This is a genomic window from Pedobacter sp. MC2016-14 (genome assembly GCF_020991475.1).
GTDB lineage: Bacteria > Bacteroidota > Bacteroidia > Sphingobacteriales > Sphingobacteriaceae > Pedobacter.
The window spans coordinates 344,399-402,069 of record NZ_JAJMPA010000003.1; the positions used below are offsets into that span (position 1 = coordinate 344,399).

At 37.7% G+C, this 57,671-nt stretch carries 60 protein-coding genes and 1 tRNA gene (2 of these 61 running past the window's edge); 31 read left to right on the plus strand and 30 right to left on the minus strand.

All coding sequences use genetic code 11. The annotated features are described in order from the left end of the window. Window positions 1-72 carry the 3' end of a DUF4288 domain-containing protein gene (locus LPB86_RS16860; protein ID WP_230646074.1) on the plus strand. The gene continues 630 nt to the left of window position 1, outside the view, so only the last 72 of its 702 coding nucleotides appear in the window; the start codon falls outside the window, past its left edge; it ends in the stop codon at window positions 70-72. 106 nt (window positions 73-178) lie between these two features. On the opposite strand, the gene LPB86_RS20985 is transcribed toward LPB86_RS16860, so the two are convergent. After that, window positions 179-391, minus strand: coding sequence for a PLDc N-terminal domain-containing protein (locus tag LPB86_RS20985; protein WP_370632845.1), 213 nt, complete (start codon window positions 389-391; stop codon window positions 179-181). 47 nt (window positions 392-438) lie between these two features. Between LPB86_RS20985 and LPB86_RS16865 the strand changes: the two genes are divergently transcribed. Next, window positions 439-1,017: a hypothetical protein gene (locus LPB86_RS16865; protein ID WP_230646076.1), complete on the plus strand. Its 579-nt coding sequence runs from the start codon at window positions 439-441 to the stop codon at window positions 1,015-1,017. Window positions 1,018-1,073: 56 nt separating this feature from the next. On the opposite strand, the gene LPB86_RS16870 is transcribed toward LPB86_RS16865, so the two are convergent. The 10 genes from LPB86_RS16870 to LPB86_RS16915 all read right to left on the minus strand — a co-directional run bounded on the left by LPB86_RS16870 (window position 1,074) and on the right by LPB86_RS16915 (window position 9,858). Next, on the minus strand, window positions 1,074-1,871 hold the full coding sequence (locus LPB86_RS16870) for a hypothetical protein (RefSeq protein WP_230646078.1): 798 nt from the start codon (window positions 1,869-1,871) through the stop codon (window positions 1,074-1,076). Window positions 1,872-1,943: 72 nt separating this feature from the next. Next, window positions 1,944-2,390 carry a hypothetical protein gene (locus LPB86_RS16875; protein WP_230646080.1) on the minus strand — a complete coding sequence of 149 codons (447 nt, stop codon included), beginning with the start codon at window positions 2,388-2,390 and terminating at the stop codon, window positions 1,944-1,946. Further along, window positions 2,387-3,256 carry a hypothetical protein gene (locus LPB86_RS16880; RefSeq protein WP_230646082.1) on the minus strand — a complete coding sequence of 290 codons (870 nt, stop codon included), beginning with the start codon at window positions 3,254-3,256 and terminating at the stop codon, window positions 2,387-2,389. The genes LPB86_RS16875 and LPB86_RS16880 overlap by 4 nt, the downstream gene beginning before the upstream one ends. A gap of 4 nt (window positions 3,257-3,260) precedes the next feature. After that, entirely contained in the window at window positions 3,261-4,175 is a 915-nt protein-coding gene (locus LPB86_RS16885; protein ID WP_230646084.1) for a hypothetical protein, read from the minus strand. A 4-nt stretch (window positions 4,176-4,179) separates the two neighbouring features. After that, complete coding sequence (locus LPB86_RS16890; protein ID WP_230646085.1) at window positions 4,180-5,628, minus strand: hypothetical protein; 1,449 nt, start codon at window positions 5,626-5,628, stop codon at window positions 4,180-4,182. Between the two features lie 342 nt (window positions 5,629-5,970). Further along, window positions 5,971-6,834, minus strand: a complete 864-nt coding sequence (locus tag LPB86_RS16895; RefSeq protein WP_230646087.1) for an SDR family oxidoreductase — start codon at window positions 6,832-6,834, stop codon at window positions 5,971-5,973. Window positions 6,835-6,931: 97 nt separating this feature from the next. Then, complete coding sequence (locus LPB86_RS16900; protein ID WP_230646089.1) at window positions 6,932-7,501, minus strand: Crp/Fnr family transcriptional regulator; 570 nt, start codon at window positions 7,499-7,501, stop codon at window positions 6,932-6,934. Window positions 7,502-7,606: 105 nt separating this feature from the next. Further along, on the minus strand, window positions 7,607-7,849 hold the full coding sequence (locus LPB86_RS16905; RefSeq protein ID WP_230646091.1) for a hypothetical protein: 243 nt from the start codon (window positions 7,847-7,849) through the stop codon (window positions 7,607-7,609). Window positions 7,850-7,947: 98 nt separating this feature from the next. Beyond that, window positions 7,948-8,694, minus strand: coding sequence for a hypothetical protein (locus LPB86_RS16910; protein ID WP_230646093.1), 747 nt, complete (start codon window positions 8,692-8,694; stop codon window positions 7,948-7,950). 225 nt (window positions 8,695-8,919) lie between these two features. Then, a complete protein-coding gene (locus tag LPB86_RS16915) occupies window positions 8,920-9,858 on the minus strand; it encodes a hypothetical protein (protein ID WP_230646094.1) in 939 nt (312 codons plus the stop codon). 256 nt (window positions 9,859-10,114) lie between these two features. On the opposite strand from LPB86_RS16915, the gene LPB86_RS16920 reads away from it, so the two are divergent. Both LPB86_RS16920 and LPB86_RS16925 read left to right on the plus strand, forming a co-directional pair. After that, window positions 10,115-10,369 (plus strand): RNA 2'-phosphotransferase, encoded by a 255-nt coding sequence (locus tag LPB86_RS16920; RefSeq protein WP_230646095.1) that lies wholly within the window; start codon window positions 10,115-10,117, stop codon window positions 10,367-10,369. A 14-nt stretch (window positions 10,370-10,383) separates the two neighbouring features. Next, window positions 10,384-10,581, plus strand: coding sequence for a hypothetical protein (locus LPB86_RS16925; RefSeq protein WP_230646098.1), 198 nt, complete (start codon window positions 10,384-10,386; stop codon window positions 10,579-10,581). On the opposite strand, the gene LPB86_RS16930 is transcribed toward LPB86_RS16925, so the two are convergent. Beyond that, window positions 10,553-11,296, minus strand: a complete 744-nt coding sequence (locus tag LPB86_RS16930) for an SDR family NAD(P)-dependent oxidoreductase (RefSeq protein WP_230646101.1) — start codon at window positions 11,294-11,296, stop codon at window positions 10,553-10,555. The genes LPB86_RS16925 and LPB86_RS16930 overlap by 29 nt on opposite strands. Window positions 11,297-11,378: 82 nt before the next feature. On the opposite strand from LPB86_RS16930, the gene LPB86_RS16935 reads away from it, so the two are divergent. The 4 genes from LPB86_RS16935 to LPB86_RS16950 all read left to right on the plus strand — a co-directional run bounded on the left by LPB86_RS16935 (window position 11,379) and on the right by LPB86_RS16950 (window position 13,954). Beyond that, window positions 11,379-11,726, plus strand: a complete 348-nt coding sequence (locus tag LPB86_RS16935; protein ID WP_230646103.1) for a helix-turn-helix domain-containing protein — start codon at window positions 11,379-11,381, stop codon at window positions 11,724-11,726. A 277-nt stretch (window positions 11,727-12,003) separates the two neighbouring features. After that, window positions 12,004-12,663 carry a carboxypeptidase-like regulatory domain-containing protein gene (locus LPB86_RS16940; RefSeq protein WP_230646105.1) on the plus strand — a complete coding sequence of 220 codons (660 nt, stop codon included), beginning with the start codon at window positions 12,004-12,006 and terminating at the stop codon, window positions 12,661-12,663. 109 nt (window positions 12,664-12,772) lie between these two features. Next, the gene (locus LPB86_RS16945; protein WP_230646107.1) at window positions 12,773-13,348 is read left to right on the plus strand and encodes a hypothetical protein; all 576 of its coding nucleotides are present in this window, start codon (window positions 12,773-12,775) and stop codon (window positions 13,346-13,348) included. A gap of 87 nt (window positions 13,349-13,435) precedes the next feature. Further along, window positions 13,436-13,954, plus strand: coding sequence for a hypothetical protein (locus LPB86_RS16950; protein WP_230646109.1), 519 nt, complete (start codon window positions 13,436-13,438; stop codon window positions 13,952-13,954). 23 nt (window positions 13,955-13,977) lie between these two features. On the opposite strand, the gene LPB86_RS16955 is transcribed toward LPB86_RS16950, so the two are convergent. Further along, a complete protein-coding gene (locus tag LPB86_RS16955; RefSeq protein WP_230646110.1) occupies window positions 13,978-14,817 on the minus strand; it encodes an ankyrin repeat domain-containing protein in 840 nt (279 codons plus the stop codon). A gap of 142 nt (window positions 14,818-14,959) precedes the next feature. Here LPB86_RS16955 and LPB86_RS16960 point away from each other — a divergent pair, with 142 nt between their 5' ends. The 5 genes from LPB86_RS16960 to LPB86_RS16975 all read left to right on the plus strand — a co-directional run bounded on the left by LPB86_RS16960 (window position 14,960) and on the right by LPB86_RS16975 (window position 17,475). Further along, window positions 14,960-15,433 (plus strand): hypothetical protein, encoded by a 474-nt coding sequence (locus LPB86_RS16960; protein WP_230646112.1) that lies wholly within the window; start codon window positions 14,960-14,962, stop codon window positions 15,431-15,433. Between the two features lie 231 nt (window positions 15,434-15,664). After that, window positions 15,665-16,207, plus strand: coding sequence for a hypothetical protein (locus LPB86_RS16965; protein ID WP_230646114.1), 543 nt, complete (start codon window positions 15,665-15,667; stop codon window positions 16,205-16,207). A 54-nt stretch (window positions 16,208-16,261) separates the two neighbouring features. Continuing rightward, window positions 16,262-16,396 (plus strand): hypothetical protein, encoded by a 135-nt coding sequence (locus tag LPB86_RS20885; protein ID WP_255695575.1) that lies wholly within the window; start codon window positions 16,262-16,264, stop codon window positions 16,394-16,396. A 37-nt stretch (window positions 16,397-16,433) separates the two neighbouring features. After that, window positions 16,434-16,892 (plus strand): hypothetical protein, encoded by a 459-nt coding sequence (locus LPB86_RS16970; RefSeq protein ID WP_230646116.1) that lies wholly within the window; start codon window positions 16,434-16,436, stop codon window positions 16,890-16,892. Between the two features lies 1 nt (window position 16,893). Continuing rightward, window positions 16,894-17,475 carry a peptide-methionine (S)-S-oxide reductase gene (locus LPB86_RS16975; protein ID WP_230646120.1) on the plus strand — a complete coding sequence of 194 codons (582 nt, stop codon included), beginning with the start codon at window positions 16,894-16,896 and terminating at the stop codon, window positions 17,473-17,475. Between the two features lie 44 nt (window positions 17,476-17,519). Here the strand turns inward: LPB86_RS16975 and LPB86_RS16980 are convergent, their stop codons facing one another. The 3 genes from LPB86_RS16980 to LPB86_RS16990 form a co-directional block, all read right to left on the minus strand. Next, window positions 17,520-18,203: a hypothetical protein gene (locus tag LPB86_RS16980; RefSeq protein ID WP_230646122.1), complete on the minus strand. Its 684-nt coding sequence runs from the start codon at window positions 18,201-18,203 to the stop codon at window positions 17,520-17,522. 232 nt (window positions 18,204-18,435) lie between these two features. Next, window positions 18,436-19,143: a helix-turn-helix transcriptional regulator gene (locus tag LPB86_RS16985; protein ID WP_230646124.1), complete on the minus strand. Its 708-nt coding sequence runs from the start codon at window positions 19,141-19,143 to the stop codon at window positions 18,436-18,438. 181 nt (window positions 19,144-19,324) lie between these two features. Continuing rightward, the gene (locus LPB86_RS16990) at window positions 19,325-20,230 is read right to left on the minus strand and encodes an AraC family transcriptional regulator (RefSeq protein ID WP_230646126.1); all 906 of its coding nucleotides are present in this window, start codon (window positions 20,228-20,230) and stop codon (window positions 19,325-19,327) included. A 148-nt stretch (window positions 20,231-20,378) separates the two neighbouring features. Between LPB86_RS16990 and LPB86_RS16995 the strand changes: the two genes are divergently transcribed. Continuing rightward, window positions 20,379-21,230: an aldo/keto reductase gene (locus LPB86_RS16995; RefSeq protein ID WP_230646128.1), complete on the plus strand. Its 852-nt coding sequence runs from the start codon at window positions 20,379-20,381 to the stop codon at window positions 21,228-21,230. An 82-nt stretch (window positions 21,231-21,312) separates the two neighbouring features. Here LPB86_RS16995 and LPB86_RS17000 read toward each other — a convergent pair whose 3' ends face one another. Both LPB86_RS17000 and LPB86_RS17005 read right to left on the minus strand, forming a co-directional pair. Then, window positions 21,313-21,711: a hypothetical protein gene (locus tag LPB86_RS17000; protein WP_230646129.1), complete on the minus strand. Its 399-nt coding sequence runs from the start codon at window positions 21,709-21,711 to the stop codon at window positions 21,313-21,315. 2 nt (window positions 21,712-21,713) lie between these two features. Continuing rightward, a complete protein-coding gene (locus LPB86_RS17005; RefSeq protein ID WP_230646131.1) occupies window positions 21,714-22,217 on the minus strand; it encodes a Panacea domain-containing protein in 504 nt (167 codons plus the stop codon). A 237-nt stretch (window positions 22,218-22,454) separates the two neighbouring features. Here LPB86_RS17005 and LPB86_RS17010 point away from each other — a divergent pair, with 237 nt between their 5' ends. From LPB86_RS17010 to LPB86_RS17020, 3 genes are all read left to right on the plus strand, one after another. Continuing rightward, complete coding sequence (locus LPB86_RS17010) at window positions 22,455-22,991, plus strand: hypothetical protein (protein WP_230646133.1); 537 nt, start codon at window positions 22,455-22,457, stop codon at window positions 22,989-22,991. 5 nt (window positions 22,992-22,996) lie between these two features. Next, window positions 22,997-23,347 (plus strand): helix-turn-helix transcriptional regulator, encoded by a 351-nt coding sequence (locus LPB86_RS17015; RefSeq protein ID WP_230646135.1) that lies wholly within the window; start codon window positions 22,997-22,999, stop codon window positions 23,345-23,347. Window positions 23,348-23,648: 301 nt separating this feature from the next. Then, window positions 23,649-24,107 carry a hypothetical protein gene (locus LPB86_RS17020; protein WP_230646137.1) on the plus strand — a complete coding sequence of 153 codons (459 nt, stop codon included), beginning with the start codon at window positions 23,649-23,651 and terminating at the stop codon, window positions 24,105-24,107. A gap of 377 nt (window positions 24,108-24,484) precedes the next feature. Here LPB86_RS17020 and LPB86_RS17025 read toward each other — a convergent pair whose 3' ends face one another. After that, window positions 24,485-25,819 (minus strand): PIN domain-containing protein, encoded by a 1,335-nt coding sequence (locus LPB86_RS17025; protein ID WP_230646139.1) that lies wholly within the window; start codon window positions 25,817-25,819, stop codon window positions 24,485-24,487. Window positions 25,820-26,024: 205 nt separating this feature from the next. On the opposite strand from LPB86_RS17025, the gene LPB86_RS17030 reads away from it, so the two are divergent. The 10 genes from LPB86_RS17030 to LPB86_RS17075 all read left to right on the plus strand — a co-directional run bounded on the left by LPB86_RS17030 (window position 26,025) and on the right by LPB86_RS17075 (window position 37,206). Beyond that, entirely contained in the window at window positions 26,025-26,495 is a 471-nt protein-coding gene (locus LPB86_RS17030) for an STAS/SEC14 domain-containing protein (protein WP_230646141.1), read from the plus strand. Between the two features lie 624 nt (window positions 26,496-27,119). Next, window positions 27,120-27,377 carry a hypothetical protein gene (locus LPB86_RS17035; protein ID WP_230646143.1) on the plus strand — a complete coding sequence of 86 codons (258 nt, stop codon included), beginning with the start codon at window positions 27,120-27,122 and terminating at the stop codon, window positions 27,375-27,377. Beyond that, a complete protein-coding gene (locus LPB86_RS17040; RefSeq protein ID WP_230646145.1) occupies window positions 27,377-28,009 on the plus strand; it encodes a DUF6266 family protein in 633 nt (210 codons plus the stop codon). The genes LPB86_RS17035 and LPB86_RS17040 overlap by 1 nt, the downstream gene beginning before the upstream one ends. A 669-nt stretch (window positions 28,010-28,678) precedes the next feature. After that, the gene (drt3a, locus tag LPB86_RS17045) at window positions 28,679-30,328 is read left to right on the plus strand and encodes an antiviral reverse transcriptase Drt3a (RefSeq protein WP_230646148.1); all 1,650 of its coding nucleotides are present in this window, start codon (window positions 28,679-28,681) and stop codon (window positions 30,326-30,328) included. Then, window positions 30,328-32,523 carry an antiviral reverse transcriptase Drt3b gene (gene drt3b, locus LPB86_RS17050; RefSeq protein ID WP_230646151.1) on the plus strand — a complete coding sequence of 732 codons (2,196 nt, stop codon included), beginning with the start codon at window positions 30,328-30,330 and terminating at the stop codon, window positions 32,521-32,523. The genes drt3a and drt3b overlap by 1 nt, the downstream gene beginning before the upstream one ends. A 253-nt stretch (window positions 32,524-32,776) precedes the next feature. Next, window positions 32,777-32,932, plus strand: a complete 156-nt coding sequence (locus LPB86_RS17055; protein WP_230646153.1) for a hypothetical protein — start codon at window positions 32,777-32,779, stop codon at window positions 32,930-32,932. Window positions 32,933-32,991: 59 nt separating this feature from the next. Beyond that, window positions 32,992-33,711 carry a hypothetical protein gene (locus LPB86_RS17060; RefSeq protein ID WP_230646155.1) on the plus strand — a complete coding sequence of 240 codons (720 nt, stop codon included), beginning with the start codon at window positions 32,992-32,994 and terminating at the stop codon, window positions 33,709-33,711. A 42-nt stretch (window positions 33,712-33,753) separates the two neighbouring features. After that, window positions 33,754-34,254, plus strand: a complete 501-nt coding sequence (locus tag LPB86_RS17065) for a hypothetical protein (RefSeq protein WP_230646157.1) — start codon at window positions 33,754-33,756, stop codon at window positions 34,252-34,254. 18 nt (window positions 34,255-34,272) lie between these two features. Then, complete coding sequence (locus LPB86_RS17070; protein ID WP_230646159.1) at window positions 34,273-36,552, plus strand: hypothetical protein; 2,280 nt, start codon at window positions 34,273-34,275, stop codon at window positions 36,550-36,552. 33 nt (window positions 36,553-36,585) lie between these two features. Further along, window positions 36,586-37,206, plus strand: coding sequence for a hypothetical protein (locus LPB86_RS17075; RefSeq protein WP_230646161.1), 621 nt, complete (start codon window positions 36,586-36,588; stop codon window positions 37,204-37,206). Window positions 37,207-37,455: 249 nt separating this feature from the next. On the opposite strand, the gene LPB86_RS17080 is transcribed toward LPB86_RS17075, so the two are convergent. Continuing rightward, the gene (locus LPB86_RS17080) at window positions 37,456-38,079 is read right to left on the minus strand and encodes a hypothetical protein (protein WP_230646163.1); all 624 of its coding nucleotides are present in this window, start codon (window positions 38,077-38,079) and stop codon (window positions 37,456-37,458) included. A 9-nt stretch (window positions 38,080-38,088) separates the two neighbouring features. Here LPB86_RS17080 and LPB86_RS17085 point away from each other — a divergent pair, with 9 nt between their 5' ends. Both LPB86_RS17085 and LPB86_RS17090 read left to right on the plus strand, forming a co-directional pair. After that, window positions 38,089-38,745, plus strand: a complete 657-nt coding sequence (locus LPB86_RS17085; protein WP_230646165.1) for a hypothetical protein — start codon at window positions 38,089-38,091, stop codon at window positions 38,743-38,745. A gap of 403 nt (window positions 38,746-39,148) precedes the next feature. Next, window positions 39,149-41,473 carry a caspase family protein gene (locus tag LPB86_RS17090; protein WP_230646168.1) on the plus strand — a complete coding sequence of 775 codons (2,325 nt, stop codon included), beginning with the start codon at window positions 39,149-39,151 and terminating at the stop codon, window positions 41,471-41,473. A 25-nt stretch (window positions 41,474-41,498) separates the two neighbouring features. Here LPB86_RS17090 and LPB86_RS17095 read toward each other — a convergent pair whose 3' ends face one another. From LPB86_RS17095 to LPB86_RS17115, 5 genes are read right to left on the minus strand one after another with little or no spacing between them, the layout of a single operon-like run. Continuing rightward, a complete protein-coding gene (locus LPB86_RS17095; RefSeq protein WP_230646170.1) occupies window positions 41,499-44,762 on the minus strand; it encodes a type I restriction endonuclease subunit R in 3,264 nt (1,087 codons plus the stop codon). Window positions 44,763-44,789: 27 nt separating this feature from the next. Beyond that, window positions 44,790-46,475: a DUF262 domain-containing protein gene (locus LPB86_RS17100; protein WP_230646172.1), complete on the minus strand. Its 1,686-nt coding sequence runs from the start codon at window positions 46,473-46,475 to the stop codon at window positions 44,790-44,792. 9 nt (window positions 46,476-46,484) lie between these two features. Further along, window positions 46,485-48,197, minus strand: a complete 1,713-nt coding sequence (locus LPB86_RS17105; protein ID WP_230646176.1) for a restriction endonuclease subunit S — start codon at window positions 48,195-48,197, stop codon at window positions 46,485-46,487. Continuing rightward, entirely contained in the window at window positions 48,194-50,017 is a 1,824-nt protein-coding gene (locus tag LPB86_RS17110; protein ID WP_230646180.1) for a class I SAM-dependent DNA methyltransferase, read from the minus strand. Before LPB86_RS17110 ends, LPB86_RS17105 begins: the two co-directional genes overlap by 4 nt. 3 nt (window positions 50,018-50,020) lie before the next feature. Beyond that, window positions 50,021-50,311 (minus strand): helix-turn-helix domain-containing protein, encoded by a 291-nt coding sequence (locus LPB86_RS17115; protein ID WP_230646182.1) that lies wholly within the window; start codon window positions 50,309-50,311, stop codon window positions 50,021-50,023. Window positions 50,312-50,514: 203 nt separating this feature from the next. On the opposite strand from LPB86_RS17115, the gene LPB86_RS17120 reads away from it, so the two are divergent. After that, the gene (locus LPB86_RS17120) at window positions 50,515-51,360 is read left to right on the plus strand and encodes a recombinase family protein (protein WP_230646184.1); all 846 of its coding nucleotides are present in this window, start codon (window positions 50,515-50,517) and stop codon (window positions 51,358-51,360) included. A 1-nt stretch (window position 51,361) separates the two neighbouring features. Then, the gene (locus LPB86_RS17125; RefSeq protein WP_230646186.1) at window positions 51,362-51,559 is read left to right on the plus strand and encodes a hypothetical protein; all 198 of its coding nucleotides are present in this window, start codon (window positions 51,362-51,364) and stop codon (window positions 51,557-51,559) included. A gap of 157 nt (window positions 51,560-51,716) precedes the next feature. Here LPB86_RS17125 and LPB86_RS17130 read toward each other — a convergent pair. From LPB86_RS17130 to LPB86_RS17150, 5 genes are all read right to left on the minus strand, one after another. Further along, window positions 51,717-51,789 (minus strand) — tRNA-Lys (locus LPB86_RS17130). Between the two features lie 102 nt (window positions 51,790-51,891). After that, window positions 51,892-52,650 carry a polysaccharide lyase family 7 protein gene (locus tag LPB86_RS17135; RefSeq protein WP_230646188.1) on the minus strand — a complete coding sequence of 253 codons (759 nt, stop codon included), beginning with the start codon at window positions 52,648-52,650 and terminating at the stop codon, window positions 51,892-51,894. A 7-nt stretch (window positions 52,651-52,657) separates the two neighbouring features. Further along, the gene (locus LPB86_RS17140) at window positions 52,658-54,982 is read right to left on the minus strand and encodes a polysaccharide lyase 6 family protein (RefSeq protein WP_230646190.1); all 2,325 of its coding nucleotides are present in this window, start codon (window positions 54,980-54,982) and stop codon (window positions 52,658-52,660) included. Between the two features lie 4 nt (window positions 54,983-54,986). Then, entirely contained in the window at window positions 54,987-56,561 is a 1,575-nt protein-coding gene (locus tag LPB86_RS17145; protein WP_230646192.1) for a hypothetical protein, read from the minus strand. 20 nt (window positions 56,562-56,581) lie between these two features. Beyond that, on the minus strand, window positions 56,582-57,671 hold the 3' portion of the coding sequence (locus LPB86_RS17150) for a RagB/SusD family nutrient uptake outer membrane protein (protein ID WP_230646194.1). The gene runs 494 nt beyond the window's last position; the window shows 1,090 of its 1,584 coding nt (coding positions 495-1,584); its start codon lies off the right edge, out of view; it ends in the stop codon at window positions 56,582-56,584.

Below are 57,671 nucleotides of genomic sequence, written 5' to 3' on the forward strand. Positions count from 1 at the left end.
AGGGGTTCTGAAGTCTATTCGAAATATAGAACAAGGCGTATGAATCCAGACAATGTATGGGATGGAAAGTAAGACACCCAAGATAACAGCAATTGGCTTGCAAAAATGTTAGCATATCAATATTGAAAAATTAGGGTCAAAAGCAACTGAATGGTTAAAATCGGAAATATAAACTATTTCAGCTTCTAGGGCTAAAATTTGCTCTTAAATAGGCTGATGTGCCAAGGACGGGAAGCATTATAATAACGGCTATCCAAATAACTTTGTGCAAAGGATGCAGGTTTTTATTTTTCACTGTTTTAACAATACCATAGATGAGGTAGCTTAGCAGACCAAAATGAAGTAAGAGTTGGCTAATTATCATCTTTGCTAATATAAGATAATTGGGCATACAAAACAGTTTCGTTTTTCATTTTGTTCTTATGTTATTTAATGACTATGATGAAATCCTTTTTGTGCTGTTTTTTGATGTTCCTCGCTACAGCCAGCTTTGGCCAAAGCGGAACTTACCAGCGTAAGTTTCCTGGTGGAGCAATCTGTAAAATTGCCCTTATCAAAAAGGGCGAAAAGATAAGCTGCGATGTTTTTGCCTGGTGGGCAAATGCATCTGCAAGGACCGGGAATTTTTCTGGTTCTGGAACCTTAAAAGGTAAAAGCTGGCTCCTGAAATCTGAGGATGATCCGTACTGCAGGGTAGAAATGGCTTTTATCGGGCAATCCATTAAGGCCAGCTTTAATGACTGCATGCAAAGTAACCTTCCGGAAGACTTTTCGGGCAACTACACAAAAGTGACTGCTAATCTTCCCGGAAAATATATTGTAAAGGCACCAAAGGCATACTTTTATGGCAGGGCTGATATTTCGGCTAAAAAAAGCAGCTACCTGGTTGCAGGAGATATGGTGGAAGTTGTACTTGAAAATATTGATAACAGTGCAGGAATATTGATCAGCTACACCAGTAAGAATGGCACCCGTACTACAGGGTATCTGAACTGGGCCGATCTAAAAGCCAACTAATTTGTTTTGCTGCCGAAGAAGGTGGATTAAATAGCACCAATCAAATTTTAATTCTTTTACTCTCCAAAGGCAAACCGCTTTGGAATTTTGTAGCCGTTTTGATAGGGGATTACAACGCTATCAACCTTGATAGACTTTTCATCCAGGCAATTAAATCTTTCCAGGATCAGCTCATAGTTTTTGCGGCCCGGCACTTTTCTAAAGGAATACCGGTTTTCATCGCAAACAGTAAGTTTATAATCGTCACCTGCGCCTTCCCCATAATCGCTAAGGGTAGGGAAGCCAAAAGTCTTACCAAGTTTCCCATTGGCCAATTCAATCATGGTCAGGTTGTAATTATTTCCCATATGGCTTTGTCCGCCCGAGAGCACAATGGCTTTATTTTCCTCACCAATTTGTTCCAGTTTCTCAAAGCTTCCCGGGTTTCCATACATACCACCTCCACCGGCTTGCAATCTAAAGTCATTCAGCTTCCATCTACCTTCTAATTTTTTAAAGATAAATACATCACACCAGCCAACAGATACACCATACATTGGGCCGCGGTTTTCTACTACATATAAGTAGTATTCACCAGATTGATCTTTAAAATACATCAGTTTAACATCATCCCTGGTCATGGTGTCTGCCTTGCTGTCCGTTTGTGGCAAATTACTTACCGTATCATAAATAGATTTCGCCAGTAGCTCGGCATCAGCCACCTGCAGCGAATCTTTATCAAAAACAGGCATCTCGGCGGTCATTTCCGTGGATTGTGCATTCGCTGTAGAATCTGAGTTCTGAGCAGTAGATTCGCGTTTGCCATTACAGCCTAGTGCGATAATTATTACGGATAAATAAAGTAAATGTTTCATCTCTTGGTTTGAGTGAAATCAAAAACTAAGCCACAAGCCTTCTATGATCACCAGTTAAAGAAAATCGAGAAATTATAATTTCCTAAAGCGTTCACCTAAAATAATGGCATATCCCATATCATAAGCCATGGTAACCTCTATTCTATCAAAGGTTCCTGTTTTGCTACCTTTCCAGCCAGTCTCTCCATTACTGCCATATTTCAAAATCAAAACTACCTGGTAATTAGCGTTCGTGTTACTTTTCTTCTTTAAGATTTTACCTGTTGCATCAGTTTCAATCCAATATTCTACCGGATAGGCCTTCACATCATGTACCTGAAAGAAGCCGCTGCCATCTTTATTAATTTCCACTATAGGCTCTTTAGATTTTTCATACCAATATTTGCCAGTTATTTCCGGCGGAATGGCCTTATTACCAAAATATGTGTTTCCCGCAACAGTAAACTTCTCAACTTTTTGTGCTACTGCATTTACTGTAAAAACCACAAGTAATAAGGCAAGGATCGATAGTCGTTTCATAATTTTATCGTTTTTAGTATTTCGTAGCCTTCGGTGAAAAAGTACAACGAGCTTTTATTTTTAATATCTTTATAATTAACTTTAGAAGGCGTATATAAATTTAAAAAATACAGGGTTGTATCATCTATTTTCGCTCGAGTTATCGCAACATTGTAGTCTTTTTTGTTGATTTTCACAATTTGGACTTCGGATAAGACCTTTTTGGAGTCAAATTTTGCGAATTTTTCTTTGATGAAATTACTTAAATTCATGCTACCCAATTCTTCAATTGTTAAAGCCTTTAAAATTGCAGTTACTTTTACAATGCGGTCGCTGTTTTTATCTACTAAAATTTCATATAAGCCTATTTTATCTTCAGCAACATCATTTTTTCTGCTATAAAGCAAAACTGAGTTATCATGTTTAGGATTTTCAAAATCTATCAAGCTATATAACTGTTTTTGTACTGTTGAGAACGACTGTCCAATGGTTATTTTCTCAATAGGATTTATTAAACTACTCTTTTTGTTTTCTAAAAACAGTATCTTTTCTTTGGAAAAATTATTCAGCTCAAGAGCGGCGTCATTAGATAAACTTGATTTTTTCCCCTTCAATTCGGCAACATACGCAGCATATGCACAGAAGTTTTTTGTACTATCTACCAAAGCCAACTGTTTGTATGATTTTAGTTTAAGTCCCTGTATTTTTGAGTTTGTTGTTTTTAGCATTGTTTCCGCAATATCTAAATCTGATAATGCAGTCTCATATTTACCATTTTTAAATGCTTCTTCAGCATCTTTATAAGATTGTATGGCAAGGCTGTTCTCTTGTGCAAAAACAAAATGAGAAAATGAAATTGCCCATAAAGTAAGTATAAGTGTTTTCATAACACTAGTTCTTTATATAGTCAGAAATCATTAAACGTTCTATTATAGAATATGAATTGTTAGCGATAGCATAGCTTAAGGTGTAAGATACCGATTTTGAATGTATTGCTGCATTATATGCCTCTGTACGGATCTCTTTGTTCATAACTTTAATCGTCGTAACCTGAGGCGCGCTTACAGTAACATTGCTTTCACCATATTTCGTTTTCAACTCATTAACAAGCGCATTATAGCCGCTTAAACCTGTTTTCTCTTTCTCTTTATATTTTCCATTTTCTAGTATTTTGTAAACATCAATTACCCTTCGTGTCCTATCATCCAAGGTAATATTTTGTATTCCGGATATTTTAATGTTAAAAGCACCTCCTGTTATGCCGGTTTTTGAACTAAACATCAAGGGAACATAGTTCGTCTGGTTATTCGCTTGCATTTTCATGCCTTTGCTCCAATCAAAATTCGCCGAGACTTGCGACGGTATTTCCTCTACATTCATCCCTATTTTAATTCCGTCAATGCTGACTTCACTCGATGCTGAGCTTAGGCCATCCTTGCTCTGCGATGCCGCGTCGGTATTAAATTCCTGCTGTTCTTTTAAAATTCTGTGCAAATCTTCAGCATTTACCTTTTTGCCGCTGGCAAACATGCTTTTCAATTCCTTAACTGCATTGTTATAGTCATTGGCTTTTGATGTGTCCTTTAGCGCAAGCTCGCGGTATATTTGAATTTTTAAAACCTGTGCTTTTTCCTTTGATGCGCTTGAAAGATTTTCATACAAAGCCAATTTGGAAAGGGCATCGTTATAGTTTTTTGCGGTAAATTGTTCTTCTGCTTGTGCATATATGCTATTCGCATCTTTTGCTTGTCCAAATGTTTGCATTGTCGCAAAGCACAGCAAACCCATAATTGCTACTTTTTTCATACTATTAGTTTTTCCAAAAATCATTATCGTTATTTTCATTTGTTATGGTTTCAGTTTTATTAGAATAGGTGGAGAACTTTAAATCAAAATCGCATTGGCTCGCCAAATACAAAAATGAATCCCGTAAGCTATTTGCATCATTTTCCGATGTGAAAAAACCGAGTATCACAGGTACGTCATCGTTGTTAAAGTGGTTTCGTAAGTCTTTGATCAGCGTGTTTTTAAATGGCCATGTTCCATTTTTATTTCTTATTATCGGAAAAACATTTGTTACCAAAAGCTTTGGTTTATCTCTTATAAACGAATACCTGTTTGTGCTATACGAAAAAACATAGACTACTTTATTGTCAATTGATTTTGAAGATACGGGTAAACCTCCGTCTCGAAAAGTTTCCAGCAATGCTTTACGCACTTCTACCACCTGACTGGCTTTCATTGCTTTTAGCCTACTAATTTGTTCTTCTTTTTGTTTTCTCAATCGTTCTTCATATTCTCTTTTTCGCTCTCCAGCACCAATTTGATTTAAAAGCCCAGCTGCTAATCCTATCCCTTGTCCCATCAGTTCATTCCCACCTAACAAATGATTCATTGTACTTGCATTGTTCATCATTGCTGTGTTTTCAGACTCCACCGTTTTATCTAAGGTAGCTGCAATTTGATTGAATTTTTTCTGAAAAGTCATTTCAATTTCCTCTACTGAATTAAATTTCCCTTCCAGAGATGACAGTTCATTTAGCTCTTTTCTATTTTTATCTACTTCCTGCATAGAATAAAAGCTACTTTCTAATTTTTGTCCAAAAGCAATCGCGTCATTGAGTTTGCTTTCAAAATTTTGCTGTGCTTCTTGTACATTGGCTACACTCGTTGTTGCAGATGTTGTTGACATTGGATCCTGGCTAGGATTTGTGGAATTATTCTTAGCCATTTTACCGGTTGACTGCCTTTTGCTTTTCAATATCTCGTCCACCGCCGGTTCCCCTCCCAGGTTTGCTCTGAAGTAAGTTGTGGCTGTTACGCTGAAGTTTCGTGTAGTAACATTTTTCAGATCGGCTTTAGAAGCGATGTAAGTATCCCCACAAGTAAAGTCTGCATTACAGGAGGCAGTCACTTCGTAATTATTATTCCCATCACTCACATTAGCTTTAACGGACATGGCAAAGGGAAGCTGCCTCGCATTCGGCCAGCTTGCCAGCTTAAGATCGGCAACCGAATACTCTTTGTTAAACTCATCATGGTAGAGAGAATAATTAGGTACCGTTATCCTGGGATTATAGAACTTAATGTAAAATAAGTTATTCTTTTCTATAAAAGTGTAGGATACTTGCCATTTGACCCTAGTGTAATAGGAACCTGTAGATTTTCCATCATTGCGATATTCGCCACTCAGCGTCTGTGCAAAGCTTTCAGCAGAGATACCACAAAGCATTAAAGCAGCGAATATTATTGTTTTCATTTCAGGTGTATATTTGATTTAGATGATGTCTTACCCGTAGTTTACCAGAAAACTTTATCTGTGCTTTTGATAATGATGAACACTTATCTGATTTTTCTTGCTAAAATTAGATCAAGTTTTTTCAATAGCCAATACCTAAAAATGAGTATTTTTTGTACTATTGAACTGCTGAATGCCTTGATTGAGTGGTATGACCAGGTCTGGGACCTAGAACAAATGTATTCCTATCCGCATCGCAGATGGCTTGTATAAAAAGGTTGATCCTATTGATATTTAACTTACAAACTTGAAATCAATTTTTAAAAGCGACAATGAGTTCGAAGCCACTGCCGCTTTTTGAATTTAATTTAAAAGCTCAGCCATGCCGAACACGGTCAAGCCTTTTCCGAACTGTTCAGCTACCGCTTGGTTGGCCGCTTTTATATATTCGCCGGTGATGCGGTCAACCACCGTTCTTAAAGGTCTTTTGCCTTTTTCTGTATCAATTAGCTTTACGATCGCATCTGCAACATCTTGAGGGTTTGGATTTTCGCTTTGAATATGGCCTGTTACGGCTGCTACCATCTTATTGGGGATGTCAGCGATACTGCTGTAACCTTCAAATACCGACTGGTCTGAAGCGTACTGGGTTTTTTGCTGCATTTCTGTAGGAAAGGCTCCGGGCTCCACAATAGCCACGTCTATACCCAAACGTTTGAGTTCGTAATGCAAGCCTTCGCTAATTCCTTCCAGTCCAAACTTAGACCCCGCGTATATCGTAGCGAAGGGAAAGGAAACCCGGCCAAAGCCACTGGTGATGTTAATGATCAGGCCGTCCTGCTGCTTGCGCATAGCCGGCAATACCTGTTTAATGAATCTCCAGGGTGCAAACACGTTCACGTCAAATATGGCCTGTACATCGGCGGTAGTGAAACTTTCTGCTACGCCATTCATCGAAACGCCGGCATTATTAACCAGTACATCAATGGTGCCTTCTTTTGCTATAATTTTATCAATGGCTTGCTTAACGCTTTCGTCATCTGTCAGTGTCACATCCAGCACGGTCACATTTGCTACGGCTCCCAAAGCTTCAGCCTTTTCCGCATTCTTACCTTTGGTATCTCTCATGGTGGCGTAAACCTGGTGCCCCAATGCCGCAACGCTTTGGGCGGTCAGCCAGCCGAAACCACTATTGGTTCCGGTTATTAATACGATCTTTTTGCTCATCTTTAAATTGTTTAAATAATGAAACAAAGGTTGTGAAGACAGGCAGTAAAGCTTTTACCATTTGGTAAAAAGCACCGCCTACAATTAAAAAAGACAATTATCGGACATTTCGCCGTATCCGGCTCAATGATTGTTGCGTAATGCCCAGGTAAGAAGCAACATGTGAAAGTGGTACCCGATTAACGAGGCCCGGAAAATGTTGATTGAACAACAGATAACGGTTGGTTGCATCTTCCGAGACCAAAGGACTTCTGCGTTCGATCGCTTTCAGTAGGCAATTTTTTAAAATCAGGTTCTCAATTTCTTTCCAGCTAACAATGGTATTGCCGATCTCGTCCCAATCCTTTTTGGAAAAGACAAGTAATTTACAATCGGTCTCTGCCTGAATATATTCGGATGAAATGATCTCTGCATCGAACCTTTGCTGGTCTGAAACAAAATTATTTTCTTCAACGAATGAATGCGTAATCTCTTCCCCTTTATTATTGTAGTAACAGAAACGAACCACGCCTTCCAGTAGAAATCCCAAGTGCCTTGGTATCTTTCCAGCTTCAGAAAAATAGTCTTCCTTTCTAAGTTCCAGTGCTTTTGCCTTACCTATAATAAAATCCGTTTGCTGCTTATTCAGGTTACCAAACTGCAGCACGTAATTGATGAATGCTTCCATAAGGTAAATTTCGGTTTTTTTACCAGCAGTTCATTTACCATTTGGTAAAAACTACCATTATCAAAATTATAATAGTCCCATTGCGAGATGAGGGATATGGATGTATTAAAGCGTGGCGAGTTCTTCAATGCTAAGACCGGTAGCGTCTGAAATAACTTCTAATGAGATACCTTTAGTGATTAAATTTCTAGCAATTTGTTTTTTTTCTTCCAGCGCTTTCAATTCACCTATTGCGATACCGTCTTCTAAACTTTGTTTAATTGCTCTGCCAACTAATATTTCTTTAACTGTCATAGGTACTGTCCTTCCTGTTAGTTGTTCTACTTCTTTTTCAAAGGTCGTGAACATTTGTGGGTTTTCAAAAGTTGCAAATCCCAGCGGGATCACATAAAAAAAGCCTCAAAGAAATTTGAGGCTTTTTGCTTTTAAAATTATATTATAAAGTTTTAATCTTTACTAATCAAAACCTCGGTTACGTTTTGCCAGTTCTGTAAGAGTTCGTTAAAAAGAGGGGGATTTTCAGAGCCTCCTTTAAAAATGCTATATGTCCTCTTGCCATCTCTGTTAATTTGTTGAGCAGATTCCATAGTTCTCAACGAAAATCCGCTAAGTAAATTAATTAAATTAAAATTGAAAGTCGCTTTGTATTTGTCAACAGGCTTGATAACGATTTCAGGAACACGGAGACTAGCTTGAAAAGGAAGAGAACTCGCCAATATGATACTATCTCTTGTGCCATGAAAACTTTTGAAGGTACCTTTAAAGAAGAATGCCAGTTCAGGCCATACAAATTTCTTACAGTACATCTTAACTTCAACATCTTTGTACGAACCTGAAGGTAACTTAATATTTCCCGCAATTGAATTAACAGCTAGAAGATCCAGATTTTTCTCAACCATCACAGTAGTATCTAGTAAATTATTGCTTTTTCCAGTAAAAGTGATCTTTTCAACATATACAGTCGCTGAGGACCAGTCTACTTCTAAAGGAATAGCTGCAGAGTCAACATTGTTGATCTTTATTCCATTTAAAGCGGAAACTTTCGTTTTCGAACTCGATGCCTTCGCTACGAAGGAGATATTTCCATAACCAGACGGAAGCGTAGGATTTTTTTCAGGTTCAAGTTCCTTTTGGCAAGATGTAATTGCAACTGATACAAGCAAAATACCAGTATAGAAAGAGAGAGATTTCATAGATATGAAGGTTAAAAATTTTTCTAAAGATAGTAAAAACCGTTAGATAAAATCAAACTCAAATTTTAGAAACTAAAGGTAATTATTTGTAAAGGAACAGCTTTGTTTACCTATTTCAATGTTAGTCTTTATATCGTGCAGTTCAGTGTTCATTTCTCTTTGACTTTGCGGTTTGCTATTTGAATGGTAAGCCAAAATTCCAATATTCACTATAAACAGGATGTATTAAAGCGCAGCAAGTTCTTCAATACTAAGACCAGTAGCATCGGAGATAATCTCTAATGAGATACCTTTGTTGATAAGATTTCTAGCAATTTGTTGTTTTTCTTCCAGCGCTTTTTCCAGCGCTTCTAATTGAAGTTCTAATCTAACTTCTTCTCGAGCTTGATTTACTGCTCTGCCAACTAATATTTCTTTAACTGTCATAGGTACTGTCCTTCCTGTTAGTTGTTCTACTTCTTTTTCAAAGGTCGTGAACATTTGTGGGTTTTCAAAATTTACATAGTAGGTCAAAAACATCATCACTGCATTATGTTTTTTTAGACTTACTTTTCTCTTAGTCAATTCAGTAGCTAAATCAAGCTTCATTCGTTTCAGATCTTGATCATTGGCGTTTTTATTCTTCAAAGCCAGCAAAACTACTAATGCAATTACTGCAAAAACATTTGGGTTTTTTCTCAGTTCTGCTTCATCCTGATCCAGGAGTTTATAGGTGTTAAACTCATAGCTAAGCTTCGTGCCAAGGTATTCATCACGGTAGGGCAAAGGCAGATAACCTTTAACATCATCAATTAAAATGGCGAATGCGGTAATGGATACGTTGTGTTTATCTCTGGCCAAATAATAATACCTAAACATGCGTGCACTAAGATCTTCATTCCCCTTTTTCCCCTGCACCTCCACATGAACCAGGATGAACCTAGACCCACCATCTTTTAAAGGCACACGTACCAATTTATCCACGAAACGTACTTTACCACTATCCTCTGTAGATGGGAAAAGTTTGTTAAATTCTTTATCTAAAAATGTAAACCTTTTGTCCATCGCAAATAGTTCATCTGCATCTGGAAAAAAGAACCGAAGGAAATCGTCAAAAACCTCTTCTAAGGCGCCCTTCCATAACTCATCATCGCGCCTTGGGGCTTTTCTGTTTTTCTTTGCCATACTTCATGCTATATAGAGCATAGTATGTTTTTTATTTTTGTATAAACCCAAATTTATTTTAAACTATTTGATTTCTACCTCCTGTTCTAGAGGATGAAAAGGTAGGAGAGAAGGAGATTTCCTTTACCCAATGCTATCACTGTCTAAAGCAGCTAACTTAATCAGCTTAATTATATGGCAAAGGTTACATTTTTGGATCGACGTAAAATTTTGTAAGTTGCACAAGGAAATAACCCCAAATATTAACTCTCTAATCATGACTGAAGACACCCACTCAGAAAGACCAAAACTTTATAACGCAACAGGACTTGAGAAGTGTAGTAGGCAACACACTCATTTAAGTAGTGACATTGAGACTGCAATAAAAGTAGGGCAGAGGCATGGAAAGCCATTTGTTTTTAAAGTGTTGGCCGGGCAAATGTATAATGATAACTTTCATTTTTTTATATCGGACAATGGCGTTTGGTTAACAGATCATGTGCCTCCTCAATATCTTGAAAAAAATGGCTAATATAAATCAGAATAATGTTCAAATTTGAAATAGCAAGATCTAAGTCAGATTTTATAGCAACCCTAACCTATAAGACTGCTGAAGAGGGAGGAAGGAAGGCGCCTGCGAAAACCGGCTACAACCGTGCTACCCTAATTGCGGCAGGTAGCACGATTGACTTCTTAACAAGTATTTTAGTTATATTTAAAGAAGGGTTGATCCTCCATCAATAACATGCTCCGCACCAGTAATAAAGGAGGCTTCATCGCTGGAAAGAAAAGCAACAAGCTGGCCTATTTCTTCCGGCTTTCCAATGCGTCCTATGGGTGTTAGACTGATCAGGTAATCGGTCATTCCAGCCAAAGCTGTTGCATCCATTCCCATCTTGCTAAATAGTTCGGTGTCAATTGCACCTGGACTAATGGCATTTACCCTAATCTTTCTTGGCGCCAGCTCCAATGCTGCTGTTTTCATTACAGCATTAACAGCTGCTTTGCTTGCGCTATATACACCCAAACCCGGACTTATAGTAGAAGCCAGAACAGAAGAAAGGAGTACAACAGATGCACCGTTGTTTAAATGCGGAATAAATTTGCTTAATGTAAAGTAAACACCCCTAAAGTTAACATTCATCATTTGATCAAAGTTCTCAGGCGATTCTAATTCTATCGAAGACGTACCCGAGATGCCGGCGTTAATAAACAGGATATCTACCTTACCGAATTTCCCAGTCACTTCGCTTACTAAATTGTCGATATCCTCCAATTTGGCCTGATCAGCCAGAACAGCGTGAACACCCAGTTCCTTTGCTGCCTGATCAATAGCCGCCTGTCTTCTTCCTGTTATGATAACGGTTGCGCCTAACGCTTTAAGTAGCTTTGCTGTTCCGTAACCCATACCACTGTTCCCGCCGGTAATCACCGCTATCTTATTTTCAAATTTTTTCATGATCTTTTTGTTATCATGCAAAGGTATCCTATAATTGCTATACATTTGTAAGCAGTATAAAAAAGTATAGCAGCTATTTAGTATGGTAAAAAACATTGAGGAAGCTACAAGTAAAGAACTTGCCGCTCTGCTTGATACAATCTACGTCATTGGCGGTAAGTGGAAAATGCCCATCATATTTGCGATATGTAAAGGTCATCAGCATCGTTTCAGGGAGTTAGAACGCAGTATCACCGGGATCACATCACGAATGCTCTCTCTGGAACTCAAAGAAATGGAACTGAATAAACTCGTCACCAGGACTGTTTATCCTGAAACTCCTGTACGTATCGAATATGAGATCACCGAATATTGCAAAACACTGGTACCGATGCTACAGTCAATGATAGATTGGGGAATGATTCATCGACAGAAAATTAAGGAAAATTGATTAGTTATTAAAAATGAAGATAATCTGTAACGGCTGTTACAGATAGATATGCCGATAACACTAAATGATCACCAGGATTTATTGAATATCGAGGATTTTTACCTCCGGTATGAAGATAATTCATAGACATGGCAGCGGATCAATTCAAATGCAAATCACCTGAGGGTAAGTTGCCTTTGGTGTACCAAATCAATTTCTTAAGGCTTATAACATGCTTTAATTTAAAAAGGTTATGGAATTGTGTAGATTGGTGCATCAGTATTGAAAATCATACACTATGAAAAAGCTACAATTGATAGTAAGCAATCCATGTTCAGAAAATTGGAATGAAATGCAAGCTGATGGTGACCAACGTTATTGCAACAGTTGTGAAAAACATATCGTAGACCTGAGCATGAAATCTGATGCAGAACTGATCCAGTTTTTTAAAAAGAAGAAGGGCAGTGTTTGTGGGCGCCTGCTGTCTAGTCAACTTAATCGCGAACTCGTGGTACCAATTCCGAAAACCAATTGGAATTGGTTGTTGCCGTTTGCCTTGGGTGCAATGGTAGCTAGCCCGGTACAAGCAATGGACTTGAAGTTAGCGATCACGCAAAACGATTCAATATTTCCATCACTTCCTGCTCCAGCCGATTTGAACGTTAAAGCCCCTCAGTTGGCAGATACTATTTATGGTTCAGTGGTAGACGTTGCTAATGGAAAACCGTTGGCAGGAGTTATAGTCAGGCAAAAAGGTTTCAAAAACGTACTGGCTAAAACAGATGTCAATGGCAAGTTTAAAGTGATCATATCCAGGCAAGATATAGAGAACGAATTTACTTTCGATTACCTGGGCTATGTTCGTGTAGAATCTAAGCTGAAAAATGGAATGTTAATCAAATTACAGGAAGCGCAAGTTATATTGGGTGGCATGGGGTTTAAAGAATGGGAAGAGTAATCAAAAAAAGCAAAAAAATAAAGCCGAGAAATGAAAAAATGGTATAGTGAATAAACTTCAAACCAATTCTGGCGGAGATTGTTGACTGTTAAACATATACCATCATTTTATGAGAAAACTTATTTTATGCCTGCTGATAACCTTCCAAATAACTGCTGCATTAGCACAAGATGCGAAAATTATCCAAAAAGATTTTCAAACTATTATTGGTTACACCCATAAAATGGAAATTGATAAGGTATTGGACATGACATACCCACCTTTATTCAAAATAATGCCTAAAGCCCAAATGAGCGCAATGGCCAAAGGAGCCTTAAGCGGCATGGGCATAAAAACCATTTTCGAAGAAGTGCCTCTCGGGCTTACCCTTAGCCCGGTTACCAAGTTAGGTGCGGCAACAATTTGCCTTGGAAAATACAACCAAAGCATGATACTGGAATCGTCGCAAACCACCTTGCTCGACATGCTTGCCAAGGCCAAAATGAAAGACAATGCGGTAGAGAAAATTAGCCCTCAAAAACTAAAAATAAAGGGGAAAAACTATTTGCTGGCCATAAAGGATGCTAATACCGGCGGCACCTGGAAATACCTGAGATACGATACTGAAGATGCCGAGACGAATGCCAAAGTATTGTCGAAAGAGATATCCGTCGCTGCAGCCAAGCTTAAGCTTGCACTTAAATAACTAAGCACAAACCAACATAAAGCTTAATACGGACATGGTCATGCGTAACGACCAGTAATTGCTTTTCAAAAAAATTCAACAGAAACAATGAAATGTCTTCTAGTCATCATCATTTCCTTAATAAGCATACCCATATTTGCGCAAAAAAATCCACCACCAAAAACCGTAAGGCTTGCAGGCACATCAGATATTTTAAAAACCGATAAACGCTTGGCAGATTTCATGATTAACAAAACAAAGTTTAATGTTTATCTAGGCTATCAAAAACCCGACGAAATGCGAGAGCAGAAAAAGGGTGATACTTTGCAGAAATACAAAATAGCAAAGGATAAGCTTAAATTTAGCCACTTAGAAATTGTAAAATATGGTACAAGAAATGGGAAAGTCATTCTTGAAGGAAAGTATAAATTGCGCAACGATACGTTATTTGTTAGTGAAAATTTTTACGATTACATTGGCGCTTATTGCATCACCACAAAATACGTTACCGATGAATGGGGCTTAAAAAAAGTATGGGACAACATGAAAGGAATTCCACTACAAAACCTAACCGAGAGACATTTGAAACCAGCTGAAATGAAAAGTCCGCCCATGATAAAACAGTAAGCTTATGAGTTTGGGACCACTTTTTACTTTAGTGCATCCACTATTTCTTCAAAATGATTAGCCTTGGCAATTTCAATGGGCAATTTACCGTAATAAGTGTCATCACCGCAATCAAAAGTTTCTGGTTTTTGTTTATCTACATCTTTTTTTATCAGGTATTGTACCATTGCCATATTATTGTTTTTTATTGCAATTATTAATGCCGTTTCTCCATTACATTCGTTAAAATCTAAATCATCCTTGGTTAACTTTAAGGCGTTCAGCACTTCATAATCAGACTTTCTCACTGCTTCATGAAATACCCATAATTTGCCGCTAATATCTCCAACATGCTGGTCGGCCCCTTTTAGTAAAAGGTATTTCGCACCATCGTAAAATTTGTAGAAGCCTGCTTTATTAAAGGAACCATTATGTTTATAAGCAACACCTTTTTTTATCAGATACTTCATGATCTCTAATCTGCCGTATTCTGCAGCGTCTAAAATAAGGTCATCTTCTTTATCGTTAATAGTTGCCCCGCCATCTACCATTAACTTAGCTAAAGTGATATTGTCGGCAGTTCTTATTACGGCTTGTAGTGGTGTTATCTTTGTTTTAGGCTCGTAATTTGGCGGAAAAGTAGATTTTAACATTTCGATTACTTTTTTGGTATCATTAGCAAAGATCGCCTCGTAAAATTCATCAGTAAGTTCTCGGGTTGGTATGTAAAGCTTTGGAAAGGCTGGTTTATTGATGACTGGGGCTACAACACTAGGTTTTTGCCTTTCAATACTGATATTTTTTTTTACTCTGTTCTCACAAGATGATAACGAGAAGCCAGTAACTAGCAAAAATATTAATGAAATTAAATGTCGGTTTTTCACAGGTTTTATTTAAGATTTTTTTGGTGATGCCATATGCTCCGGTAGCTTTACCGTTATACCGTTAACAAACTTCAAACCAATTCTGGCAGAGATTGTTGATTGTTTAAACATATACCATGCATCAAAACCTAATTTCAAAACAATGATAGTATCTGTTCAAACCTACAACATCCTTTTACTAGCCATTTTAATATTGATTGCTATCAGACCTTTGTATACCCGTTTCATTAAAAAACAAGGTAATAAACACGATTGGATGTTCGCCCTTTTAATTCTGCTTTTGCCAATTAACTGGTACACGCCAACTTTTATAAATGTTACCTCTTGCAATAACTTTACCAAGGAAGTATTGATATTTCCCGGTCAAAAAGAGGGTGTAAATTATAGTTATGGCTGGAGTAATTATGTGGTTAACAATTCGCCAGACAACCTTGTTTTTGAGTATATTTACTATGGAGATAACAAACGTGAGGACGATGAGGTAGATGAAATTATTCCGCCAGGGAAAATTGCAAAAGTGAATGAAGTAAAAATCGATTTCGTTTTCGAACCACAAGCAGAAAGTGTCTCTACCAAATCCAGAGGCGCAACTAAAACAAGTTTGTATTGTAAGTAGCTTTTGGAGAAAGCAGCGGCCATCATCGGCATCATGAGCACCGGGAGGACTGAATCAAGGGTTTACAATCAATATCCAATTATTTGCCGATTTTGAAGTAGGATCGGTCGGAATTAATTTGATTAATAAATTAACTCAATATCCAGGTTGTATTGCCGGTTTTTATCAATACATTAGTAAAACAATTTAATTAAGGCTCATGAATTCGATGGTAGTCCTAACTCAGAAAATATGAAAGCTGACGAGTTTGTTGATTTTATGACTGGCATAATACCTACTTATCAGGATTTTACAAATTCTAAGTGGCCTAAAGAAAGCGTACCCAGGTTGATAAAAAAATTTGAAATCATAAAAAGGGATTACCAAGGGGAATTCAATAAAGATGAGCTTATTGATTTGCTTACTCGTTATGATTTAAGTAACATAAGTATCGTGAGTACATCCTTTGATGAAATTGAAGTTTGGGAAAATTATACCTTTTTTGGTTACATGGATATTTTTCGGCTTGCAATAGACAATGTCAATCGTACAATTTTGTCATATGATCCAGGACTGGATAGCATAGATAAACTTGCGGCAGAAAACAGTAGTAAGTTTCTAGATGCGCATTGCGAGTTTTTCAACTATGCAAAATTAAGTTTGCTTAGCCAGGCAGATGATCCTGACTTTAGTGATGATGCAATGATCGCCATTGCAAGAAAATGCGCGCTAAAAGCTGGAGGATTAATTTATGAAAACTTCTACCGGGCATCCCTGGGGATTGGCATTATTTAGTTCAAAAGCCATGAATAGACCAACCGTAAGAATAATGGTGCTAGAACCAAGTGATTGGAACCAAGTATTGAGAACGAAACCTTTAAACCATTACAGCAATATTATTCAGTGAGTGTTAACGGAAGCATAATAAACGAGCAGGCCAACGAACAAGAATTTGTCATTACAGGTAACGTAACTTATGACTAATTTTCCTCACAAAGTGATTTCAACTTACCGGGTCTTAATGAAGAAGGCATTTAACGAAGATGTTGATGAAACTTGGATTGATTGGGCTTTGGAAATGATTGAAGCGGGCTACGAATCTGATAATCTTTATATACTTGCGGGAATTTCCAGACCTTACCATCAGTTTGAACTTCAAAGATTAACTGATAAGGTTCTCGTTGATCTAAATCTTGACTATGAAGATCAACCGCAGATGATTAGGAATTATGTCTATTACATTATTTCGTCTACCATAAATGAACCGTCGAACTACCTTTCTACCTTAAAAGAAATCCGGAACATATGTATGGACCTGGATATGGAACAGGAATACATGGACTTTTATTTGCTATATTTTGCGAAAGATGACCTCAATGAATCAGGGGTGCAGTGGTACTGGGATGGTGCATACAGAACAAATATTGATTTAATAATCAGAAATATCTTTCAGGTGTATCTTGATAAAATGGTAAAATAAAATGACTTTAAACGACTGGCTAAGCATGGATTACGGGCAGAATCAACCCCTGGATGCATCAGGATCAAATACAAGTGTAATTGGCATAGGTGGAAGTTGCCATTGGTGCACCGAGGCCATCTTCTCATCGCTTAAAGGCGTTACCCATGTGCAACAAGGCTGGATTGCAACTGCCGAAGACCTTGAGAACTTTTCAGAGGCAATATTAGTTAGTTTCAACCCAGAGATCATTTCCCTAAATAAACTGATCGAAGTACACCTGCGCACCCATAGCTCAACAGTTATGCATAGTATGAGAGAAAAGTATCGGTCTGCGGTCTACACATTTGATGATACTCAGGGCAAACTTGCTAGATTTATCATCAAAGAATTGCAACAGGACTTTGCGGAGCCAATCATCACAAAGGTGGACGGGTTTGGAACTTTTAAGCTAAATAAACCAGAATACCTCAATTATTATTTTGCCGATCCAGATAAACCCTTTTGCCAAAACATTGTAAATCCAAAATTGAAGCTGCTGCTGCGTGAGTTCAGCGGAGAAGTGGATCACAATAAATTGAAGCACTTGGAAGGGAAGGAGTAGTCGTAATGCGGCATCTGAAACCTCTGGTTTTTAATTGAATAATCTTACCTGATTTCGTTTCTCCATTCACTTGCCAACGTTTCTACATAATCTACAAAGTTATTTACATCATTTATTTTATAAAATGTGTATTCAGGCTGATTTTCTACCGACTCTACATTTTCAAAACAATGGTCTTGGGCGAATAAAAAAACATCTTTTGATTTTGGATTATATACTGTCGCATTTCCATTTGCTTCTTCTACAAAACAAATAAAATGTTTAAAGTCTATGGGTTCCTTTCCTTCCTCATTACACATTTCTTCATAATATTCCTCAAAACCTCCAATACCTAAGGAACATTCCGATTCGATGAACATGAAATTTTGGTTGTTACAGAGGCTTTCTTCAGGTTGATGATATGATTCTTGGATTCCTCCAATTTCTTTCAATAAAAGTTTGTGCTCTTCAATTAATTGTAGTTCTGAAATATCTTCCTTTTCAATTTTATTTAGCCAACCACAACTCGAACCATCTTTATTAGTCCAGGAAAATAGCTTAAACAATTGATTGTTTATTTTCAAATTTAAAACTCTCGCTTGTTTTAGAAGTGCAGTCAAAACTGGAAAGGTGTTTTCGAAATTGTCTGATAAGTGAATTTCTTTTACGGAGTCTAAAAACTCTACCTCATCGGATTGGTCGAAAAACCAAGATATTTCATTTTTAAATGTTTCAAAATCTATATTCATTAATTCATTCTTTTGATGAGATCTTTTTGCGAGTATTGTCAATAACACCGCGGGCTTGACAAAGTTGGTGGGCTGCGTTAAATTTTATACAATTTAAGGGATTTACGCCCTGCCTGTAACTTTTTTACGAAGGGTTTGCCCCTAATTATTTCACTATTATTCTTTTCCGCATTTATCAAAGATAAATTATAACGTACCTCAATTTGGGGGAGTCTGTTAACAAAGGGTTACGCTAAAGATTAAATAAGTCGGAGATCCTAATTAAATCGCCAAGACTCTTGGTACCTAGTTTTTTATTTATATTTTTCCGATGCGTTTCTACAGTAAATAAGGCAATACAAAGATAATCGGAAATGTCTTTACTGGCATAGCCATTTGCAATTAGTCTTAATATCTCCTTTTCTCTTTTGCTAAGGGAACTAAATTTCTGAAATGTTACTGGTGCAATCGGTGTGATGTTTAATTGCATATTTAAGTGGTGGAGTGAATGTCTCTGCTTGTTGATTTCTAAGCCCATGTAAATGAAGCACCCTGCTGTGCCCTTTAAAAGTTTGCCACTTAGATAGTATTGTTTCCAGTCTGAGCTCTTGTTAGTTCTTACTTTTTGATAAAAGCCTTTAACTTCAGTTTCATCGGCTCTTTGTGCTAAACCTATAAAATATCTGGATATACTTGCCATTTCATCTTTACAAAAACTGTCAGAACTAAAGTAATCTGCACCCATTTCGTTGATTTCATTTCTGCTTTTTTCAAGAAAAGAACACCCAGAATTATTGATGTAGCTATTCTCCATTTTTACCATGTCATTAATTAGTATTACGCCTGGCAATAAGTCGCCAATCGTTTCAATTATGGATATATCATTAGCAAAGTTGTCAAGTTGATAAAGTTGAGAGGATAACAAGATATTTGCTTCATTTGCGGAGTATTTTTTTAGCATAGCACAAAAATTAAGTTTAGATTTTATCAACTGAGCACGAGATTGTTGGCTTAATATTTTGGTTTAAAAATACAAACTAGTTGGTATTTTGTATACACAACTCAAATTAAGAAAAATTTATTTGTTTTATCTGACTATTAGCGAAAATCACTATGAAAACTAAACTGAATATATAAATCATTTATTTAAGCTGCCGATACTCATTTGGCGAATGGCCGACATGCTTTTTGAAGAAACGTGAGAAGTGCTGCGGGTATTTAAAACCTAATTCTAATGCTACTTCATTTACTGTTACGCCTGGTATAAAAATCATTTCTTTTGCCGCCTCAATAATTGCAAGCTGAACATACTCTAGCGCCGTCCTACCTGTTTCTTTTTTTACCAAATCACCAAAATAGTTCGCCGAAAGATGGAGCTGACTGGCAAAATAGGCAACCGTAGGTATGCCTAGTTGCTGTGGATTTTCAGATTGGAAATACGAATTTAAAAGCGATTCAAATCGGGTAAGCACATCAGAGTTGATTTGATCCCGTGTAATGAATTGCCTATCGTAAAAACGCACACAATAACTTAGCAACAGTTCAATATTCGACACGATGAGATGCCTGCTATGTTTGTCAATCGTCTGCTGAAGTTCAAAATTGATCTTTTTAAAACATTCTAACACCACCTCTAGCTCGTTTTCATTAAGGTGCAAAGCCTCGTGCACATCATAAGAAAAGAACGAGTAGTCTTTGACCCTCTGGCCTAGAGATGTTCCTCTAATCAAATCTGGATGAAAAATAAGGGCAAAGCCTTGCGGCGTAAAATCCTCGGTGGCTTCAACATTCATCACCTGGTTTGGGGCGGTAAATACCAATGTTCCATCTTGGTAGTCATAGTTGTTTCTACCATATTTCATTTCACAGCTTTTGCCGTATTTAATAGATACAGCATAAAAGCTAAAAGTAAATGTTCCAGAAACCGTTGACTTTTCTCTTGGTTTAAGAGTTGAAAAATCAACCACGTTTAATAACGGATGCGACGTTTTAGTATCCATTAGCCGGTTATATTCAGTTATTGTCTTGATTTCAATGATGTTGGCCATTTTTACAGGTTTGATACAAAGATAAGCACTGTTGCATTGCGATCAGCACGTTTACTTGCAATCCAGTAAAGGTGGTAGAAAGTTCAGTAATATAGATACCATTTGCTTAAAAGGCATTGCAGACTTTTGTACCTAATAAAAATAGAACATGGAAAAAGTAACATTAAATAATGGGATAGAAATGCCAATATTGGGATTTGGCATAATGCAGCTTATGGGCGAAGATTGCGAAAACATGGTAATTAGCGCAATAGAAGCAGGATACCGTTTATTCGATACCGCCGAATTATACGGAAACGAACAAGCATTGGGAAATGCAATTAAGAGAAGTGGTGTTGCAAGGTCCGAATTGTTTATCACCACAAAATTCGGCAGCAAAGAAGCCGGTTATGAAAAAACTTTAGCCGCATTTTACAGGTCTCTTGAGCTGCTCCAACTTGACTATTTAGACCTATATCTCATACACCAGCCCTTCGGCGATATATTCGGGTCTTGGCGTGCTATGCAACAACTCCATAAAGAAGGCAAAATAAGAGCAATAGGTGTATGTAATTTTACGCCAGACCGATTGATGGATTTGATAGCCAACAGTGGATTCACGCCGGCTATTAACCAGATCGAAACCCATCCCTTTCATCAGCAAACAGAAACAGCGCTATTTCTGCAAGAAAATGGTGTACAGATAGAGGCGTGGAGTCCATTTGCAGAGGGATTGAATGATATTTTCACCAATGAAGCACTTGCAAGAATCGGCGCAAAATATGAGAAATCTGTTGCCCAGGTCATCTTGCGCTGGCTTATCCAAAGGGGCGTAGTGGCTATTCCGAAATCTGCCCGCAAAGAAAGAATGATGGAAAACATTAATATTTTTGATTTCAGTTTGTCTGAACAGGATATGGAAGAAATTAAAACATTGGACAACAATAAAAGTGTGTTTTTTGATCATCGTGACCCTGCCATCGTAAAATGGATGAGCGAGTATGCTTGGCTTAATGTTTAAGGCAACGGCCGTGGGTTATCAATTAGATCTTCAATTACTATTTAAATTATCAAACGGCTAAAATATTTTGGTAGAAGATTTATTAGATATATGTTTCAGGTTTTGAAGGTCTAGCAAACAAATATTTTACGACATAAATGAAAATAGCAATTACGTTTGCAGATGAGGTTGTTAATAAAGCTATCAATACATTTTCTGTTAGTTCTAATTTACCTAGTGCCACTAGAAATACAAGACAGGCTGTGAAAAGTAACCAAAAAGCAAGGAGTTGAAATATTCTATCAGCGTATTCTTTTCTCATTGCTATGTCTTGTTTTAAATTTTTAAGAATCGCACGCTGAGTTTTGGTTTTTATCCTCTCTTGAACGCGATTAAAATCAGCAAGTTGACTTGCACTTAATTCATCCGGTTGATCAGAGGGTATTGTAGGAATAGTTATGTCGCCTAAATTTGCCAAGAAGTCATTTAGATTTTCCGACATGACTATTTTAAGTTCTTATAATGCTCCTTAATTAAATTATTAGGGATTATTTTCTCACGATTATTCTTTCCAATTTGCTCATTCCATACATTATACCAAGGTGTACCAATCTCGTGTGTAAGGTTTGACAATTGAATCCCTGATAAATCTCCATAAACTTCGAAAATTCTATCCAGAAACTTTTTGTCATCCTCAGATATTTTTGATAAATTGTTAATCTCCACACCTTGAGTAAATGGATCATTAGACCATCCGGGCACATCAAACTTTGCTAAGGAGTTTATGATGTTATTGCCATACACTTTGAATTTATGATAAACCGAAGGAATAACAGGTCCATATTTCCAAGCTTGCACTCCTTCATCTATTAAATCTTGATCTGCAAGGGCCAAGTACCAACCATGAGCTATGTAAACAAGCTTTAGAAGCTTCATAGGAGTTACTTCTTTACCGGTATCAAGCGACTTCTTAATGAAAAAATTTGCTATTAAATTTGGCCTATACATATTAGATATCCTTAAAACACACTGTAAAGTTACATAAAAATTATCTACAATAGTATATTATTGATGATCAACTAGATAGTTGATTTTACACAGATTGAAAGCAATTGATACCGAACTGTAAGACAATTTTGAGATAACCGTATCCCATCTGAAATCAAGGAACTAAAACACACTGCAAAAAACAAGTCATCAAGCTACCCATTTTAGACATACTCTTACCAGCTGCCCAATAAAGACATGCGAAAGCTGGCTTACGCCAAGGTGCTGCATACTTCTGTGCCCGGCGTAATGGAATTTACCAGGCAGTTCTATACGGCCAAAGGATTGTTTTATTTAGAAATGATGCATCTGGATTGTACAGCGCCTTTTGAGCTTACAGTAGATATGCATCATCCTGAACTTGTATTTCCAGTAGTGTTTAAAGGGGATGTGTCCCTGCCAGATCCACTTGACATTGTTTTACAGGAATGGGAGGCCGTAGCAGAAATTGTCCCTCCAAAAGCCTACAGTACCACCATACAGCCAGGTAAGTATAAAGTACTATTTTTATTGCCCGCAATTTCCACAGTAGCCAATCATGTGTCCTTTACTGAAGACGAATTAAATTCACTCTGCGTAAAATTTGATGTTGCGCTTTTCAGTGTAGTGAAAGTAAGCAGACGTAAAAAAACCATCATCCGTAAAATAGCAGATTGTACGGAGGCTATTCACCATGAGCGTGATGCTAAGATTTGGGCCATGATGATTAGCTTGATTAAGCTTTACGTAGGATAAAACAGGTGCAGCAAGACTTCAAAGCAAATGATCTGGAGCTGATCAAAAAGATAAAGGAACATATTGATAACAGTTCCGGAGCCAGTAAACTGATTACCGTAGCAGACTTGCTGAACCTTTTTCCTATTAGAAAAAGACTGTTTACACAATTGTTCAAAAAGGAATACGCTAGTAGCCCTAGTGATTATAGTGCTTGTGCCAGGATGGAACTGGCGCTTGAGCAGCTAACAAAAGAATTGAAAATTAGAGAGGTATCAGAAAATTTAGGGTACAATGCGCCAGAAACGTTTTCCCGGGCGTTTAAATCTTACCACGGATTTTTGCCCAGTGATGTTGCTATTCGTCAATTAACCTAACTGTCGGTAAAAAAATCAATCATTTTAAAATAATTCAAGTAAATCCAATATCAACATATGCTATCGTTTGTGATGCAAGGGCTCGAAACAGTCAATATCCAAAAGGTATTGTTGTCGTGGTAGCAAAACTCGAAGGCATAAACTATTCATTAGAAATGTATTACTTGCTCTATAAATATATGGATGGATAGATACATTATTTAGAACCATGGGAAGAAACAGCTTAAAATTACTTTTGGCAAAATTAAGTGGGGTAGATAAGTTTTTGAAATTTTTTCAATGAATATAAATACATTTATGGATGGAAAATCTGGATGCGATCAATAAATATGGAAGCGTTTTCTTAACCAATATTTATGAACCTAATGATAATGGACTCATTCTAGAAGTTAAAAAGGCAAAGATATCCGACTTTGAAGTTGACGTTATGGTAGGAGATAAAATTTTATCTGGATGCAAAGAAATAACTATAGACGAATTTGGTACGTATTTTACAATATCATTCAGAAACTATGTTTCTTACCAAGTTATCAATGAAAGCTATGCTAATTCGAATCCCACAGATGAATATGTTAGTGGTGATTATAGAACCTTTTGTATTTTTCAAAAGTCTAGGTATATGGATTTCATCTTGGATCAAACGTTTGCAAATGATGTATATCCAGGTGAGTTAATACATTATGGACTTTTTGCGCAAAATCACGTCGTACATGTTATTTCTATACATGAACCGATAATTGAAATAAAACAATCATGGTAAATAATAAATACCCTAATCATAGATCTTAGAAAGCTTGAACTGGCACTTCATTCTAATTGGGATAGATTTCTGGGACCGGATTGGCAGCACATCTTTTATCCAGTGCTTAAACTTACTGGATAGTGTACTTTGCCTTGGAATGGGGGCGTAGTTGCTTCAGAACGGTGGTATGGCATAATTCGGGGTTATCTTCTTATGTTTAAAACAAAAGTTTAAATAATGCGTAGGACTTAAGGTTCTGGCCGGGGAAAAGCTTTTGGTACATCTTTTAAGGATGAGCGTGCGAAGCTGGCTGTGAAGACAGAGATTGTGGATACAGATAAGAGGAAAAAGTTCTGGACTGTCACTGCGACGGGCGAGGAGCAGGCACAATCGTTTTAGTCTGACCTTTCTTTTGGCAAAAGTGAAAGCACAAATTTTTTGCCTTCTAAATTAAAAGCGGCATTTAAGTTTCGCGATTTGACAAAGTTCACCTGCAGCTTTCCGGTTTTTAAATTTGGTTCATTTGCAATCATAAGCTTGTACTCAAATTCAAAGCCTTTCATATAGTCCAATGTTTCAAAACTCACGGCAAGCCTCATGAATTTAAACGATTGGTTGTGCTTTAAATTATTGTGTTTCATATCGACTTGACAGTTACCATTGTTTCTGATGGAAATCCAATGATTTGTGTTTAAGGTCGCAGGAGTAGATGCTACTGGATTTTTTTTACATAGTTCATTCATTTCCTCCGTTAACTTGTAGCGCGAGAGAGGTTTTGATGGTGGTATTGGTTCATTAGGAAAAACATTAAAGGTGTTCGCATCTGAAACAATGATGCCTTGTGGAAAATATAGGCTCAGATCAATGTCCTCAGCAGGAATATTGCCTTCGTTATATATTTCGAGCTCAAACTCGATCGATAACATCCGTGTAATCTTCCAATTATAAACCTCGGGAAGATATTCGTACTCGTAGGATTGGAAGAATAGATCTAGTGCAGTATTGTAATGATGAATAGAACTTTCATCAAGGGCATTTCTGTATGGCAATTCTTTCTTTGTGGGCATTCTATAAGGTGTGTTGTCATAGGGGTAGTCCTTTTTCAACTGCTGCATTTGTTTGGCGCTAAATACTTCATAGGTATCTGCACAATCGAAATCCTTGAAAGTTAAAAATTTGGTTTTACCATTAAAAAACAGATCGACTTTTGGCAACCTATGTCTTAATTCATTATTCTCCCTGATCAGTTTTTGCATTTTGATTTCTGATTCATCCCGTTCTTCCTCCAGCAATTCCTTGTCTGATAGTTTGATTACCTTTATGCCCAAATTTTTTGCTTTGAGTCTTGGGCCAACGTCGTTGGAGATAAGTATAATCTGACTTTCAGGATTTTCAAGCGAAAATTGCATCAGTGAGGCCAATAAGCGATCATCCTGCTCTTCTCGGTCAAGTCCATTAGCGGTAAATATATCAACACTTGGTCTTTTATCAATTAACAGCCAGCCTTGAACCTCATTTTCCATGATTTCTTCGAAAAGTTTGGTGATGGATTTTGCTCTTTTGGCTAATGACTTCTTAATGTTGCGCTTGTGCTTATCTATCTCATCAATTACGATCGGAGCAATTACGAATGTATAAGTTCCTTTAACATAATTCTCCCACGGAATATCCTTTGCCGGTTTACAATGTAATAGAATATTGGTATCGAGGAAAATGAAGTTTTCTGCCATATTTAGATTTGCTGTTTTTCGAATCTAGTAAAACAACATGATAATTGAAAAATAATTAGCTTGCAGCCTTTGCTACCATTCCTCGGCTTTAGTGTACAAGATTACATACTGAAGGGCCAATGGTTATAATTATTTCCCTTTGAAGGCGATTATCTTTTCTACGGTTCAGGAGTTGACCCAGCTTCCGACGATGATTTTGGGCTGAATGTTGAGATGGCATTTGAATGAAAAGGTTGTGATGTCTGATGGCATTCGCCGCAAAACCTTAAGGTTATTTGCTTGTTGTCTATATAAACATCAATTTATGCTGACAAAAATTCAAAACCTGCCTGATTATGTATTGGGTGTCCGCGCCGCGGGAGAAGTGGATAAAAATGACCTGGATACCGTATTATTACCTGGCCTGCAAGCTTTAACCGATCAGTTCGGCGAAATCTATTATCTGTTGGTGTTGGAAACGCCTGTGCAGAATTTTACGGCTGGTGCATGGTGGAGTGATCTGGTTGCGGGAATTAAACATCTGACGCATTGGAAGAAGATGGCGATAGTGACTGATCAGAAAGCAGTCGAAAATTTCACCGATATGTTCAGTTATGTGAGTCCTGGCGAGGCGAAAGGTTTTCAGCTTTCAGAACTCGACGAAGCGATCAGTTGGGTAAGCACCAAAGCAGATTGATATGCGCCCGTATGTATTATTCTTCTGTTTCTTACATGCGTTCGGCATGCGTATATACCAACTTAACCATTGGCTTGAATCAACTTCCAGGTTGCTTAAGGGTTGAGTAACCTAAATGCGTTTCAACCTCGAAGTTGATCTGTACGTGATTCGAACGTGATTGCTCGATGGTATATACGCATGCCGGACGCAGCCTGGTAACATGTATTACCATAATACCTTATTTCCCATTGTTTTTAAAAACAAGCGCAACGGATTCTGCTTTCAACTGATGAAAGACAGCGAAAAAATAACGATTAAAAGACAGACTGGAGACTTGTCCGTACCATGTCCGGGGCAAAGGCACAGCAAAGGCACGGCAAAGGCACAGCAAACGCACAGCAAAGGCACAGAATGCGTGTATTTTATGTGCCTTTTTTCAGGCTTTTATATGCCTTTTCTGCGGTTACGGTCAGAGAATGTACCTGATTTTGTATTAGCACACTTTGAAATGTGTATTAATACACAGTAAATGAAGTTTAGATGGTTTACTTTGCTTCAAGTTGATCAAGCGAAAAGCTCACCATCAAAAGCATACTGGTTCCAGAGCAGCTGATGTTTGATCTTTGGATAAAAACGTATGCTTTGCGCAGTCGCAAAGATGAATTGTGGCTGGTAGACTTTAAAACCAGAACCGGGCAAGCGTGGCAAATAGAGTTGCAAAAAACGTCATGCGAATTTAGTATCCGGGTCTTTGCCACCAGTCTGGAAGATGAGCACAAAATGTTCTGCGTATTTAGCTGGATGGGTTGTTTAGCTGATTTTTTATTCGCATTGTTGGATCTTGCAGATGCGATAACAAGTGCTAAAGAAAAATTTAAAGGAACTAATTTATCAATATAATGGGGAAATTGATCAGAGGTATAAACGGGCCATTTTCCGGTACCGTAGGCGATATGGTAGGCTCTTCGCTTTATGGAGTGCCCTATATTAAAAGCAAGTATAAAAAGAGAACTAAACCAGCAGGAAAAGGGGAGACCTCCAATAGAAACAAGTTTGCAGATGCTCACAATTGGTTAAAACCTATCGGGCCGGTAGTCCGTGATGGATTTAAAGACTACCGTCCAAGGTTGCATGGCTTTAATGCTGCAAAATCTAATTTACTCGATTATGGTTTTGAGGGTATTCAGCCTAATGTGGTCATCAATCCAGCAAAGGTGAACATCAGCTGGGGTACCTTGCCTTTACCCAATTCTATAGCAGTTGAGCGAAGCCAGCCAAACCAGCTTACTTTTACATGGGATACCACACGCCTGGAAGGGACACGTAATGACGATCAGATTATGATGTTAGCCTATGATGTGGAGCATAAACTTGCGTGCTTTAAAATTAATGGATTATTTAGAAGATCAGGTTCTGACACCATTCCCATCCCAGATGTACCGGGTTACAATTATCAAATTTACTGCGCATTTAAGGCCGCAGATAGGAGTAGCCAATCTATGAGTGTATATTTAGGAGTTATCGGTGTTTAGAGCATCGGTAACTATAAAGTTAATATTTATCCACCATTTCAATATCTCAGTTCTTTGGTATATTTGCACTACCAAACTTATTACACGATAAAAAAAACCATACTCGTTCTAATTATTATTTTGTTTGCTTCGTTTGCTCACGCACAGGTTCAGAGCAATCGTTTAAGCATAACACCCAGTACAGATAATCAAAATGCCATCTACCGACTTTTCCCCACAACAAATAATTATAATTTCATAAAGCTAGACACACGCAACGGTAAAATGTGGCAAGTGCAATGGAATACTGAACCTGAAAATCGATTTACAACCGACCTAAGTTTAATTTCTTTGGTCGCTAAAGAGGATGAAAAAAATGGTCGATTTATTTTATAACCGACAATAAATAATTACAACTTTATTGTAATTGACCAAATAGACGGTAGAACATGGCAAGTGCGATGGTCAATAGACGCTGATAAAAGAATGGTTATCCCTATAAATTAATTTATATTCTATTAATCTTCATTTATATTTTAAGATGATTCGCATATCAGTATTGAGCAAAAAATATCTATTTTGCAATCAGCAAAAAATAATATTAAATATGGAAGTAAATTCATTGCCACCTTTCTTAAACTATGATCAAGAAGGAAAAGTAGATAACTTGTTGAAAGTTAAGCAAGAATAATGTTAAATCAATCGTTCTCTTATGATAATTTCAAGACAATTTTTGAAATAGAAAATCGAAAAGCGTCATTCGATGTAAACTTTCTTGATAAAGAATATTTAAAAATAACTGATGAAATCTCGGATTTTAAAATAGAAACGAAGCTTTTAGTTAGAAATGGGACTGATGATGAAGATTTGGAAAAAAGAAAACAAGAATTGTCCGAATTGGAAGGCAAGAAGGACACCTATCTAGAAAGTTATTTATTTGGCATAAGCGAAAAAGTCAATGATAAAGCATATAACTTAAAATTAAGTCATTTTTTTGACCATAAGACTGGGAAATCAGTCTACACAACCCAGAAGAATGTTTTGTCTTACTTCGTGATGAAACAACTTCAATTTAATTTAAGAAAGACTTTTAATGTGAAGCCCTCGGATAGACATTATATCGTTAAACAACTTAAATCTATATTGGGAGATGATTTCCCCAAATACGTTGTGAGAACTGATATCAAAAGCTTTTATGAGAGTATTCCTCAATACAAGTTGCTTAAAATACTTTCTAACAATCCGTTATTGAGTCCCCAATCGCTTCGATTTATCAATAATATTATTTATGAATATAATATTATTACAAATCAAGTAAAAATTGAAGCGGATAAAAGGATTGGAATTCCCCGAGGTGTAGGTATAAGCGCGTATTTGTCAGAGTTATTTATGAGGGATATTGACGAAAACATCCAGAATTTGAATTCCGTAAGCTATTACGCCAGATACGTTGATGATATAATAATAATATTTACACCACCGTATAAAAAGGACGATAAGAACTATTTCCTTAAGCAAGTTGAAAAAATTATTGAAGATGAAGGGCTAAAAATTAATATAAAATCTGATGACGGATTTGTCAATAAGTTTAAGCTTTTACTCGGTGGTACTAATAATAATAAAGAAAAATTCTTCCAAGTCGCAAAGCTGTTACTTCAATGCGAACAAAGTCTGAGCTTTCAAACACATCAATACTTAAGATTAATTCAACAACAGATATATTCAGTATCCATCGACGTCAATTCACGCATTGACGAGATAGAAAGAATCGTTTCTTCGGAAATTAAAAACATTGAAAACAACAAGACATTTCAGTGCAACCTATTCAAATCCTCAAATAATTTCTCAATTAACTTTCTAGGATACAAGTTCGTTTTAAGGAATGGTAGATTTTCTGAGATTCTATTATCAGATAGGAAAATGGAGAAGTATCAAGCTAGAATGGAATTAACTTTTCAGGCTTTCAGCGCTAATCGGCGCTATAATTATTCTGAAAGTAGAAGGCTTCTTCACAGTCGCCTATCGTATCTAACTAAAAACACTCGGCTTACTATGCCAAAAAAGGACTATATAGGAATTTATTATTCAAATAGCCTAATAAATGAGACCTGTAGTAGTTTAAAAGAATTAAATTCTATGCTTTATGATATAATAGATCGGAATTTACTAGACCCTAAGGATAACCAACTAAAAGTTAGATTAAAGCGATTCTGTTTTATTGACGGATTTTCAAAAAGAACTTTTTATAATCTTACATCGAGGGTATTGCCCAAAATAAGAGATAAATCGGGAAGTTATTTGCATACAAACTTTGAAAAAATAGTTTATATCTGGAAATAATGAAGAAGAAGAAGCCTATAGGATATTCAAAAGAAAGAGTTGTTTTGTCTGATACGTTGCCATATGAGTTGCCAATTATATTTTCCAACAGACATTTTTACCGATTTTTAACAAATTTTGGTGTAAATTTTATTGCAGATAGAAGTGATATCCAGTGGGATAAAGCCTATAAGGATGAGTCTATAAGCGCGATCGTAAAATTGCTATTTGGACTGGAGGAGGATGTTTTGGGCCGTTCAACTAAAATTTCAGATAAAGGACATATAAGAGTACCGTTCAGATATCAGATAACGCATAAGGAAAATGATTTTCGCGAATTAGCATTACCACACCCAAAAAATCAATTAGAAGTCATCTCATTTTACGAGGAGTTTAAAGAAATAATATTATATTATTGTAATCGGTCCTCATTCTCAATACGAAAACCTAGCAAAATCGCAAAATTCGTATATTCTAATGATACATTGCATCTAAGATTGAAGGGAAAGGATGATGATGCTATTGAAGATAATAGTAAGGAGTATGAAAATTTGAAAACATTCTTTACATATAAAGATTACTCCAATATTTATAAGTTTTACGAGGATTATCAATATCACAGAGCAGAAAAAAAATATAATCAGATGTTCAAATTTGATATATCAAAATGTTTTCCAAGCATTTATACACATTCAATTGTTTGGGCTTTATTTAATAAAGAAGTGGTAAAAGATGAAATCCTCACATCGAAATCAACTTTTGCGGGAAAATTTGATAGACTAATGCAGAATGCCAACTACGGGGAAACCAACGGCATATTAGTTGGTCCAGAATTTTCTAGAATATTTGCTGAATTAATTCTGCAACAAATTGATAAAGACATTGAAGATGAGCTAAGAAAAGAAAATATAATTTTCAAGAAAGATTACGAGATTTACAGATACGTTGACGATTTCTTTGTCTTTTTCAATAATGAAGAAACGAAAAACAGAATCTTCGAGTTATACAAAATGAAATTTTCTGATTTTAAACTGTCAATAAATGAAATTAAGACAAAATTTTATACTAAACCAATCATTACAGAATTGACAATCGCAAAATCAAGAGTTGTAGATTTATTAGATGAAGCGTTGGCTATTAAGATAAACCTGACAGATCCCGATTCTGTCAAGTCCCGAGCGTTTCAAAAATATATTTCAACGTTTTGCAATGCTAATCATTTAATAACCAAATTTAAGATCATAATTAAGGAAACAAACGTTGAATACAGGGATATTGTTAATTACACACTTACCTTAATTAATACTAGACTAGAAAAAAGCGTAGAATTATTTGAAGAGCACTATCGGTCGATTTCTAAACTTGAATTTAAACACTCTGAAAATCTCATTAACTTCCCTAGTTTAGAAAAGCAAAAAGAAGAATTTGGCTTCGTTCGATATTTATTAGAACTTCTTGACTTCACTTCATTTATTTATACAGTCTCTCCAAGGGTAAATTCCACCATTAAGTTTTCGATAATATTAAGTAATGTCATTGAATATGTAAAAGGAAACTATAGGTTTAAGGGGTTAGTCAATACAACAGACGGTAAAAGTGAGATACATAAAGTTGCGCATTCGAAACGATTTAACTTAATTAATATACAGTTGATTTTTAAAAAGATAGAAGATGATATTTCTTTCGTCCTCAACAAAAACCAGGTACATAAAAATATCCAAATTGAAACTTTATACTTGATTACGGTCTTAAGGAACTTAGGAAGGACATATCGGTTGTCCCAAGATCAAGTCGCTAAATACTATAAATTTGAGAAAATCATCAAAGACGGAAATGATACAGGGCACTATTCTTTAAGTTATGAGTTGAACTATTTTGCTATAACCAATCTATTATTTTATATAGAAAATATTCGATCCTTTGCGAATGTAAAAATTGCTTTAAAAAGATCGATAATAGAGAAAATCAAAGCGGTTGATAAGAAAAAACGTAGAACAAATACTGAATTAATTTTATTATTGATGGATTTGTTAGTTTGCCCATTTTTAGAAGGTAGCTTTAAACGAGAACTTATGACACTTTACGGTGTTCCAAAAACTGAACATTCTTCAATTTTAGATTTCAAGAACGTTCAGAAATATTGGTTTGTTAAATGGAAAAACTTTAACTTAGCCAAAGAACTAAATGCAAAATTGGCTTTAGAGCCATATTCGTAAAATATTTAGGTTACGCACTAGTCAAAATATCGGCATCATGCCACACACTAGCGTTTCCTGTAGCCGTAACTGGCGTCCATTTTGGACTATGGTAGCCTTGACTAGGGGCTACTTTTTAAAACATAATAACAGTCTCTGATAACGCTAAGGGTTACGGTTCAAATGATGCCACTTTAGTTAAGCCAATGAGAATAATTATTGCTATTCTTTAGTTTCTTTTATTATTTTTAATCTATCTCTAATTCCTTTTTATTTGTTCAAATTTCTAACTGCAGTTAGAAAGATTAGTAGTGAAAGGATGTTCCTGGATTTGCGCAGGCGCAATGGGAAAAGTTATACGAAGTACCTGGAGGAAATAATTGCGGCTATCCGTGCCAGTATTGAGGAAAGTAACAGGTTTAAAAGTTAGTAAATCGATTGGTTCTGCAGGAAATTTATTAAATTGCGATATCTATTAATTAATGCTTTATGAAATTTCCAAATTGGTTTAGAATAGCCTGGTGGTTATTACTGGTCATAATTCTCGCTTCTTTATTGTTTTTTAGAAGAAATGCTTTAATTGCCGGTGACACAAATGCTAATGATGTTTTTTTACTAGGTATTTTTACAGCAGTTATGCTGGTCCCAATATTTAGTGAAATGGAATTTCTTGGAGTTAAGCTGAAGCAGGAAATTGCAGCCTTGAAGGAAGATTTAAGAATTAAGATTGGTGAGATTAAAAACCATATCGAAAACAAGCAGCACCAGACGGTTCACAATACAATTCATGGTCAATCATTGCCTGCTTCAGATGAAAAGCTTGATAAAATGCAAGCTGACATCGCAGGGTTGATGGCTCTACAAGAAAATAGGGGGGTTACAGAAGCTGGCGTTGAGCTAACTGCATCCGTACCAGGTGATACGGTAATGGCTTTTAAAGTTCGGTATTTGTTTGAGGAAGAACTGAAAAGAATATGGTCGGAAACTGGACGAGGCTCAGATGATATGGTTTTTAGGCCGGCATCCTTTCAACGAATGGTTGAAAAGCTAGTCGACCGCGGAATTTTGGATCGGGAGTTAAGCGGAGTTATCGGCCAGATATTTAAGATTTCTAGCGTGAAGATCCATGGCGGGGAGCTCACAGAGACACAAAAAGAGTTTCTAAAAACGAACTGGGAAAATGTGTATCAGTTTCTGAAATCGCTTTAGATTCTGGTTGTAATTTAAAATAGTCTTTAATAAAAAATACTTATGAATCATATTGTGATCAGCTTGATATCTGAAGATGAAAAGCGCGATTTTTCGTATTCTGGTGTCGAAAAGAATTTTTCGGCTTTGCGTAGTGGCAGTTTTTTAGAAAGTTCGGACGAAACTGAAATTCTAAAATTTATTGGGGCCTTCAATTCAGATAACGAAAATTTGATTTTCACCATCTTAGGCCATGGCGGGACTGACCGATTAGCGAGTAAAGAAGGCGGAACGGTGTATTACGAAAAGTTGCTTAAGGCAATTTCGTCAACTGTAACTGTTTTCCCGGTTAAGGTTAATCTGCTGGCAAACTGTAATAGTGTGAATGCTTTGCATTTTTTGCCTGAAGGTAATCGTATCAAGGAGATCTGGTATACAGCTGATAACACTAACTGGATAAATTACGCCTTCCTCGCTGTGCAAGCGATGTCATTTGCAGATTTCAAATCCAATATCGCGGAAAATGGAGCCCATTATCATGATTGGATAAACCCGAATTATTAATCAAAAAGGTTACAGATATTGGAAAGAACACAAGCACATACGATTACCGCGAAGCCAAGACATCTTCGACTTATGTATTTTATTGATGAAAGTTTGCCGCTTGAATCATTGAGGGACCTTATAGTCAAGAATTTGACGCTTTGGGGTGGAAGATCAAATCCAATAATACCGATAAGGAATGGTATGGTATCCGCTGAATGGCTAGCACTTTTAAATTATTATGATCCTGATTTCTGCTATATTTCTGCTGAGGCCGATCGGATTCTGGTCTCAGATCTTTGTGATCAGTATCGCTTAAATCCTGTTCAAATTCATCTTTTGGACGAGACGTTTTCAGATGTGCATGGGATACATTACGCGAATTTGATGCCGTTGATTCCAAAGTCAAGCTTTGCGAATGTGTATAATCTAAAAGGAATTGAAACTCCTTTATACAAATTTTTCAGATTGAATTTTTTCGTCGACGATACGCTACCTGTAAACAAAGATTATTACAGCCATATAGAAAACGAATGGTTATTCCAAGGGCACGAATTACTGCTCATAAATAAGGCTAACTTCGGGGTAGTCAATAACCGACTTGCTGCTACCTCTAATCTCACTACCCTGTCAGGCTTGAATTGTACGGAGGGGAAGTTAAGATCATCTCTTCCTGAATATAACGGATTTGAGATCGTAGTCGCTGCTGACGATCAAGGGAAAGAAGATCTTCTTTATCATTGGAACAAGGATTTGTATGAGATTTATGTCAGAAAGGTAGCTACACTTTATATGACTCGGTCAGAGTTTGAGTTGCTTATTACCGATAAAGATTTCAAGGGGGTTATTAAAAATCTTTCTGGCGAAGATCATAATGTAATGGTAACCTCATTCTCCCTGGACGACGATGCTTTGTCATCTGTTGTCGATGCGCTGAACAATTACTCATCCTTGAATCGGTTCGTAAAAAAGAGAGTTGACTGTTTCCCATATCCAATTTTAGATAAAAAACAGGTTAATCCAGATTTTTTTTATGAGCGCGAGAGTGTTCATGTAATGTTCCAGGGGCAACCATTTATTTTTCTGCCTGAATTAAGTTTTAAAATCGATTATACACCGACAAATCCGCTATATGTATGCGATCTAACCATTGCTCAAGTTCGAAGCTCATCTAATATGTCTTTGCGCTTCCCGTTGACATTTAATTCTGACTTAATGCTTAGGACTGCCAGCCGAATCAATAAGAAGCGTCAGATTTCATTGATGATGACTCCGGATCTCCATAAAAATGGGAAGTTAAATCTGCAGTTATGGGACTTTTATGATATCATCAGCACAACAATCACTACGCCGAAGATAACTGGAAGTAACGAGATTAAAAACATATACAGAAATACTGGATACTCAGATTCCAGTAATAAACTGGCTCATTTCTTAAAACTATTTAACAACGATTTTGAGTTTCTAGGGGATTTTTTAAGTGACAAATTCTGGAGTGATCTTTTTTATGAGTTGGCCACGAGTGCAAAATCTGAAGGTGACACGATCATCTTCAATGATTTATTCGATAGGTGCTATGAAATTATGTTGAATCAAGGTCAAGTTCTCACTACAAAGGAAGAAGGGCCATGGAATATTGAGAATCTCCAACTCGGTCTGAAGAAAATGTTGCAGACCTTAATTGTTCGAAAGATCTTCATCCCGGGGTTTGTGATAAAGTGCGTTGACTGCTCCTCACGTATCTGGTATTCTGTGAGTGAAATCAAAGAAGAGGTTATTTGTAAAGGGTGCGGAAATATTAATTACTTTCTTAGCGAAAATCCGATAGCCTATAAACTGAATAGCCTCGTCAAAAATAATGTAGGCACAAAGAGCGCGAAGGGAGCATTTGTTCCAGATGGTAATATGACAGCGATTAGAACACTGCTCTATCTTAGGAACCGATCTCTAAATAACTTCCATTATATCCCGCAAATTGATATTTATGGTGGGGAACAAAGGCACAAACCCATCACGGACCTGGATATTGTTTCGATCTCCAGAGGTAAATTTTACATCGGTGAATGCAAGCACAGTAGTGATCTTTTTTTTGAAAGCGGAAACAAGTCGCTTTTGAATTTGATTGACTTGGCAGCTTCCATTAAACCAGATGTAATAATTTTGGCCTGCACAAATGACGTAAACGGGAAACTTGCCAAGGCAGTACAATTCCTTAAACATCATATGCGAAGCTGGAAATATCAACCAGAAATTGTTCCGTACGTTACATGGCCTCCCGATTATTTTGGTACTAATAAATCAAGTTATTTTTATTACTAGTAATTTTTTTCAATTTATTTATTGTTTACAGGCATGGTCATCAGGATAGCTGATTTCAAAGTGAGAATCACAAAAAATAAGAATAATAGATTTTGGAATCCCATAGGCAGATTTTGGAACATTACAGAAATTTTGATTAATGGCGAGTGGTTTAAGTGTGGCTTAGTATTTAGGGAAGACGAAGGAAAGTACTTTGTCGCGATCGACCATCCCATGAAGGTTGATGAATTAACTAGTATGATTATTTTTATTTTGAAGGAAGGTACTTATGCGGAACTGCCTGTCTCAAAAGCTAAAATGGTATTAATCCGGTATTTGCAAAATCGACATCGGATTAATGAAATTTCATTTGCCCTCAGAAAAGGTGTGTTCGATAGAAAAAGGACTGTTCTTATATTCAGTCTGGCCCTTGTCCCATCCATTATGTTTTATATCATTAATGCAAGCTATGAAAATATAATTATACATCTGATCGCGGAAAACACATGGGTTCAAACGTTCTTTTTCTTTTTGACTGTCTCAGGGTTTATTGGGATTTTTCATCCTTTTACCATCAGAAAAGAATTGACAGAAAAGGACATCAAAAAAATGGCTAAAGAAGTTATCGAGGAAGAAAAGCGAAACGAAATTATCCGGCGAAACGCGAGCATTTGATTTGCTTTTCAATTCAGTATTTGACCCAGCAATCAAATCCCTTGTATAGCACTAATTTCAATTGTTGCTGTTTTTTGGCCCATTACAGTTACATAGTTAGTCAGTGTGAAAATTGTACAATACTTACGTGGAAACTGTAAATGCCGGGTGTCTTTTTTAATATATTGGTTTCCAGAGTAATATTTTGGTTCAGGCATGCACTACAGATAAGCGGTTTAGCGTTTTTTTGATTTACTAATACTTTCATCTTCAGGGTTGATGTTCGTTTAATACTTCCTGATAGGCGTCAATGAATTTTTGATGATATTCATCCGGCAATTGGTCAATTACACAATCTTGCAAATGGTCGTTAATATATCTTCCCCATAAGGTATAGGGCATGCTAACTGCTTTTCTTTCGATTAAGTCCAAGGCTTTTTCTTTGAAAAGGATATGCAGCTGATCATCAGTGATTCTATTTGTTTGGTGCTCGAATATGCGAAGTCGAATCCTTTTAACAATATCATTCAGGATTTTTGCGCGCTTGATGACCAGCGAATCCCTGTTCAGTCTAAGGATCTGCACCGTGGTTTCTCCTCTCAGGATGTCATTACCATGGACTTCCATGAAGCCTTGTGGCATAAATGTTAAATATTGTTCAGGATGATCAATCTCTGGATTTAATATCAGCGGGTCTTCAAGCAATAAGGGGATATTGTTGGCCAGGGAATCTGCGCGTAGGTAGAGCTGTTGGAGGTTTATCGGAAGAACTGGCTCATACCGAGATCCGCGGACAGGAAAGCGGCTTCCTTTGGCTCCGCTTTCGTTGCATTTTTCGCAGGCCAGTAATAGATTCGCATACCTTATTATGATTTCTATATGTTGTCTTATCAAACTCTTGATATGCTAGGCATTAGCAAGGACAAATTAGGGAAAAAGAATAGGTTTGGGAATCTTTTAAATGATGCCTTGCATTCTTACTATGCAAGATATTGTGATGTACTTGTTACTAATGATAAAGGTCTTCGAAATAAGTCGGCTATCCTGTATAATATGTACGAAGTAGCGACAAAGATTTTAACAGTTGATGAATTCAATGAATTAATCCAAGATATTGGCATGGACACAGATATCAGTCATGAATACTTTTTCAAAAAAAATATTCATGACCTACAACATGCTGAACGAAAATCCCTTCTTAAGTTGGATACAGGTGAGGAAGTTTTTCGACTAAATGATATTTCAATGTATTTTAATTTTTTCGATGTTTTTCTGATTGAAGTTGGAAAAGAGTCAAATAGATATATTCTTTGTAAAACTGACATCTCTTATCAGTCTGAGCCAAATTATAGAGAGACGGGTAAAATTATTAGCAGATTATTCAAACTATTTGGAACTGACAGTGACGGGCAAAATGATTTTGACTTTGAAAGTGAAACAAAATCACAAGTTCCAATCTATCGATACTGGCAATTTGAACATATTTCCATCCGTTTAGGTTATGAAAATTTGAATGAAAAGTTTTCACTTGTACTGACAGAATTGAATTCCAAGCCTTAATTCCAATGCTTGGAGAGGTAATTTTGTGATATTATACGTCTTAGTAACTGTTTGTGCACCAGAAGGGGCACCAGTAGTAGTGGATTATTATGGATAGAAATGACCTACTATTTTACGGATAACCGTTTAAACTGCCATTTAAACACAAAAGCCCCAGATTTCTCTGAAGCTTTTTCTGTGAACCCCTTGGTACAAAACTCGAACCTTTTACTGGAAGATTTGAGACGATTGAACCAATTGAGAGATAGTCCATGTGAAAAAGATATTGTTAAAGGAAAAATTGATAGACCACAATCCGCTCCGTTCAAACGATCTTATAGATAATTCAATCTAATACATAAAAAAAAGTTAGTTCTTTAAATTTATTACCTTTATCGTGACCGGATATTAATCATTGAATTAGATGGAAAAACGTACAAATTATCTTTTAGCTATAGGCATTGATAATTATCTTGGAGATTGGGATAAGCTCAATAATGCTGTGAGTGATACAAAAGCCATTGTTGAAGTATTGACTTCAAAATATTTTTTTGAATTGATACAAGAACCGCTTTACAATGAAGAGGCAACCAAAGAAAATATCCTATTAGCTTTTACAAATGCTATAGGAATGCTCACTGAAGATGACAATTTAATCATTTATTATGGTGGGCATGGCTTTATGCATCCTCTTACCATGAAGGGTTATTGGGTTCCATTTGGAGCAAGAAAAAATGTTGCTGATTATATCCCAAATTCAGAAATCAAGGATTTTATTGAAAATATACTGGCTAAACATATTTTCTTGATAGCAGATGCGTGTTTCTCCGGAACTTTTCTAAGCCGAACAAGAGGTACAGCACTTTCAGAGCGATACGTGTCTTTAGACAGCAAAGTTTCCAGATGGATGTTAGCTTCAGGAGGTGAAGAAACTGTATCCGATGGTCCAGTAGGACAGAGCAGTCCGTTTGCAAAGTATGTCCTAAAGTTTTTGAATGAAAATGCAAATAAGTTTATTTCAACACTTGAAATTATACGTTATGTTTCTCTATTGACAGCACATTATGCTCGACAACAGCCCAAAGGTGCCTATATAGATAACATAGGACATAATGATGGACAGATGGTTTTAATACTAAATGATGACTGGGTTGTAACCAAAATAGAACAGACCAATGGAGATCCCCAAACTGAATGTCTTCGTCAGGAAATGCGATCGGTATATAGACGAAAATCAACTCTTTCTGCCGGAAAAGAAATTTTACTAGTGGATTTTTTTGATGATCCTGATAAATTACTGGTTTGCGAATGTTTTAGATTTGATGATAACGGCAAGCAAAAAATCACTTACCAAGGTAATAAGGCAAAAATGCCGGCAAAAGATGATCCAGACTTCTCATTAACTTTACAGGCCCGTTTTGCTACGTGGGAAGGATTCCATCGTTTTTGGGACGAAAATAAACATTTATATGGGGATCGAAAGCCTTATGTATTTCCTGCTGTTGATGAAATCGATACAGTTGAGGATACTGAGGTTGCCTTTTATCAGCAGGGAATTATACAAGATATGCTGGACGCAAACCAAGAACCTATGAGGTGTCTTCATTGCAATACTATGATTACCAATAATGATAGTTTCATGGTTGAAATAGATGAACTAGGATTAAATGCAAATGTTGGAAATGTACATACTGGATGTCGGAGGCCTGCAGACCGAATTCTCGGAAAATCAGTTTTTGAAAACATCAATAAATCAAATTTAGTCAGCTTTGATCATAAAAAATGGATAGAACTACTGGAAAAAGGACAAGTGTTTTTAAGCGGTGCAAAAAAGATTGAAATTAATGGTAGAATACCTGTACTAAGTTGGAACAGACAACATAATTTCAATAATGGGAATTACTGTATTAAAATGATTCTGGAAGATGGGAGTTCACATTACGTACGTATAGGAAAAGAAATTCATCGGTTTACAGCGGGTGAAATCGATCAGGAAGTATCTGATTTTAAAGGATCTATAGAAGATGCCGAGAAGCAAGGAGACCCGTTAGGTTACACAAGTAAGCGTAAAGTATTCGGTCCGTTATCTCTTCTTGAAAGCAGTCTTTTGGAGAGAGAACGATTTTTGAGAATTTTACATCATGAAAAAGAACAGTATAGCCATCAACTTGGTTCTATAGATCACTCAATAGAAAATGATTATACTCCATTAGGAATACTTGTATATCCGGATTCAGGCGATTTTATAACATTAGGAGATTGTATTCCTCTGATATCTGATCCCACTTCATTTGACAATATGCATGGCAACTGGAATGATGCCGGATATCAAATTGGTAATTGTGCCTTAAAAATTATTGAAAGTGATAAAGAATTGGATCTGTATTTAAACAGCTTCTTTGCCGATGGTATCCAGCCCATTATCGATCCTTTTTTTAAAACTAACCAGGAATTGGAAAAGGGCATCTATGTTAAGGACATTGAAGAACTCAAACAGCAGGCGGCTGTTAAAGATAATACTAAGCATTCGTACACTTTTGCTCAGGATGGAACTTGGAGAGCCGGTGACCGCGTTAAAGTTGTGTTTCCAAACGTTAAATCGGATAAACATGCTACAGGTGTTCTATTTACGGATGAATTCACTGACGAAAATGATGAACCATGTGCTATTTTCAGGCCAATAGAGGATGGGATTGTACGGGAAGATTTGGCATACAAAATGCCCACTAAGTTGTTTGTGAAAGATTAAATGTACAAATAGCTGGAGATCGTTTTTAAGAAGCAATCCCTCGCTGGGCCATTGTTAAAAAATGATCAAAAACAACATCGCATTTCGTACTGTAAATAGCGCGGTCATAGCTATCTGGCAATGTATCATTTAGCACACGTTTAATTGCTCCAAGCACCTGAAAGCGGGTTTGATTGTCTTTATACCAATCAGTAATCAAAACTGTTGGTTTTTCTTCTTTTAATTTATGTAATAAATTTTTTGCGGCTAACTTTACTCTTTGTTCCTCCTCTTTAGTCAGATTGTCTTTTTTCAGAAGATCGAACAATTCAAGTTCCGCATCTGTCATTCCTTCTCTTGCTGCTCGCATTTCTTCCTCTTTCATTTGCTGAACGAAGTCCATTAAATCGTCAAAGTAGTTTTCATTACTGGAATTACCTGAATTGTAACGGTCAATGATTTCCTGCAGTTTTTGAGCAAAGCTGATGCGGGTCGTATTTCTTCCTATCATTTGCTGTAATTTGTCGGCAATAAACGACCTTAAATCTGCAATTTCAATATGTTTATAAGGGGCTTGCTGGTACTCTTCTCTTAATTTTTCTATATTCAGTTTGCTTAAATCTATTTGCTTCCAGGCTTTAATATAATAAGGGGAATCTTCCAGTATATTAGCCGTATCGGCATTAATAGGCTCATCCTGAGCAATAATACTTTCGTCTAATAATTGACTTATTCTTCGTTTGGCGCTATCAAGATTCCCCCTGTCGGCACGTCCGTCCATAACCGATCTTAGGTAATGAATAATTACTGCCAGAGGAAACTCTTTACGTCTGCCTAATATTTCAGGTTTGCAGGCTTCATATAATGCATCGATGGTATTGTCGTAGACTACAAACTGCTTTTTATCTTCTTCATTTGATAAAATAATATCGGTATATTCATCAAACAAGCTCAGTTTACTAAATAAGATATCGGATGTTTCAATTTTATGGAGATCTATACCTCGTTCCTTACACCATTGCTCACATTGGCTGATAGCATCACGCAGTAATACGTACAATTGATCTTTTTCCCTTACCGGAAGCTCTTCCGTACTTGCATCGGTGGCGTCTATTTTTCCTCCTCCATACGAAGCAAAGGCTTTTTTCAGGTTTCTGAATACATTGTAATAATCTACAATCAACCCATTCTTTTTGGGTTTATTAAAAATCAGATGATCGGTAACCCTGTTGGCCCGGGCAATGGTCTGCATCAAGGTATGGTCTTTCATCGGTTTGTCCAGATAAAGAGTCGAGACCGTCGGGGCATCAAAACCCGTTAGCCACATACTGCATACGAATACCAGTTGGAGTGGATCTTTAGGTTCCTTAAATTTATCCTCCAATTCCTGACCGTTTTCATCGGGTGTCACCATACGTTCCCTGTGCGATTTGATGTGGAGCCCCTGTTTGAGAAACTTCTCTTCTTCTCCGGCTTCTTCACTAACCACCACAGCCATATCGGTTTTGCGCATCCAATCTAATATACGCTTGCTATCTTCTTTTTCTTCCAGGTTTTTTGTTTCATTGATTTGTCTTTGTAATTTTCGTTTTTCTTCCTCCCAGAGCCGTTTTACCTTATCATACATCCTGACTGCGGTAAATTTATCAATGGTGATGACCATACCTTTTCCCAAATAGCCCCGTCTGGGGAAATGGTATACGATATCCCGGGCGATGGTTTCCAATCGATCATCACGTTTGATGACCTCCATCTCACGGGAAAACTCCTGTTCCAGCTTTACCTGCTGTTCATCGGTAAGGTTTTCATCGCTTACAATTTCTGCCAAATCTTCGTCGATATCATCATTTTGTAGCAATACTTCAGGTACCCGTTTATGATAAAATAGCGGGACAGTCGCTTCATCTTCGATACTTTGCTTGAAATTATATTCTGAGATGGTTTTACCAAACCAATCCTGAGTCAATTGTTTACTGCCCAAAAGTGGCGTTCCTGTGAAGGCAATATATTGAGCATTGGGTAATCCCGTACGCATATTCTCCGCCAGATCTTTATATTGCGTACGGTGAGCTTCATCAACAATCACGACAATATCGTTTCTGGTTGACAATACAGGATAAACCTGGCCTTTGGGATACCTGAATTTTTGAATGAGAGTAAAAATATAACGGGTATTGGTGCCTAACATTTCCCTCAGGTCTTCACTGTTTTTCGGTCTGCATTTTACATTTTTTGTAAAGGCACCTGCTCCTAAAAAATTCCTATATATCTGACTGTCCAGATCATCGCGATCTGTTACGATAAGAAAAGTAAAATTACCCGTGAACTTGCGAAATACCTTTTGGGTAAAGAAGATCATACTGAAACTCTTACCGCTTCCCTGCGTGTGCCAAAAGACCCCGAGTTTTCCTTTATTTGCACTATCCGTTCCTGCCGCATCGTGTTGTAACCGGAGAGAGAAGTGGTCAACTGCATTGTTCACTCCTAAAAACTGATGGTTTTTTGCCGCAATTTTTACTTGGTCATTGTAATACATGATGAAATGCTCCAGATAATCCAATAAACGATTTTTTTCACATAATCCTAATACTGCGTAATCGAGACTGACACCATATTGTTGGATACGTTGCTTATCTGGAAATTCCTTTTCGTTCTCCGGACGCAGCCAGTTAAAGAAATGCTCAAATCCTGCATTGAAACTCCCCACTTTGGTTTCCAGACCATTGCTGATCATACAAATTGCATTGTAATGAAAAAGCAATGGTATATCTTTACGATAATTAATCAGGTTATCATCATAGGCATTGCGTAAGGCAATATTACTGTTCTTGAGCTCAATGAATATAATCGGAAGCCCATTAATATATACTATTAAGTCAGGCCTGCGGCGGATATAAGGTCCTTGTACCCAGAGCTGAGACACGACCAGGTAATCATTTTTATCTACATTTTGTTCGTCAAAAGAAATGACTCTGACTGTTACAGGTTCTTTCTTTCCTTCTTTATTCTCTATTTCTAAAGGAACCCCATTTTTAATTAACCCATAAAGTTCTCTGTTAGCGGACAATTCGGACTGATCAAAACGCGTACGGCACAGCTCTTCAAAGGCCTGGTCTACTACTGACGGAGGCAATTGGGGGTTTAACTCGGTCAGTTTTGCCCGCAGTAACGGTTTTATAACAACATCTTTTTCATCCGTACGACCAGTTATGTCCGTATGATGACAGTTAATATGGCGATATCCGAGGTTATTGACAAATACCTCGATAATTGCTTTTTCTATCTGATCTTCCGAAATGAAGTTATGCATGAATGATGTTGTTAATAATTCATATTTTTAGTCTGTATAGTTTTCCGGATTCCAATAATCCTTCGCGAATCCAACGATTTCTTGCTGACGTGTTTTTATTTGCGCTTTTCCCCAATTTGTCTTCTGTGATTCCATTTGTTGGCGGGAGATGAGTGTGGAAATAGTTAATCTTTCTTCTGGAGATGCATTGCTGTCACTGGCATTTCTACCTCTCGTAGCCAATACCATATTTCCAATGTTATGCAGATATTTTTCACGAAACTCTTCTTCATATTCCTTATCACAGGGGTTTTGTGGCGCCCAATGATCGAGTGTATTTTCCAGTTTGGTTTTTCCGTACAAATTATTGAATTCAGGAAACAGCATATAGTGTTCTCTTATACCATCCCGCAGGTTATTTTCATATTTCCATAAAAGATATCTGGTCAGCCCGAAATAGTGATGATCACCATCCAGGTAGGCATGAAAATCCCGCTCAAAGTTCCAGTAGTTTTTAAAACCAAACCTTGCATGATAGAGTAATTGTCCCTTTAGTTGAGAAAGGTTATGTCCTGTATATCCATACGCAATCTGAGGAAGATAATTTGTATAATAGTTTCCTGAAGTATATTTGAGTCTGAAAAGTATTATTTCCATTAATCTTATTACAGATTCCAGTTCGTCGGAATTTTCGTGAAAATGGTACAGCTTGATAAGTAATGGAAAGCTATTGGGCTGATCAAGAAATAGTACATCCGCAATAGAGCTGTATGTATTTCGCTTTTCTTGTATAGTAATTACATATTCAAAAGAGCGCTTCAAGTCTACTACAAATGTTCTAATCCATTTAGATTGCTCTCCAATAGGTACTTTAGATAACGCATTTTTCACCTGTTCTATAGCTGTATTTGCCTGTGGTAAAAAAGCGGTCGTATGGTAGTTAAGCACCTGATCTTCATCCGCGATTTCATTTTTTTCGACTGCTTTGTAAATGGCTTCAAACTCCTTTTCAACAAAACCAATGGCTTGATCAGGTTTTATGTCCGTATGTTTACAGGCAAGAAAAATCTGAAGCATTAAAAATGCTTTTAACTTTTCGAGATTGGTCAGGTCTTTCCCCCGGTCATTCTGAAAAGTGAATATCTGCGTTGCCTCTGCTTTACCTTCCACCTTATCTGTGGTGATCTTCGCATTTTCTATAAGTGATTTCCAATGCAACACATCCCTAATTTCTGCCTTTTGAATTTTTTTACCCAGATAATCATAAGCTTCTTTAATGCGTCGTCTTGATCGGGTGTCAATTTTATCTTCCCGGTTTTCTACAATCAGGTTAAAGAAAAAATTGTTATCGTATGCTACCGTCTCAAATTTTTGCTGTTCGTCCGTATTTTGCAGGTATTCATTATATAAATTCTCTGCTTCCTTATTATATTCAGGTATTCTTTTTAATTTTTTATAGATACAGCTTAAGAAAATAATAGCTGTAGTCATTCTTTGCTGCCCATCGATAATCCAATATTTATGGGTATTGATATTATCTTGTTCGAAAAGGAGATGACCCAAATGATACTGCGCCACATTAGCGGGATGCTCCTGCAGATCCTTTAAAAACTGCGGGACTTGTTTGTCTTCCTCTGATCCGACATCCCATGAATATGCCCGCTGATAATTCGGTACAGCAAAATGATTTCTCCTTGGGCTGAAAATATCTCCTATTGTAGTTTTATAATCCATATTTCAGGTTTAGGTGATCCAATTTTTCTCTTTCATCCATTGCAGGCATTTAAACCAGCGTTCTTCAGATATGCGTTGTTTGCTTTCATGCCAGTTATTCAGGACCTCATAGATAATAGCCTGATCAGTGGGCAGTTGTTTTTTGGCTTTCAAGTCACGCCAAGCCTCATATAGCGTGGCCACCATTTCTGCTTTTTCGGTTTTTTCTTTACCAAATAAAAGCAATAAGTTTTCTATGCCTGCTTCCTTATCAATATAATACTTAGTGAACCAGTTTTTATACTCCTCTTTCTTAGGCAGTGTAGTATATTGGTATTTGTTGTCTGTTTTCTTACATTCAAACCATTGCGCTTTTTTGAGTTGGCTGTCAATGGATCGGATCATACGGTTGTCATAAGGACCTGCCGCATCTCTATGGTAATGACTTGCTGTTTCTATCTCCACTAAGTGCTCACACAAATACATTAGCTTCATTAATTTTACATGACCGAATGTCGGCTCATCTTTCAGATGGTCGATAATATGGGCTGCCAATACCCTGCGCTGAAAGAAAGGATTGCTTTTTACTTTTGTATCTTCCGTTGATCTTTCTATCGTATCATTTACTTGATGTGATTCGGTGCTTTCAGTTTTGTTAAACTCATTATGTGGTTTTACCTTCAGTTTGCCACTGATCAATCTGGGTAAAAGGCGGTCTCTGATTTTTTGAAGTTCATCTTTTTGCTGTTCAAGAATTTCAATCTGTTGAAATATAGGTTCAACTAATTTTTTAAATTTTTCCTGAAGCTTAATATCAGCTACCCATAATTTAATTTTATGAAGGTGGTTTTGATTTAATGATGGTACACCAGCACCAGAGTTAAAAGATTCAAGATCTAGTTGTTTGAGTGTATAAAAAACATATAAAGGTTCGTTGCCTTTGAAATCTTTAACATACAATGATGTATTTAATGGCCAGCCATTACTATTTACATACAGAACCTTACCTAAGCTCCCCGATCGACCTGTCGTTATAATAGGAGCTTTGACTTTAAACTCGTTATGATAAGCTTTGATACTAGTAGAAGCAATTACAGGATATGTACCTTGCTGAATTTTATCTTCTGGTAAATCAAACCCACGATTTAGTTTTACAAAATCTTTGAAATATTTGATTTCCCCAACATCTTCCGGAATACCTTTTGCGAATTTTGTATTTTTATAATTGGGAAAACGCATTCGTACAAACCATTCATTGTAGAGTTCTTGGGTTATTTCATTTAGTAACTTTATACGTTGATTATTCAATGCTATAAAGTTATCATAGCCAGATAGTATTGAGGCAATTCGTTGTTGCAGAGAAAGGTTAGGTATTTTTATTTTTTGACTATGTAGATGATTTTGATTTAATGTAGGCACACCTGCACCTGAATTGAAATTTTCAAGATTCATAGTTTGAAGAAGGTAATATATATACTTTGGGTTATTACCTTTAAAGTCTTTTACATAAAGACTAGTATTGAGAGGCCAAAAATCATCTGCAATATATTGAACAATGCCTAAGCTCCCAGAGCGACCAGTAACCACACCAGGGCCTTTTATTTTAAATATTTCGTGGTAAGCTTTAATATTTGTACTAGCAACGATAGGATATTTGCCTTCCTTGATTTTATTATTCGGCAAATCAAACCCTCTGTTGAGTTTTATGCATTCATTAAAATATTTTTCGTAGAAAATGATCATGTCATTAAATCATTTAAATCGTTATTGATTGCACTTTCTAATTTATGTGATGTTGAATTTAAATCATTAAGACATCTTAAACGTGATTTCATTTCAGACTTAAATTCTTCCTCTGTCAATCCATCCTCTTCTATTATTATACCTACATAGCGACCAGTGTTTAAGCTCCAGTCCTGTTCTTCTATCTCAGCTAACGTAGCCGCTTTACAAAGCCCAGTTACATCTTCATATATTCCATTAGGGAAACGCTCCTGTAACCATTGAATTTGGTTATAATAATATTGTTCTTTATCCAATAGCATTTTATGCCGGTTTCTTGCTTCTTCCAACTGCTTTTCCCAGCGTTTTATTTCTTTGGCATTTTCAGGTTCAGCTTGTTCTATTTGCTCTACTCTTGAAGCCTGTTTTGCTGCTTGTTTTTTATAATCTTTTGCTTTGTTTTGATATTGTGTTATAAGTTCTTCCAAACGATGAGTTTCACCACGATAGAGCCGCATAATCGTAGCAATGTTCTGTATCTGCTCTTCTGTAAACTCTCTTAATGCACGGGTTACCTGACGGAAGATATTACGGGCATCAATAAATAAAACTTTAGGTTCGCTATCTTCTTTACGCTTATCAAAGAACCAAAGTGTCGCCGGTAAGGTAACGGTATAGAACATGTTTTTGGGCAGTGTGAGCATACAATCGATCACTCCACTTTTAATCAGATTTTTACGAATGTCCGCTTCGCTATTACGAGCATCACTGGCAGAGTTAGCCATAACCAGTGCTGCACGCCCCTGTGGTTTCAGGGAAGTGGCAAACAGGTTGATCCATAAATAATTTCCGTTAGGTACTGTATTGGGATCATCCTTCTTTTTGCCTGTCTTTTTAGTTTTATTTTGCGGTATTCCGTATTCATTAAATCGCTTTTGTCCTTTTACCCTGTCCAGGTTGACATCATCTACATTAAAGGGAGGATTTGCCATCACATAATCAAAACGACCATAGCTGTCATAGGGATCTTCATAATAGCTATTGGCAGGTTTTATCTCGCCTCTAAGGCCATTTACTGCAAGGTTCATCCGGGCTAATTTTACCGTTTCCGGTGTACGCTCTGCGCCGTATACCATCAGGTCTTTCGTGTCCGTATCATGCAATTCTTCTCTTCTGCGGTCTATAAACTGTGAACTTTGTACGAACATACCGGCACTGCCACACGCAGGATCAAATATGGTACCTTTATACGGTTCGATTATTTCCACCATCAGCTTTACGACACTGGTAGGCGTGAAGAATTCTCCACCACCTTGTCCTTCTGCCAATGCAAATTCGCTAAGAAAATATTCATACACCTTCCCGAAGACATCACCGGTTACATCCTCCGGAATGTCTGCAAATATTTTTAATAGTGTTTTAGGCAAACTATTGTCATCCGGTTTGATGAGTTTAAAATATTCATCTTTTGGTAGACTATCTTGTAATTCAGGTTTGTATAGTTCAATTTTTTCCATGGCTACCTTAATAGCCTTGGCAATATTTTCCTTTTCAGGAAGCGTTAATAAGTAATCGTATTCTGCTTCCGGTGGTAGATAGAATCCACATTTCTCAATCGCTATTTCATGTGGTTCCCGCTGCATTCTGCTATTTTTCTGGGCTTCAAGCTCAGCAGTAATCAGCGGTTTTACTTTGTTATATCTTATAGATGCAAATCGTAAGAAAATCAAACCCAAAATAGGCGTAGCATACTCGCTTGCTTTGAGCCCGCTATCTACTCTGAGTTTATCCGCAGCTTCCCATAGACGATCTTCCAATGCTTTTAGTTGTTCCACAGTCATTTATTATTTGTTTCTTTTACTTAATTCATATTTGGTAAGGTCTAATGCAATTTCTGCTGTAGGCTCATCTTTCAGAACTTCATACAACTTATCTGCTAGCCAAACAGACAAAAAATCTTCCTGAGAGGATCCCAATAATTCAGCTAATAACAGTACCTGTTCTCTCTTGGCTTGTCTTTCTCCTCGTTCGATCTTACTGAACATGGGTGTATCTATATCCAGTTTTGCTGCTAATTCTCTTTGCAACAATTTTTTCGCCTCTCTTAGCTCCCTGATTTTAGTTCCAAAACTCATAGGATTTCCTCTGTTAAACTTGTCAAATATTGACAAATATAGTGATAAACTATCGAGAGCTGTATTCAATATCAAATCCTGCTTGGAAAGCTTCTAATAACTACAAATTTGATGATTGGGAAAATATGATTTTTACCGATTACCAAATGCTGAAAAATTCGTAAGAAAAACTAATCTTGAAATTAAACAAATACATCATTCAAATGAAAGCAGCTTATCTATATGTCCGTGTCAGTACGGACGAACAAAAAAAGAGGGGATACTCTTTGCCTGAACAGGAAGATCGGCTAATAAAATACTGTCGGTATAACAACATAGAGATTAAAGGAATTTTTCGTGAAGACTTTTCCGCCAAAAATTTCAATCGTCCCGAATGGAAAAAACTGGTTTTGACAATTAAAAACCGATCAAAAGAAGACAAGAATATACTTTTCATTAAATGGGATCGATTCAGCCGGAATATTGAATACGCTTACGAGATGATCGGAATGTTACGAAGATATAGAACTACGGCAATGGCTATTGATCAGCCAATAGACTTTTCAGTACCGGAAAGTACCGTAATCCTTGCAGTTTACCTATCGGTGCCAGAAGCCGAAAACAGCAGAAGAGCCTTGAACACAGCAAACGGAATTCGCAGGGCAAAACAGATGGGCAGGTATCCTAGCAAGGCACCTATAGGCTTCATTAATTTAACGACATTGGATGGAAAAAAAATCATCGTGCAAAAGCAACCTGAGGCAAGTATCATCAAATGGGTCTTCGATCAGCTTGCTAAGAACCTCAATAAGATAGAGGTGGTCCGAAAGACGGCCCATGATAAAGGACTGAAATGTTCAAAGTCACATTTTTTTAGACTTGTTCGTAATCCTGCCTATTGCGGGCTTATTCAAGTGCGTCTCAACGCTGATGAACAATATTTGGTTAAAGGCATTCATGATCCACTAATCAGCAAAGCATTGTTTTATGAAGTTCAGCATATTACCTTACGATTACATAGGGGGTTATCAAAAATATTATCAACCAAACGACATATAAAAAATGACTAGTATGAATTATACCGACAAGAAAATTTCAGATAAACGGGCAATTGCGATATTAGCAAAGAACGGCATTCAGGTGGATGATGAGGAAGCTGTTATTATATTAGAGTTTCTGTATCTTGTATCAAAGAATCTCTCAAAAAACAAGGAAGAAAAAAATGTGGGAATCCTTAAAGAGAAATCGAACTTCAGAAAAAGCTCTTAAATAGGCCGGGAGCGAGGCTTTTTAAAAGAATCTCATTCGACACACTAAAAATGTTTTCAAAATATCGAACTATAAATGGCTATTCTGTAATAGGTTGGGTCACAGATTTTTATTGGCATAAAAAAAGGAGACAACCATTATCTAGTGTCTCCTTAAGTGATCCCGCTGGGATTCGAACCCAGGACCACTACATTAAAAGTGTAATGCTCTACCAGCTGAGCTACGGAATCAAAGTTCTTCTGAACTTTACTACAAACGCTTTCTGTTTGGAGTGGTGCAAAGGTAGAATTAATAATTTAATAACCTAAAAATATTTTAAAAAATATTTAGGCCTATTTTTCATGCTTCACCCACAGGTTAAAAATCTCCACTTCGCCATAAGCGTAACAGGACTCACCCTCAACCTTTTTCTTTCCTTTGCAGGAAGATTGTACATAAGCACCCGCTTTAAAATAGGCATTAGAATAATTTTCATCGAGCGTATATTTTAATTCATCGTTGTAATAACATTGCGTTTTATTGCCCGAAACCACAAATTTAACGGTAAACCGGGTACCCAAAACATAGTTGGCATCCAACACCGTTCTTTCGCCACCATTGGCAGATACCAACAGCTTTGTGCCTTCCAGCCTAAAAAAGATCACATACCGCTCCGCATCATGGATCTGGCCCACCACAATGTGTTTCCGAACATCGGGCAAATGCGTAACCCGCTGATCAATGAATAGGGTATGGGTGCCTTCAGCAGATGACCATGCTGCAGGCGTTTTGCTGTCCTCCTGCATCTCTCTAAGCTCCGAACGCGGGAAATTAGAGCCACTGGTCGTTTCGCCGCCTGTCATCGCTTTAAAAGTGACCGCATCCTTTTTTTTATTGAGGAAAAAATAGTTCTCATCCGCATAAGTGTTTAATTCCGGTTGTTTGATCTCGTCCGGGTTTCCATTGTGCTCGGTGTTCACCGGTAAAGTGAGCTTCCAGCCTTTCAGGTTTAAGACTTCGCCAGGTGCTTTAGTAGACTGCGAAAATGCCAGCTGACTAGAAAAGGCAAGAAAGAGCAGCAAAAGGAAAGGGGATAGTGTTTTTAATTTCATAGCTTGTTTATTTTAAATTAGCGCCAAGGGCCGCTTTAGCGGATGATAAATGGAGCAGGGGAGAGCTGGCTTTTAAACGGAAATCCTGCGCAGCGGGATTGACAAAAGCAGGATCCAGGTTATGGATAAATTGGCCAGAAACCTTCCCATAAGTAGAATTGACCTTGCCCGATTGGTAAAAATTACAATAATCCACTTTCAAATCGTCCGCAATGTATTCCTCAAATTTAATGCTGCTGCCTCCTTGTCCTGATTTATAAAAAATACTGTTCAGGATGCTGGCATGTTGTACACCCTGCAATTTCATCGCAGCGCCTTTCTCCCGGTTGTCTACTTCATTAAAGGTACATTGATTAACGATCAAAAAGGGGCCTAAAGTACTTTCATCGTTTCCACCACGGTACAAATTTAGCGCACTGCCCAATACCCCTGTAAAAACACAGTTCTGGATCAGCGTATTTTCAGCATTGTAAATGCCTTTGTCCTCTTTTTCCGCAGAAAAGTCAATCGCCGTGCCCGACAGGTTGCTGAATTTGCTGTTTATAACCACCAGGCTATCTGCAAAGGTGCTTTTAGAAGCTTTGATGGCACTAAAGGTGCTTTCGTTAAAATTGTAAAAATGGCAATCCTCTACAAAAAGGCTGTAATGGCGGTTCATGGGCAAATCGGTGCTTCGGATGCCAGCCTGTACATCGCCAAAACTTTCAAAGGTTCCGGAAAAAGCCAGTCCTTTAACCTTTAACTCGCCGCCATTTTCAATGCTGATGAAAGCCGGAATGGATTGGTTCGCTACATTCACCAATACCGGTTGAGCGGCTAAAGCCGGAGCAGCCATAAATACCAGTTTGTTTTTAACCACCATTTCGCTTTTCAACTTATAATGGCCCGCCTCAGCAAAAACCAATGTGTCACCATCATTTAATCCGGTTAGCATTTGGCTTAATCCAGAAACATCAGCCAGTTTAAGGCCGATCTTTTTACCCTTTACTTTGCCCGTAGTGTTTGCAGCGCGGTACCAGGAGGCACCGGAATTGTTCCAGTTCTGTATGCTCAGCACAGAAAGATCTGCCCCTGCTTTAGCACTGCCTTGTGGCAGGGAAAGACCAGCTACCGTTTTGTTCTTGATTTTAGTCGCTTCAAAGCCCGCTGGTAACTTTATTTTAGCATTACTACCCACAGCATTGTTTTTAACGCTCAAGCCCGGTGTAAGGTTGTAATCCGTATAAATGGGTTCCTGATCTGTTAACACCAGGTTGTTCCTGAATTGTACATTTTCAGGTGCAGCTGTCCGTTCCGCATCTTTACCCGTTCCAAAATCAATATGCGCACAGTTGATAAAAGTGTTTTGGTAAATGTCGGCATCCTTAACCTGGTAATAACGGTTGATGGCAGAATTGGGCACCCCGTTCATCACGGCCAGCGCCGCCCTAAAAGCATCTCCTTTTAAATCTTTAAATACATTGTTGAATACTTTATGACCGGGATTGATGACCCGAACCCCACCCGTAAAGGGCTTGTTGTTGCCCAGAAATACATTTCCTTCCACCACGTTGGCACTGCCATGGCGCAAAACCAAACTGCCTTCGCATTCAGAAAAAGTATTGAAACTCACCTGATTTTCACCAGATTTAACCGAGACCACTTCAACTTCTCCATTACATTGCTCAAAGTAATTGTTTTTGATGCTGGTCCTGGATGGTGTTAAAGAATAACGCGATACCCCGATCCGCATGGTCTCGCCACCATTGGAACCCAAACGCTGCCTGCCCTTAAAATAATTGTGGTCAATACTGTGGTAGTTTTGCTGGCTCCGTTCATCATTCAGTTCTACAATCAGGGTAGGGCCTAAATTGATTTTGTTGATGAGCGTACAATGGTCTACCCGGTTGTGTTTGCCCCAAAGCACAATCCAGTTGTCGTTTTTAAAACGGTCGGCCTGAGAAAAGTTCTCGATCACAAAACCGGTAATCCGGCAATAGTTGGCCAGTTCATTGGTACCTGTACTAAAAATAATGAGGTCGCCATTGGGGCTGTAGCCATTGTTAAAATGCAAATCGGCCACTTCCAGGTAAGTACCGGAAATTTTAAAGTTGGAGGCACCGCTAATCACCACACCACCCGGTGTTTGCGGAGCAACCCTAATGGGTTGTTCCGCTGTACCATTTGCTTTCAGCACCAGCTTCTGGTCTTTCCAAAGACCATCCGCCATGGTGATTTTTGCGCCGGGCTTTGCCGCAGCCAATGCAGCCTGGAGCTCTTTTCCGTTGTGTACCAGCTGTCCGGATCCCTTTAAAGAGGCAAACAACAACAATAGGATTACGCTGTACTTCATAGGGCTATTTTTGAATGTAAATGTCAAATTTAATGGTGGATGTACCTGTAGTTGAAGTGGCTTCTTTAACACGGATCAAAGCGTTTTTAAAGCCGGTTCCGCTTACATCAGGGATCCGCACATAAATTAAATTGGCCGTAGTGGTGTTAAATATCGCTGTTGTAGCCGCTACTGAAGCATCAAACCTGGCCGAACTTCCACCCGGTGCAGCGATATTATTTGCGGTTAAGAAAAATGCCTCATCAATGACATCAATGTTGTTGGCCGCATATTGCGCATACACATTGTCTATGCCTGTACTAGCACCCGGAACCAGCACCCTGAATTTAGTGGCCCGTAAAACCGCCGCATTGGCAATGGTCCAGCCCACAGAATTACATTTAAAGTTGTTGGCTACACCAGAAGCATTGGCCGGACTGTAGAATGAAGGTCCGGTAGCCGTTCCATAGAACAAAAAGGCCATGGTAGATTCGCTGGCATTGAGACTGCAATTGCCCAGGGTAGTACCGCTTTCTGCGAAGAAAATGGTATTGGTACCTGTGGTATGTGCTGTCATGGTCACATCACGGTACAACGTTGAGCCGTAAGTATAATTTAGAGGCAGGATCAATTCAGACGGTAGGTCGTCAATGTCCGTTGCAATAATTTTAAGATGGGTACTTCTTTTACGGAAAGGATAGTTGTAATTGAAGCTGTAGCTCAAACTGGAATTTAAGCTGCTGATGCTGGAGATCAAAACGTATTCTCCCTGGTAATTGTCGTAAATCTCGATCTTTTTGAGGCCGGTAACCGAAGTAATGGTTCCGGTAACAGGTGTGGTACCCGTTAAGTTCGGCGTTACTGAAGCTGCAAAACCCACAAATTTAGGTTTAAACAAACTCACATCCACCGGCATGGCGACTACCAATTGGTTGCTTTGTCCGTAGATGTCTTTGGCTACAATTTTGATGTGCTGCGCTGCTTTCCGGTAGGTGTACTGATAGTTGAGCGCAAATTGTTTAGCGCCATTGATGCTGGTATTGCTGTTCACCAAAACATAAACGTTTTCTGTCTGATAATCATCATAAATATCTACCTGACTTAAACCATAATCTGAGGTTATATTTCCGGTAATGCTGGTCAGTCCGCCGCTTAGGTTGGCCGTAATCTGCGCTGGGAAATCCTTCAATTGCGGTAAGGCAGGATTAAAATAGGTGATTTTAACAAAGCCCTCTACCGTACTGTTATCGCTTTGTTTGGCCAATACCCTTACACCCGTAGCCTTGCTCATGCTATTGGCCGGAAAGGCAGCCGTAGGAATGTTTAGGGTATATGCTGCAGCGTTATCAGGGATGGCGGTGGCAATCAACGAGTCTGTGGCATTGTTCCGCACCAGATACGCATACACCGACTTGATGCCCGTGCTGGAATTAATTTGTGCTGCTACCGTAGTATTGGCGCCAAAATTCCGGGTGGCGCTGTTGTAAGTATATTCTGCCGCAGTGAGTGTGCCAACACTTTCCGTTTCTGTTTTTTTGCAGGAGGCGCAGCAGAGCAGCACAGCAAAAAAGAAGCTTAAAGATTTAAATAATGTGCTCATAGTTTCGAGATTAAATGCTTTTAATAACTGCTGTTTTGTGGAATTTTTAACTGATCGTTACTGTCAATTTCTTTCTGCGGAATGGGCAGCAACAAGCGGTCTTCTACCACCAAAGCCTGCAGGTTGGCCAGGGTAATGGCCGGAACAATCCTGCTGTAATGCGAAGTAAATTCCGTAGCAAAATGTGCTTTGATGACGGCTATGGCTGTTCCCGAACGTTTCAAATCAAAGAAACGCTGGTTTTCAAAAGCAAATTCCAACCTGCGTTCATTAAACAAGGCCGTGTTAAACTGCGTAGGGTCGGTAATGGCAGCGGTTCCGCTTGCCGGATACTGGTAAAAACCAGTACTGAAATCTCCGGTACCCAGATCTTTTGCACCTGCACGGGCCCTCACCTGGTTGATGAGGCTTACCGCCGTTCCCGAAGCACCATCATAACCAATGGCTTCTGCTTTCATCAGCAGCACATCCGAATAGCGGAGTACAGGGAAATCATTTTCCGCATCAAACTTAACCAAGGCAGGAGAAAGGAACTTTTTAACGTACAGTTTAGAACTGAAAGTCGCCAGGCTAACATCCTTTCGGGCATCTGCCGCAGCGGTTACCGCCGTTTTAAATTGTGTATTCAGTTCTGTCGTCGGGAAGTTTAAACCCAGTCCGTCGCCATTAATGACCGCGCTACCGCTGGAAGTGGGTGCAAAATTATTGGCCATGGAATTTCCAAGTCCTACACCACCAGATTTAAAACGAACGGCAAAGAGGATTTCCCGGTTCATTTCATTGTTGATGGAAAAAACATCGGCATAAGAAGGGAGCAAACCATAACCACTGTTGCTGATGACATCATCCAGCAGGCTTAAAGCGGCTGGTTTTTGGTTTAAGGTTAAATACACCTTAGCCAGCAAAGCTTTAGCCGCCCAGCTTGTTGCGCGGCCCCGGTCAGCATCGGCCATGGCCGCATAGGTAGCAGGCGACAAGATGTCCTTAGCTTTGGATAAATCGGCCACAATCAGTTTGTAAATGTCCTGTACCGCAGCTCTGTTGATCTGTTTAGATTGCTCCGGATCTACAGGTTCGGTAATCAGGAATACCGCTCCATACAAGCGCACC

Coding starts and splice junctions, on each gene's coding strand:
- LPB86_RS20985 (WP_370632845.1), bottom strand. CDS start 391: ATGCCCAATTATCTTATATTAGCAAAGATGATAATTAGCCAACTCTTA.
- LPB86_RS16865 (WP_230646076.1), top strand. CDS start 439: ATGATGAAATCCTTTTTGTGCTGTTTTTTGATGTTCCTCGCTACAGCC.
- LPB86_RS16870 (WP_230646078.1), bottom strand. CDS start 1,871: ATGAAACATTTACTTTATTTATCCGTAATAATTATCGCACTAGGCTGT.
- LPB86_RS16875 (WP_230646080.1), bottom strand. CDS start 2,390: ATGAAACGACTATCGATCCTTGCCTTATTACTTGTGGTTTTTACAGTA.
- LPB86_RS16880 (WP_230646082.1), bottom strand. CDS start 3,256: ATGAAAACACTTATACTTACTTTATGGGCAATTTCATTTTCTCATTTT.
- LPB86_RS16885 (WP_230646084.1), bottom strand. CDS start 4,175: ATGAAAAAAGTAGCAATTATGGGTTTGCTGTGCTTTGCGACAATGCAA.
- LPB86_RS16890 (WP_230646085.1), bottom strand. CDS start 5,628: ATGAAAACAATAATATTCGCTGCTTTAATGCTTTGTGGTATCTCTGCT.
- LPB86_RS16895 (WP_230646087.1), bottom strand. CDS start 6,834: ATGAGCAAAAAGATCGTATTAATAACCGGAACCAATAGTGGTTTCGGC.
- LPB86_RS16900 (WP_230646089.1), bottom strand. CDS start 7,501: ATGGAAGCATTCATCAATTACGTGCTGCAGTTTGGTAACCTGAATAAG.
- LPB86_RS16905 (WP_230646091.1), bottom strand. CDS start 7,849: ATGTTCACGACCTTTGAAAAAGAAGTAGAACAACTAACAGGAAGGACA.
- LPB86_RS16910 (WP_230646093.1), bottom strand. CDS start 8,694: ATGAAATCTCTCTCTTTCTATACTGGTATTTTGCTTGTATCAGTTGCA.
- LPB86_RS16915 (WP_230646094.1), bottom strand. CDS start 9,858: ATGGCAAAGAAAAACAGAAAAGCCCCAAGGCGCGATGATGAGTTATGG.
- LPB86_RS16920 (WP_230646095.1), top strand. CDS start 10,115: ATGACTGAAGACACCCACTCAGAAAGACCAAAACTTTATAACGCAACA.
- LPB86_RS16925 (WP_230646098.1), top strand. CDS start 10,384: ATGTTCAAATTTGAAATAGCAAGATCTAAGTCAGATTTTATAGCAACC.
- LPB86_RS16930 (WP_230646101.1), bottom strand. CDS start 11,296: ATGAAAAAATTTGAAAATAAGATAGCGGTGATTACCGGCGGGAACAGT.
- LPB86_RS16935 (WP_230646103.1), top strand. CDS start 11,379: ATGGTAAAAAACATTGAGGAAGCTACAAGTAAAGAACTTGCCGCTCTG.
- LPB86_RS16940 (WP_230646105.1), top strand. CDS start 12,004: ATGAAAAAGCTACAATTGATAGTAAGCAATCCATGTTCAGAAAATTGG.
- LPB86_RS16945 (WP_230646107.1), top strand. CDS start 12,773: ATGAGAAAACTTATTTTATGCCTGCTGATAACCTTCCAAATAACTGCT.
- LPB86_RS16950 (WP_230646109.1), top strand. CDS start 13,436: ATGAAATGTCTTCTAGTCATCATCATTTCCTTAATAAGCATACCCATA.
- LPB86_RS16960 (WP_230646112.1), top strand. CDS start 14,960: ATGATAGTATCTGTTCAAACCTACAACATCCTTTTACTAGCCATTTTA.
- LPB86_RS16965 (WP_230646114.1), top strand. CDS start 15,665: ATGAAAGCTGACGAGTTTGTTGATTTTATGACTGGCATAATACCTACT.
- LPB86_RS16970 (WP_230646116.1), top strand. CDS start 16,434: ATGAAGAAGGCATTTAACGAAGATGTTGATGAAACTTGGATTGATTGG.
- LPB86_RS16975 (WP_230646120.1), top strand. CDS start 16,894: ATGACTTTAAACGACTGGCTAAGCATGGATTACGGGCAGAATCAACCC.
- LPB86_RS16980 (WP_230646122.1), bottom strand. CDS start 18,203: ATGAATATAGATTTTGAAACATTTAAAAATGAAATATCTTGGTTTTTC.
- LPB86_RS16985 (WP_230646124.1), bottom strand. CDS start 19,143: ATGCTAAAAAAATACTCCGCAAATGAAGCAAATATCTTGTTATCCTCT.
- LPB86_RS16990 (WP_230646126.1), bottom strand. CDS start 20,230: ATGGCCAACATCATTGAAATCAAGACAATAACTGAATATAACCGGCTA.
- LPB86_RS16995 (WP_230646128.1), top strand. CDS start 20,379: ATGGAAAAAGTAACATTAAATAATGGGATAGAAATGCCAATATTGGGA.
- LPB86_RS17000 (WP_230646129.1), bottom strand. CDS start 21,711: ATGTCGGAAAATCTAAATGACTTCTTGGCAAATTTAGGCGACATAACT.
- LPB86_RS17005 (WP_230646131.1), bottom strand. CDS start 22,217: ATGTATAGGCCAAATTTAATAGCAAATTTTTTCATTAAGAAGTCGCTT.
- LPB86_RS17010 (WP_230646133.1), top strand. CDS start 22,455: ATGCGAAAGCTGGCTTACGCCAAGGTGCTGCATACTTCTGTGCCCGGC.
- LPB86_RS17020 (WP_230646137.1), top strand. CDS start 23,649: ATGGAAAATCTGGATGCGATCAATAAATATGGAAGCGTTTTCTTAACC.
- LPB86_RS17025 (WP_230646139.1), bottom strand. CDS start 25,819: ATGGCAGAAAACTTCATTTTCCTCGATACCAATATTCTATTACATTGT.
- LPB86_RS17030 (WP_230646141.1), top strand. CDS start 26,025: ATGTTGAGATGGCATTTGAATGAAAAGGTTGTGATGTCTGATGGCATT.
- LPB86_RS17040 (WP_230646145.1), top strand. CDS start 27,377: ATGGGGAAATTGATCAGAGGTATAAACGGGCCATTTTCCGGTACCGTA.
- drt3a (WP_230646148.1), top strand. CDS start 28,679: ATGTTAAATCAATCGTTCTCTTATGATAATTTCAAGACAATTTTTGAA.
- drt3b (WP_230646151.1), top strand. CDS start 30,328: ATGAAGAAGAAGAAGCCTATAGGATATTCAAAAGAAAGAGTTGTTTTG.
- LPB86_RS17060 (WP_230646155.1), top strand. CDS start 32,992: ATGAAATTTCCAAATTGGTTTAGAATAGCCTGGTGGTTATTACTGGTC.
- LPB86_RS17065 (WP_230646157.1), top strand. CDS start 33,754: ATGAATCATATTGTGATCAGCTTGATATCTGAAGATGAAAAGCGCGAT.
- LPB86_RS17075 (WP_230646161.1), top strand. CDS start 36,586: ATGGTCATCAGGATAGCTGATTTCAAAGTGAGAATCACAAAAAATAAG.
- LPB86_RS17085 (WP_230646165.1), top strand. CDS start 38,089: ATGCTAGGCATTAGCAAGGACAAATTAGGGAAAAAGAATAGGTTTGGG.
- LPB86_RS17090 (WP_230646168.1), top strand. CDS start 39,149: ATGGAAAAACGTACAAATTATCTTTTAGCTATAGGCATTGATAATTAT.
- LPB86_RS17095 (WP_230646170.1), bottom strand. CDS start 44,762: ATGCATAACTTCATTTCGGAAGATCAGATAGAAAAAGCAATTATCGAG.
- LPB86_RS17100 (WP_230646172.1), bottom strand. CDS start 46,475: ATGGATTATAAAACTACAATAGGAGATATTTTCAGCCCAAGGAGAAAT.
- LPB86_RS17105 (WP_230646176.1), bottom strand. CDS start 48,197: ATGATCATTTTCTACGAAAAATATTTTAATGAATGCATAAAACTCAAC.
- LPB86_RS17110 (WP_230646180.1), bottom strand. CDS start 50,017: ATGACTGTGGAACAACTAAAAGCATTGGAAGATCGTCTATGGGAAGCT.
- LPB86_RS17115 (WP_230646182.1), bottom strand. CDS start 50,311: ATGAGTTTTGGAACTAAAATCAGGGAGCTAAGAGAGGCGAAAAAATTG.
- LPB86_RS17120 (WP_230646184.1), top strand. CDS start 50,515: ATGAAAGCAGCTTATCTATATGTCCGTGTCAGTACGGACGAACAAAAA.
- LPB86_RS17125 (WP_230646186.1), top strand. CDS start 51,362: ATGAATTATACCGACAAGAAAATTTCAGATAAACGGGCAATTGCGATA.
- LPB86_RS17135 (WP_230646188.1), bottom strand. CDS start 52,650: ATGAAATTAAAAACACTATCCCCTTTCCTTTTGCTGCTCTTTCTTGCC.
- LPB86_RS17140 (WP_230646190.1), bottom strand. CDS start 54,982: ATGAAGTACAGCGTAATCCTATTGTTGTTGTTTGCCTCTTTAAAGGGA.
- LPB86_RS17145 (WP_230646192.1), bottom strand. CDS start 56,561: ATGAGCACATTATTTAAATCTTTAAGCTTCTTTTTTGCTGTGCTGCTC.